The following is a 51,037-nucleotide window of genomic DNA, read 5'->3' as shown; positions in this document are numbered from 1 at the left end:
GAGAACACTAGACGACCCCACCCCACCACACAAATCCACAACCCACCCCACACATAACCCCAGGTCAGGGCCCAGTTCCAGGGGTGTATCCGCGGCTCAGACGAGCTCGACGCCGGCGAACCGCTTCTTCCCACGGCGTACGACGAGCCAGCGCCCGCCGATCAGGTCGTCGCTCGCCACGACGGCCTCGGGGTCCTCCACGCGGGTGTTGTTGAGGTAGGCGCCGCCCTCGCCGATGGCACGGCGGGCGTCATTACGGCTGCTCGCCAGGCCCGCGGCGATGAGCAGGTCGACGACCGTCGGCATCCCGTCGGCGGCCGGCACCGTGACCGCCCCGGCCTCCCGCAGGGCGGCCGCGAGCGTCGTGGCGCTGAGGGTCGCGAGGTCTCCCCCGCCGAAGAGCGCGGCCGCTGCCGCCTTCGCCTGCTCGGTCTCCTCTGCCCCGTGGACGAGGGTGGTGACGTGGTCGGCGAGCGCCTTCTGCCCGGCGCGCAGGAACGGCTTCTCGCGCGTCTGCTCCTCGAGGGCCTCGATCTCCTCGTGCGTCAGGAACGTGAAGACGCGCAGCAGCTCGCCGACCTTCTCGTCCTCGACGTTGAGCCAGAACTGGTGGAAGGCGTACGGCGACATCATCTCGGGGTCGAGCCAGAGGGCTCCGCCCTCGGTCTTCCCGTACTTGGTGCCGTCGGCCTTCGTCACCAGCGGCGTGGCGAAGGCGTGCGCCGTGCCGCCGTCCGCACGGCGGATGAGCTCGACGCCGCCGGTGAGGTTGCCCCACTGGTCCGAGCCTCCGAACTGCAGAGTGACGCCGTGGTCCCGGTAGAGGCTGAGGAAGTCCATCGACTGCAACAGGACGTAGGAGAACTCGGTGTAGCTGATCCCCGACTCCAGGCGCCGCTTCACGGTCTCGCGGGCCAGCATCCGGTTGACCGGGAAGTGCTTGCCGATGTCGCGCAGGAAGTCGACGACGGAGAGCGGCGCGGTCCAGTCGTAGTTGTTGACCATCGTCGCCGCGTTCTCGCCCTCGAACGAGAGGAACGGCTCGATCTGCCGGCGCACGCGCTCGACCCAGTCCTTGACCGTGTCGAGCGAGTTGAGGGTGCGCTCCCCCGAGTCGCGCGGGTCGCCGATCATGCCGGTCGCGCCACCGACGAGTGCGTACGGCGTGTGGCCCGCGCGCTGCAGGCGCATCGCGGTGACGATCTGGAGCAAGTTGCCCATGTGCAGGCTCGGCGCCGTCGGGTCGAAGCCGACGTAGAACCGGACGCTGCCGCCGGCGAGCGCTTCGGCGAGCGCGTCGCGGTCGGTGGAGTGCGCGATGAGGCCGCGCCACTCGAGGTCGTCCAGCAGGGTCGGGTCGATGGGCACGACAGGCCTTCCAGTCACAGGTTTTTCGCATCGGTGCGCGCCCCAGCCTAGTGAGTCCGGCGAGGCGGCACTCAGCCGCCGCCGGACGAGCCGAGATTGCCGACGATCACGGCGATCGGTGGCAGGACGGCCGCGATCAGACTCATGACGACCGCCGCGGTGAGCGACCAGAGCCGCACCACCGACCACGCGAGCACGAAGAGGGCGAGGCACAGGCCCATCAGGGCGAGATAGGTGCGTCGTCGCGCGCGCTCGCGCATGAGCTCCCGGTACCCACCGGCGTTCCGGTCCTCCGAATCACCGGTAACGGGTGGTGCGGCGACACGTGCGGCCGACGACCGTGGGGCGGAGTACCGACACCAACAGCAAGGAGATCGCCATGACGGCTCACACGTCGCCGGCGGCTTATGACGGTTCGACCGCGCCCACGTTCGCCTACGGGCTGACCCTCTTCGCCGGGATCACGCTCGCCACGGTCTCGGTCTTCCAGATCCTGAACGGCATCGCCGCGCTCGCCAAGGACACGATCTTCGTACGCGGCATCAACTACGCCTACGAGATCGACCTGACGACGTGGGGCTGGGTCCACCTGGTTCTGGGGCTGATCGCACTCGGGACCGGCGTCGGCCTCGTGATGGCCCAGGGCTGGGCCTACGTGGTGGGCATCATCATCGCGGTCATCAGCGCGGTGGCGAACTTCGCCTTCATCCCCCAATATCCGCTCTGGTCCATCATCATCATCACGTTCAACGGGTTCGTGATCTGGGCGCTGTGCGCCACGATGTCCAGCGATCGACGGGCGTAGCCGCGGCCGGGGAAGCCGAGCCGGGCCATGTCTCCGCCTCCGGACCGAGTCTCGCCGACGATCCATCGCGGGCGGCCCGGTCCCCGGTCAGTCGGAGCGAAGTTCCGACCGTCGAGTCCCCCGCGCCACTTCGTACGACGCCCGCGACTCATCACCCTTCTCGACAAGCTCGCGGACTACCCGGTGGTGGCCGTCGCGGCGCCTGCCGGCACGGGGAAGACCGCACTCGTGGCGGACTGGCTGTCGATCTCGGGACGCCGTAGTGCGTGGCTGACCCTCGATGCGGCGGACCGGGACGCCACCGAGCTGCGGTCCTCCCTGGCGACGGCGCTGGAGCTGGCGGCCGCCGAGACGAGCGCCGACGCGAGCGCCGTCACGACGCTGGTGATCGACGATGTCGACCGACTGGCCGACGACGAGGTCGCCTGCACCGTTCTCGACACCTTCGTCGCGCAGCGGCCGTCCTGGCTGCACCTGGTGCTCCTGAGCCGCCGCCGACCGCCCCTGCGCGTCGGGCGGCTGCGCGCGAGCGGCGACTTCGCCGACGTCGACTTCGGCGCGCTCCGCTTCTCCGAGGAGGAGGCCGCGCTGCTACTGGCTCGGCTCTGCTCCGACCTCCGACCCGACGACCTCGCGGGGGCCGTGGCGCGCGCGGACGGCTGGGCGGCCGCTCTCCAGCTGTCGGCGCTCGCGATCCTGTCGCGTCGCTTCACCGCGGCCTCGCCCCCGGCCGTCGCGCCGGTTCCGGACGGCGACAAGGACGGAACCCCTGTGCCGTCCGAACGGCTCGTCGAGGAGTACGTCTGGGAGGAGGTCCTCGAGTCGGAGCGGCCCGAGCTCGTCGGGCTGCTGCTCTCCGCGTCGGTCGTGGGTCGGATCAACTACGGCCTCGCCGAGGCCCTGACCGAACGGCCCGACGCCGGCGACCTGCTCGAGGAGGCGGAGGCCGCAGGCCTCTTCCTGACCGCCCTGCCGGACGGGTGGTTCGAGGTGCACAGCCTCGTGCGCGACCTGCTCATCGCGCGGCTGTGGCGCCGCTGGCCGGACGGGCTCCTCAAGCAGCACGCCCGGGCGGCGCAGTGGTTCGAGACCCGCGGGGACGAGCTGGCAGCACTCGACCACTGGCTCGCGGCGGAACGCGCGAGCGATGCCCTGCGCGTCCTCTCGGAGGTGTCGTTGCCACTCGTCGACGCCGGCAACGGGGCTCGAGCCGTCGACGCCCTCGACCACATCGCGGCCGACACCGCCTCTCGCGACCCGGTCGACGCCGTCCGCTTCGCCTGGTGCCAGCTGCCGGCCGGCCCGAACGCGCTCCAGGACGCCTTGACGACCGCCGAGTCGACCGCCGGCTCGCTCCCGGAGCCGGAGCCGTCGCGACTGAGGACGCTGCGCGCCGCCACGAGCTGGCTGCGCGCCGACTGGCACCACGCCGTCGCGGAGGCTCGGCGCGCGCTGGACGCATCCGGCGGGATGGCGGGTGCGGACCCGATCGACAGGTTCTGCTGGCGGATGATCGCCTGCGGCATCGCCGTCGACGAGCGTTGGAACGACCGGCTGCCGGTCATCGGCCAGGCGCGGGCCGCCAGCCTCGCGGAAGCCAGCGGGCGCTGGGTCCTCGAGGGCAGTCGGGCGGTCGGTCTGGCGCTGGCCGGGCATCCTCTCGACGCGGCACGCGTCGCCGACGGCCTCCGCGGAAGGGCCGACACGTACGAAGCCGTTCGGACCCGGCTCGCGCTGGCCGACGCCCTCGTCGCGCGGGAGCTGGACCAGCGGGCGGACGCGCGCACCGCGCTCGAGGCGCTGGCCGGCACGTCGACGTACCCGGACCCGGTCCTGCAGCTGGTCGCGCAGGTCGAGCTCGTGCGGCTCCGGATGAGCTCCGGCGACCTGAGCGCCGCCGCCCGCCAGCTGGACGAGGCCGATCGCCTGCACGCACGGCTCGCCTCCGCGACGGGCGATGCGTCATCGCTCGGGTCGTCCGACGCCGGTCCGAGCGACCTGATCGCCCGCGCGGGCGTCGAGCTGGCCCTCGCGACCGACGTGCCCGCGACGGCGCTGGACTGGTCGGAGCGCGTCTCCGACCCGTTCTGGAGCCCTGTCTGCAGGGCCAGGATCGATCTCGCCCTCGGCCGGCACGCCGAGGCCGAGCAGGCCGTACGACGGGCACGGACCCGTTGCGTCCGGCACCAGGTGGTCGCCGGACTGCTGCTGGGGCAGGCGCTCGCTCCCCGGGACCGGACCGCGGCAGCACAGGAGGTCGCCCGGACGCTCGCCCTGGCCGCCCGCCACGCGATGCTGCGAACGGTCGCGTCGGAGGGCGCGCCGCTCATGGAGCTGATCGAGCTGGCCGCGTGGCGCGTGCCGGAGCCGTGGATGGATCGGCTGCGGCACGCGCTGGTCCCCACGTGGACGGGTCACGACGCCGAGCGTCCGATCGACGACCTGACCGACCGCGAGCGCGACGTGCTGCGCCTGCTGCCGAGCAGGCTAACCCTCAGCGAGATCGCCGCCGAGCTCTACGTCTCCCAGAACACGCTGAAGTTCCACCTGCGCGCGATCTACCGCAAGCTCGGCGTGGAGTCCCGGTCGCAGGCCGTGGACTCCGCGCGTCGCATGCGGCTGCTTCCGCGCGGGTAGGTCAGCCCAACAGGCGTGCCTTCTGGGCTGCGAACTCCTCGTCGCTGAGGACGCCCGAGTCCCGCAACCGGCCGAGCTTCTCGAGCTGGGCGATCAGGTCGTCGGTGTCCGGGGCGCTCGCGGGCGGCGGCGAGTACTGCTGAGGTGGCGCGTACTGCTCCTGTGGTGCGGAGTACGCCTGCTGCTGCTGGGCCGCGTAGGCGTCCTGTGCCGCCCAGCGCCCGGCCTGGCGCCGGGACACCCTGTTCGACACCGCCGTCGCAGTGCCCGCGACGACGGCCGTCCGCGCCATTCCGCCGATGAGTCCCATCGATCTCCTCCTCGTTCCGGTCGGGGATCAGTCCTGCTGCCCCGACTCCTCCAGCTCGTCCAACATCGCGATCACGTCGTCCGCGGGGACCCGCCCGCTGGCGATGACCTCGGCGCCTGCTCGCCGCATCGCGGCCACGAACGGGCCGGCCCAGGTGTTCTCGTAGAGCAGCACGCCGACCGCGTTCCCCGGCTCGACCAGCCCGGCACTCGCGTTGACGTCCTCGTCGTCGAGCAACCCGGACCGGACGCCAGCGAACACGGACAGGTCCAGGACGCCGTCGCCGTCGAGGTCGGTGAGCTCGACGGCGGTCACCGTGCCGTCGGCGTCGACCTTCGCCACGCGCAGGTCGAGGATGCGGATCACCCCGCGGTCGACGAGGTCAAGGAGCGCAGCGAGACCGTCGCCGGTCAGTCGCGCCCCCGGGAACTCGATGGCGAGGTAGTCGATCGGTCCGACGACGTAGTCGTCGCCGGTCTGCTCGGTCGCCGCGGTCTGCGCGGACTTCTCGATCTGCTCGGTCATCGTCTGTTCCCTCCGACGCTCGGCCACGAATCAACGACGAGCCGACCGTCGCACCGACGCGCCCGCGCCGCACCACCCCGGGACGGGTGGGCGCGAGCAGATCGCCGGTCGAGGACCCGATCGCGCCCGCCGACCACCGCTCCGACGTCGTACGTCGGCCGGGTGCTGTCGGCCGCCCGGTCGGGTCACCCACCCCCTCGCGGGTGGCGATGTCCCACCCGCTCCGGCAGACGATGCAGAGGAGTCCGGCGTGCCGGACCCGATCGGGTGCCGCCCGAGGAGGGAGCCGCTGATGTCCACGCCCAACACCGACCTGCGCTCGCGGCCAGGGAAGGACGCCGACCCGGTCGGCTCGGACGCCGCCGCCGTCGCACTCGCCCTCGACGTGGACCCGGCGCAGGGACTCTCGACGGGAGAGGCACAGAAGCGGCTGGCCTCCTTCGGCCCCAACCGGCTCACCGAGGGGGCGCACGAGCCCGGCTGGCGCGCCTTCCTGCGTCAGTACGAGGACTTCATGCAGATCATCCTCGTCGCCGCTGCCGTCGTGAACCAGATCGTGACCGGGGACACCGGGACGACCGTGGTGCTGGCCGGCCTCACCGTCCTCAACGCCGTGATCGGCGTGCGCCAGGAGGCCAAGGCCGAGGAGAGCGTCAAGGCGCTGGCCCAGATGATGCGCACGGTGGCCCGCGTCCGGCGCGACGGGCAGGCGGTCGAGATCGACGCCGAGGACCTGGTGCCGGGCGACGTCGTGCTCGTCGAGGCCGGCAACCGGGTCCCGGCCGACGCCCGGGTCTGCGTCGCCGCGAGCCTCGAGATCGAGGAGGCCGCGCTCACCGGCGAGAGCCTGCCCGTGGGGAAGTCGACCGAGCCGGTGCCCGGCGACGAGGTGCCGCTCGGAGACCGCACCTGCATGGCCTACATGAACACCTCGGTCACCCGTGGGCGCGGCGAGCTGATCGTGACGGCGACGGGGATGAAGACCGAGATCGGTCACATCGCCGACATGCTCTCCCACACCGAGAGCAGCAAGACGCCGCTGCAGAAGCAGCTCGACGCGCTCTCGCGCATCATCGCCTCGATCGCCGGACTGGCCCTGGTCCTGGTCGTGCTGCTCGGGCTGGCCCGCGGGCAGTCGTTCGACGACCTCTTCATCACCGGCGTCGCCCTCGCGGTCGCCGCGATCCCGACCGGCCTGCCCGCGGTCGTCACCGCGCTGCTGTCGATGGGCACCCGCGAGATCGCGCGCCGCAACGCCATCGTCAAGCGACTCCCGGCAGTGGAGACCCTCGGCTCGACCTCGGCCATCTGCTCGGACAAGACCGGCACGCTCACCCTCAACAAGATGACGGCGCGTCAGCTGGTCATCCCCGGCCAGAACCGGTTCACCGTGTCCGGCGAGGGCTACAGCACCGTCGGCGACATCCACCACGTGGGTGGCGAGCGGCACGACCTCGACCCCTACCTGCTCCCGATGGTGCTCTGCGCCGACGCCGTGCTCGACGGCGAGGGCCTCATCGGGGACCCGACCGAGGGCGCCCTCATCGTGCTCGGCGCCAAGGGCGGCCTGGACATCGCCGAGACGCGGGCGGCGCTGCCCCGGGTCGGCGAGGTGCCGTTCGACTCCGACTACAAGTTCATGGCGACGTTCCACGAGATGACCGGCGAGCACGGCGAGCCCGTCGTGCGCTGCTACGTGAAGGGGGCACCGGACGTCCTCATCGCTCGTGCGATCGACATCCGCAACCCCGACGGCACCCGGGCGCCCATCACCGACGCCAACCGCCACCTGGCCCTGGACGCCAACGACCGCATCGCCAACGCCGGGGAGCGCGTGATGGTGGTCGCGCAGCGCGACCTGGATCCCGCCACGTGGGCCGCTGGGAGCACGCAGCCGTTCGACCTCGTGCAGGACCTGACGCTGCTGGCGATGGTCGGCATCGTCGACCCCCCGCGCGCCGAGGCCAGGGACGCGATCGCGGAGTGCCGCAAGGCGGGCATCCGGGTCCGCATGATCACCGGCGACCACGCCACGACTGCCGCCGCGATCGCCACGGAGCTGGGCATCGAGGGCCGGGCGGTGACCGGTGCCGAGTTCGCCGCCATGCCCGACGAGCAGCTGCGCGACGCGATCGACGACATCGGCGTCATCGCCCGGGTGGCACCCGAGGACAAGGTCCGGCTGGTCCGCACCCTGCAGGAGAAGGGCAACGTCGTCGCCATGACCGGTGACGGCGTCAACGACGCGCCGGCCCTGAAGTCGGCCGACATCGGCGTCGCGATGGGCATCACCGGCACCGAGGTCTCCAAGGAGGCCGCCGTCATGATCCTGACCGACGACAACTTCGCGACCATCGTCGGGGCCGTGTCCTACGGCCGCACCCTCTACGACAACCTGCTGAAGTACCTGCGCTTCCAGATGTCGACACTGGTGGCCTACATCGCGATCTTCATCGGCGCGGGCGTCCTCGGGATCGCCGACGGCGCACCGCTCGGGCCGCTGCAGATCCTCTGGCTCAACATGGTCGTCGACGTGCCCCTGGCGATCGCCCTCGGGTTCGACGAGTCCGCTCACGGTCTGATGGCGCGGGCGCCGCGCCCGGTCGGAGCACCGGTGCTCACGGCAGCGAACTGGGTCAGGCTGTGCATCCAGGGTGCGGTGATGACGATCGGCGCCCTGGTCGCCTACCAGATCGGCCACTCCCAGGACGGCGCCGTCGTCGCCGCCACCATGCTGCTCACCTGCCTGTCTCTGTTCCACCTGGCGGCGGCGCTGCTCTCCCGCGACCAGGTGAACACCATCTTCGACCGCGACGCCATCCCGGCCGTCACCCAGCTGCGCCGCTACGGCGTGGCGGTGGTCGCGATCATCGCCGTCACCGCGCTCGGCTTCCTGCAGCGGATCTTCGACACGACCGGCCTGACCTTCGCCCAGTGGTGCATCTGCGTCGGGCTGGCCGCCTCCCTCGTCGTGGTCGAGGAGGCCATCAAGCTCGTGCTCCGGCGACGTGGCGCGTCAGGTCCGGCCGCGCCGCAGGTGGAGCTCGTCCCGACCGCACCCACCCCCGCCTGAGCCGGCGTACCCCGTGAGGAAGGAAGACAACGATGACCACCTTCACCGTGTGGAAGTTCGAGGACGCGACCGAGGCGCAACGCGCGGTCAAGGTCCTCAAGAGCGCGTCCGCTGACGGGCTCGTCCGGGTCGTCGACCACGCGGTCATCACCTGGCCGGAGGGCGAGGAGAAGGCGCACGTCGACCACTCGTACGACGACCCCAAGCGCGGCGCCGCCTGGGGAACGGTCTGGGGCGTCCTCACGGGTGCCCTCTTCACGGTCCCCATCGCGGGTGCCGTCGTCGGTGCCTCCCTCGGGGTGATGAGCAAGATGACCGACGGCACCGGCATCACGCCGAAGGACATCGACCGGCTGCGCGACGAGGTCACGCCGGGCACGTCGGCGCTGTTCCTGGTTACCGAGGGCGCCCAGCTGGACCGGCTCGGCGAGCGCTTCCACTTCGGCGACAAGAAGCTCATCCACACCAACCTCACCGAGGCCGAGCGAGACACCCTCCTCGAGACCTTCGGCGGCTCCTGACGTGTCCGCCCCCACCGACGACTACCCGCTCATCGCCGAGCACGGGCTGATCGGCGACCTGCAGACGTGCGCCCTCGTGACGACCGACGGCGACGTCGACTGGTTCTGCTCACCACGTTTCGACTCGCCGAGCATCTTCGGTGGCCTCCTCGACCGACACCGGGGCGGTCACTTCCGCATCGGGCCGACGGCCGAGCAGTTCACCCGCAAGCAGCTCTACATCCCCGGCACGGCGATCCTGGTCACCCGTTTCCTCACCGAGGCGGGCGTCGGCGAGGTGGTCGACTTCATGCCGGTCGCGCGCGAGACCGTGGCGACCGACGCCCACCGGCTGGTGCGGATCATCCGCTGTGTCCGCGGCGAGATGACCTTCGCCATCGAGATCGCCCCTCGGTTCGACTACGGGCGCGAGCCGCATCGGCTGCACCTGAACGACGACGGTGCGGTCTTCGAGGGCTCGACGACGACGGTCGCTGTCAGCATCGTGCGCGAGCCCGACGACGAGCGGGTCGCGCGGGCCGAGCCGGCCGGGGACGACGTACGCGGCGAGGTGACGCTCACCGCGGGCCAGAGCCGAGGCGTGGTCCTCGAGACCGGCCGTGACGCGCGGCCACGGGTCCTGCGGCCGTCGTCGGTGTGGGCGTTGTATGCCGAGACGATGTCGTTCTGGAAGTCGTGGATCGGCCGGTCCACCTATCGCGGTCGCTGGCGCGAGATGGTCGACCGCTCGGCGATCACGCTCAAGCTCATGACCTACGCCCCCACCGGCGGCATCGTGGCGGCGCCCACGGCCGCGCTGCCGGAGCAGCTCGGCGGCGAGCGCAACTGGGACTACCGGTACACCTGGGTGCGCGACGCGTCGTTCTCGGTCTACTCCCTGCTGAGCCTCGGCTTCACCGACGAGGCCGCTGCGCTGGGCCGGTGGCTCCGCGCCCGCGCCGAGGAGCAGGCCGGCGGCGCGAGCGGGCCGCTCAACATCATGTACCGCGTCGACGGCAGCTCCGACCTCGACGAGACGGTCCTCGCCCACTGGGAGGGCTACCGCGGCTCCGCGCCGGTGCGGATCGGCAACGGCGCGGCCGGCCAGCTGCAGCTCGACATCTACGGCGAGGCGATCGACAGCCTCTACCAGGGTGAGCGACGCGGCCTGCAGATGGGGTACGACGGCTGGCGCGGGATGCGCGACCTGCTCGACTGGCTCACCGACAACTGGGACCAGCCGGAGGAGGGCATCTGGGAGACCCGCGGCGGCCGCAAGGACTTCACCTACGGCCGCCTCATGAGCTGGGTCGCCCTCGACCGCGGCATCCGCCTGGCGTGGCAACGCGGCCACCCCGCGCCGGTCGACAGCTGGCGCGCGGCTCGGGACGCGATCTACGAGCAGGTGATGACCAGGGGCTGGAGCGAGAAGCGAAAGGCGTTCGTGCAGCACTACGACAGCGACGTCCTCGACTCGTCGCTGCTGCGAATGCCGACGGTCGGCTTCGTCTCACCCACCGACCCCCGGTGGCTCTCGACGCTGCGGGCGATGGACGGTGAGCTGGTGACGGACAGCCTGGTCTACCGCTACGACCCCGCCGCCTCCCCCGACGGCCTGGCCGGCTCCGAGGGCACGTTCTCGCTGTGCAGCTTCGCGTACGTCAACGCGCTGGCCACCTCGGGAATGGTCGAGAAGGCGCAGATGGCCTTCGAGAAGATGCTGACCTACGACAACCACCTCGGTCTCTACGCGGAGGAGATCGGGCTGACCGGCGAGCAGCTCGGCAACTTCCCGCAGGCGTTCACCCATCTCTCCCCGATCGACGCCGCCGTCATCCTCGACCGCCGGCTGGAGGCGAGGTCCGACGGCGTGCCCGCGAGCACGGCAGGCCCCGAGCCGTTCGGCACGGTGCCGTCGCCCCTGGGCGGATGACGCTCCGCGACGGGTCGGACACGGCGCATCGGCGCCGCGACCTGCTCGGCCTGGTCGTCGGCGGCGAGGGCGCGATCACGGGCACCGTCGTGTGCGCCGCCGCCATCGCGTACGGCGCGGGGCACGTGAAGTCGACCGGCGAGCTCAGCCTCGCGATCCTGGGCACGGTCGCGGTGTACTGGCTCGCCCACCTGCATGCCGTCACCCTCGGCAGCTCGCTGACCCACCGCCACCACCCGATCGCCGCGTTCCGGCACGCGCTCGTCGTCACCGCGCCGATCTTCGGGGCGTCCATCGTGCCGCTGCTCGTGCTGCTGGTCTCCCGCCTCGCGGGCGCCGAGCTGCGCACCTCCGCCTGGATCGCCCTCATCGCGACCATAGGGCTGCTGACCCTCTACAGCTATCTGGCCGGCGCCCGAGGCGGACTCGACACCGGCGGTCGGATCGCCAGTGCATGCGCCGGTGCCGCCATCGGGATCCTCGTCGCGCTGCTGAAGGTCGCCCTGCACTGACCTCAGCCGCCCAGCAACCCCTCGACGTCGGAGGAGGCCTCGAGGTCGGGCAGCCGCACCATGCGGAAGGACAGCACCAACCCGACCAGCGCGCTGATGATGGGCACGGCGAGCCCGATCTGGAGCGCGAGCGGCCGTACGTCGGTGTTGATGCGGACGATCTCGTCCCGGATCTCTGGTGGCTGGCCGGCGAGCTGCTCGGTCAGTCGGGTGTTGCTCATGACCTGGGCGTCGTCCTCGAGCGCCCGGGCGACCTGGTCCTGGGCCTGCGCCGGCAATACGTCGCTGGCATTGGCCTGGGCGGTGAAGGCGGCCGACATCGCGGCGAGCATGACCGCACCGGCGAAGGCGAGTCCGAACGACAGCCCGAACGAGCCGGCGGCCGAGTTGACCGCGGACGCCTCGCTGACCCGCTCCTCGGAGATCGGGGCCAGGGTGAAGTTGTTGAGCTGGGAGACCAGGAGTCCCAGCCCGGCGCCGGTGATGACCAGCGGGACGGCGAGCGCCCACCCGGTGTCGCCGCGCGGCACGACCAGGACGACGGCGACCAGGCCGAGCGCGAGGAGGAGGAAGCCGATCCTGATGATGCCGCTCGGGCGCCGGTGGGCGGCGCGCTTCCCGGCCAGCGCGGACATCGCGAACATGCTCAGCGACAGCGGCGCCAGGGAGAGGCCCGCCTCCAGGGCGTTGTACTCGAGCACCATCTGGAAGTAGATGGGTAGCGTGATCATGGCGCCGCCGAGCGCGATCTGCTGCAGCAGCTGACCCGAGATCCCGGACCGGAAGTGCCGCGAGCGGAACAGGCCGGGGTCCACGAGCGTGGTGTGACCGCTCCGGCTGCGCCGCACCAGCCAGTAGACGAGCGAGCCGAGGCCGATGACGCCGACGGCCAGGAGCGCGCCGACCGCCGCCCCGCCCTCCTGCCACACCAGCACACCGAGCACGAGCCCGCCCATGCCGAGCACCGACAGGACGGCGCCGACGACGTCGACGCGACGCGGTCCGGTGTAGGGGACGTCCTTGATCATGCCGGTGCCGCCCAGCACGACGGCGATGATGGCCGCCTCGCCCAGGAAGCCGACCCGCCAGGACAGCGTCGTGGTGAGCAGGCCGCCGATCAGCGGCCCGATGGCGGCGGCGATCGCGGCGGAGGCGCCCACCAGCGCGTAGACCCGCTTCTGCGCCGCCCCGGAGAAGTTGCCGTGGATCAGCGACTGCATCCCCGGAAGGAGCAGTGAGGCGCCGATGCCGCCGATGATCGCCCAGAACACGATGATCGCCCGCAGGTCCTGGGCCAGCGTCATGGCGATCGCGCCGACGCCGTAGCCGCACAACCCGAGGATGTAGGCGCGCTTGCGGCCGATGAGGTCGGCCACCTTCCCGCCGATGAGGATGAACGAGGCCGAGACCAGCGCTTCGAGCGCGATCGCCGACTGCACGCCGCTCACGGTCGCGTCGAGGTCCTGGACCACCGCCGAGATCGACACGTTCATGAGCGAGGTGTCCACGACGAGCACGAACATCGCCATCGAGAGCAGCACCGCCAACCGGCGGTTGAAGCCTTCCGTGGGGACCAGCCCGTCAGTGGCCACTTCGGACATCCGCGCCTCCGCTCCCTGCGGCCCACGTTCCTACGGGCCCACCGTACGAACGCAGAGCCGCCCCGGCACCACCCGCCGCCGGGTGGCTCGTGCGGACGGCCCACCTGATGGCCGGTAAGGTCACCGCCCGAGGGGCGGTAGCTCAGTCGGTCAGAGCAGAGGACTCATAATCCTTGGGTCGTGGGTTCGAGCCCCACCCGCCCTACTCGGTGCGTGCGCCCACTCGGCCGCTCACCACGGCGTGCGGCGCGGCGGTTCACGCACGAAGGGCCGCCGACCAGACGGTCAGCGGCCCTTGGTTGCTCCCCCGGTTGGACTCGAACCAACAACCCTGCGATTAACAGTCGCATGCTCTGCCAGTTGAGCTACAGGGGATCGCTTGGCAGCGGGCGAAACATTAGCAAGGGCCGGTCGGCGCGGTGAAATCGGGAGTCGCTCAGGCGTCACCGAGGTCGTCCTGGGCCGCCGACAGCGCCGATCCGACCAGGGCGATCACGCCGGCGTCGTCGGGATCGGCCAGGTCGTCGTACTCGACGAACCAGGTCACCGCACGATCGCCGCCGGCCGCGCGGCGGGCCACGATCCGGGCTGTCCCGAGCGGCAGCGGGACGACGCGCTGCAGGACGACGCTCGCAGTGACGCGCTCGCGGACGAGCTGGAGCAGCCGGACGGGGCTGTCGACCGGCAGCCGGTGCACCGCCGCGGACGGCCCGGTCTCGGTGACGGTGAGGATCCCGGAGTCCTGGTCCCAGGAAGCCGCCTCCACCTGCTCCCACGGGACGCGGTGACCGGCGACGTAGAGCGCCTCGCGGGTTCCGGCGACCACCTCCCCGCCACCGGTCAGCGGAGCGCTGGCGAGCACCCGCTCCCCGGCCGCGACGGGCACCGGGTCCTTGCGGAAGATCCTCACGACACCACGATCCGGTCGCGCAGTGCGCGCCGCTGCCGCTCGAGCCGGTCGAGCTCACCGAAGGCCGCGAGGTAGCCCTCGGCGTCGCCGGCCGGGTCGCTGCGCTGCAGTCGGCTGTGCGCGTCGGCGATCTGGCGCGCGATGGTCGCCTCGCGCAGCCGGACCACGTGCTCGAGGACGTACGCCGACGACGCCTCCTTCGCCCGGATCGGCTCGACGGCCAGGGCGCTGACGACCTGCCCCAGCCGGGGGTCCGTCACCCCTGACCGGACCCGCGAGACCCACTGCTGGTCGCCGGCGCCCTCGACCGGTCCGCCGGCCGCGGCGACCAGCTCCCAGACGGCGCGGTAGACGGGGTGGGTGAAGTCGGCAGGGCCGACCTCGGCGGTGCTGCGCCCGATCGCGACCGGGTGCTGCAGGACGAGCTTGAGGGTCTCGCGCTCCACGCGGAACCGCGGGTCGTCGAGGTCGGGCACGCGTGGCGCGGGCGCGGCCGGCCGCTCGTCGGGAGCCGCCTGTCGCGGGGCAGGCGCGGTCTGCGTCCGTCCAGCGCCGCGGCTCTGCGCGCGTCGTACCTCGGCGCGGGCCTCGTCGATGTCGACGCCCACCATCCCGGCGAGGTCGCGGGCGAACCCGTCCGCCTTGGAGCGGTCGCGCACCGACGACACCAGCGCCGCGCCCTCGCGAAGCGCGTCGATCCTGCCGTCGGCACGGTCCAGGTCGTACTTGCCCACGACGTTGCGCAACACGAACTCGTAGAGCGGGCGACGACCGTCGACCAGGGCCTGCACCGCCTCCTCACCATCCTTCAAGCGCAGGTCGCACGGGTCGAGCCCGTCGGGCGCCACCGCGACGTAGGTCGGTGAGTGGAAGTCGTCGTCGGCCGCGAACACCTTGATGGCCGCCGCCTGGCCGGCGGCGTCGCCGTCGAAGGTGAAGATGATCTCTCCGGTCGAACCCTTGAAGTCGCCCATCAACCGCCGCAGCACCTTGCCGTGGTCGCTGGTGAAGGCGGTGCCACACGTCGCCACGGCCGTGGTCACGCCGGAGAGGTAGCAGGCCATGACGTCGGTGTAGCCCTCGACCACGACGGCCCGCTGCGTGGCCTGCAGCCCCTTGCGGGCGAGGTCGATGCCGTAGAGCACCTGGTTCTTCTTGTAGATCGGCGTCTCGGAGGTGTTGATGTACTTCCCCGCGATCCGGTCCTGCTCGAAGAGCTTGCGGGCACCGAAGCCGATCACGTCGCCGTTGGACTCACGGATCGGCCAGGTCACACGTCCCTCGAAGCGGGACGACCCCCAGGTGCCGATGATCCCGGCCACTTTCAGCTCCTCCTCCGAGAAGCCGCGGGCCCGCAGGTGTTGGGCGAGCAGACGTCCGTTGGTCGGGGCGAAGCCGACGCCGAACTGCTGCGCCGCGGCCTGGTCGAACCCCTTCTCGGCCAGGAACTGCCGCGCGGGCAGCGCGTCCGGCGTCACGAGCTGCTCCGCGAAGAACTCCTGAGCCACCTTGTGCGCCTCGACCAGCTTGCCGCGGCCGGGGCCGCGGCGCTCCTGAGGCACGTCGCCGTCGTCGCGCTGCAGCTGGACGCCGACCTTGTCGGCGAGCCGCTCGATCGTCTCGGCGAACCCGAGGCCGTCGATCTTCTGGACGAAGGCGATGACGTCGCCGCCCTCCTGGCAGCCGAAGCAGTGGAAGAAGCCGCGCGAGGGGTTCACGTTGAAGCTGGGCGTCTTCTCGTCGTGGAAGGGGCAGAGGCCCTTGAGCGAGCCACCTCCCGCGTTGCGCAAGGTGACGTACTCCCCCACGATGTCCTCGATCTTGGCCTTCTCACGCACCTCCGCGATGCTCTTCTCGAGGATGCGTCCGGCCACGGGGCGATCCTACGGTGAGGAGGTACGCCGCCGGGCGAGTCCTCCCCAGCCGGGGCTCAGTAGTCGCCGCTCATCACGTTGACGAGCGGCTCCCCCGCGGCGTACCGCTCGAGCTGCTGCCTGACCAGGCGGCGGGCGCGCGGCCACATCGCGCTGCTCGCTCCGCCGACGTGCGGGCTGATCAGGACGTTGGGTGCCGACCACAAGGCGTGGTCGGCCGGCAGCGGCTCGGGATCGGTGACGTCGAGCGCGGCGCGGAGCCGGCCGGTCCGCAGCGCGGCGACGAGGTCGTCGGTGACGACCACCGCTCCGCGGGCGACGTTGACGAGCAGGGCACCGTCCCTCATCCGGCCGAGGAACGCGGCGTCGACGAGACCACGGGTCTCGTCGGTGAGCGGCACGATGAGGACGACCACGTCGGCGGTGGGCAGCAGCTCGGGCAGGTCGTCGATGGCGTGCACGCCGTCGCGGGCGCGACGCGCGACCGGCACGACCTCGCACTCGAACGCACGCAGCCGCGCCTCGATGGCCGATCCCACGGACCCGTACCCGACGAGCAGGACGCGCTTGTCCGCGAGCGAGTCCTCGAAGCCGGCCCGCCACTCCCGGGCGTCCTGCTGGCGCACGAAGCGCGGCAGTCCGCGCAGGCTCGCCAGGACCAGCGCCAGGGCCAGCTCGGCGGTGGAGGTGTCGTGGATGCCGCGACCGTTGCACAGCGTGACCCCGTCGGGCACCTTGCCGCGGACGTTGTCGACGCCTGCCGACAGCGTCTGGATCACCCGGAGCGAGCGCATGTGCGGCAGCGCGTCGGCGATCCGCGGCCCCATGTCGTAGGGCGGCACGTAGAACTCGACGTCGCCGACGCTCTCCGGCAGGTGGCGCGTCGGGTCGACGACCTCGTAGCGGAGGCCGCCCGGCACCGTGCCGAGCTCCGCCGGGTCGAAGGGCAGCCACACGAGGGGCTCAGGCACCGCTCACTCCTGTCAGTCGTGCGTGCCACGCCACCGCCGTCACGTCGGTGAGCGAGGCGACCTGGTCGATGACCACCCGGAGGCGCGCGGCGTCGTCGGCGGCCTCCCGCCAGTCGTCGGCGAAGGGTCGGTCGAGGGCGTCGGGCCCCCGGTTCGCGATCACGGCGACCAGCTCGGCCAGCAGCTCCCGCTGCCGCTCCTGGAGCCGCCGACGGTCGTCGGACCGCATGACGTAGTGGACCGCGATCGCCTTGAGCACGGCGATCTCGCGGCGGGTCTGGTCGGGCACGACCAGGTCGGCGCGGTAGCGGGCGAACGGTCCCGGTGCGCCGGAGGCATCCTGGACGGCGCCGCAGAACCGGCCGATCAGGTCGCTCGTCAGGTTCTTGAGCGCGGCGAGGCTCCGCCTGCTGCCGTCGTAGGACGACGCGGGCCAGCCGCCGACGTCCCGCAGGGCGAGGAGGGTGGCGGCGAGGTCGTCGTCGGACGCATCGGGGAGGTACCAGTCGCGGACGATCTCCCCCACCGGCCCGACGTCGAGCCGGGTCAGGTCGATGCGGCCGGCGACGATCCCGTCCTCGACGTCGTGCACCGAGTAGGCGACGTCGTCGGCCAGGTCCATGATCTGCGCCTCGATGCACTGGCGCTGCCCCGTCTCGGGCGACCGGAGCCAGGTGAAGACGGGCAGGTCGTCGTCGTAGACGCCGAACTTGGGCCCGGGCCGGTCTCCGCGACGCCAGGGGTACTTCGTGCAGGCGTCGAGGGTGGCGCGGGTGAGGTTGAGGCCGACCGACCGGCCCGCGGCATCGAACGTCTTCGCCTCGAGCCGGGTCAGGAGTCGCAGCGTCTGGGCGTTGCCCTCGAAGCCGCCACAGTCAGCCGCCAGCCGGGCGAGGACCTCCTCGCCGTTGTGGCCGAAGGGTGGGTGCCCCAGGTCGTGGGCGAGCGCCGCGGTCTCCGCGATGTCGGGCTGGCTGCCGAGCGCCCGCGACAGGTCGCGGGCGACCTGGGCCACCTCGAGGCTGTGCGTCAGCCGGTTGCGGACGAAGTCGTCGGACTGGGGCCCGACCACCTGCGTCTTCGCCGCGAGCCGCCGCGACGACGCCGCGTGGACGACCCGGGCCCGGTCGCGCTCGAAGGCGGTCCGCTCCGGCGCATCCACGCGCTTCGGCGGCTCGGCGACGAGCCGCTCACGATCGGCGTCGTCGTAGAGGCCGTCGTACAGGCTGTCCACACGGGAACCCTAGCGAGCACGCGGGGCGGCACCGATCCGGTCCCGCCCCGCGTACGACGCCACAGGACTCAGTTGGTCCCGATGTGGACGTGGTCCATGTGGTTGGCCGTGGCCGAGCCGTGGTCGCCGTAGTCACGCCAGCCCTCGGAGGAACGGACCGGCGTCCAGATGCGGTCGTACCAGATGAGGTCGTAGAGATCGAGCTCCGCGGCGTGGGCCTGGGCCCAGTCCGCGATCTGGTCGCCGAGCTCCTTGTTGCCGTAGACCATCACGTCGATCGCGTTGCCGGTGTCGTGCTCGGTGCGCGCCGCCCAGCCGCCGTACTCGGTCACCTGCGGGAAGGCGTGGCACACGGACCGGTAGACCTTGATGGTCTGCGGCTTGAGCCCGTCCTCGACGCTCATGTCCGGGCACGGCTGGTCGGAGAGGCCGGCCGGCTGGGGCTGGGGCTTCTCCTCGGCGAGGTAGCCCTGGGTGACCCAGCGGGCCACGCCGTCGACGAGGATCTCGACGCGGCCGGACTCCTCGCGGCCGGTGTCGAGCACCTTCTTGCCTGCGTCGAGCACGCCGGCCTGCTTCGCGTCGGCGCCGGGCTGCAGCCACAGGTTGAGCGCGGTGGTGGTCCAGCGCGGCTTGCCGGTGGTCGGCGGCGGGGTCGGCGTCGGTGTCGGTGCCGGCGTACGGCGAGGCTGCGATCGCGACACCGTGACGCGCTTGACGACCGGTGCCGGCGACGGCGGTGCCGTGGTGGTCGGCGCCGCCCTCGGCGCGACCTTGCTGATGTCCGCGGCGGCCACCGGCTTCGAGCCACTGCCGGCGAAGGAGACGCCGGCGGTGACGACGGCGGCGGTCGCGACGACGGCCACCGGTGCTGCCACGAGAACTGCTCGGGATGGCCGGATGGCCAGGCTGCTGATGTTGCTGATGCGTTGCTTCAATCCGAAGCTGCGGGCATCGGTGTCCCGCTTGTGGCGTGCGTCTGCCACAGCGCTGATCCTTTGCTTCGACTACAGAGACAGCGGCTCGCCCGGTCCCCACGACAGGCGAAACGCGGCCCCACTGAAACACACCAGCGCGAGCCGCCCCGCATCGGCGACCCTAGACGACGAGGTGTCCCCCGTCACCCCAGGCAGTGAAATTCGGGGGAGGATCAACCGCCGGAGACGGTGTCCTCGGCGATGACGCAGCCGACGCCGTCGGTGTCGTCGAGCCAGCCCTCGGGGAGCACGACCTTCTCGCGCGGCGAGCCCTGCCGGCCCCGGGGAGCCCCCAGCTCGGAGGCCGGGAACGGCTCGTCCGGGTCGAGGTCGGCGAGCAGCACGTCGATGTCGGCGAGCGTCTTCACGAGGCCGAGGTCGCGCCGCATGGCGCCGCCGGCGGAGAAGCCCTTGAGGTACCACGTGACATGCTTGCGGAACTCCTTGCAGCCCCGCTCCTCGCCCATGTGCTGGCAGAGCAGCTCGGCGTGGCGCCGCATCATCGCCGCCACCTCGCCGAGGGTCGGCAGGGGCGGGGTCTCGACGGGCTCGGCCCGCGAGGCGGCCGCGAACGCGGCGGCCAGGTCGCGGAACAGCCACGGTCGGCCGAGGCAGCCGCGGCCGACGACGACGCCGTCGACGCCGGTCTGCTCGACCATCCGGAGCGCGTCCGCCGCCTCCCAGATGTCACCGTTGCCCAGCACCGGGATGCTCGTGACGCTCGCCTTGAGCTCGCCGATCGCGTCCCAGTCGGCAACGCCCGAGTAGGCCTGCGAGACGGTCCGGCCGTGCAGCGCGACGGCGGCGGCCCCGCTCTCCTCCGCGATCCGGCCGGCGTCGAGGAAGGTCAGGTGGTCGGCGTCGATGCCCTTGCGGGTCTTCATGGTGACGGGCACGCCGTAGGACTCGGCCGCGGCCACCGCATGGCGCAGGATCTCGCCGAGCAGGTTCCGCTTCCACGGCAGCGCGCCCCCGCCGCCCTTGCGGGTGACCTTCGGGACCGGGCAGCCGAAGTTGAGGTCGATGTGCGCGACGCCGTACTCGGCGCAGAGGATCTCGGTGGCCTTGCCGACGTAGACCGGGTCGGTGCCGTAGAGCTGGACCGACCGCACGGTCTCGAGCTCGTCGAAGACCAGCATGTCCTTGGTGTGCTGGTCGCCCTCGACCAGGCCGCGCGACGTGATCATCTCGCAGACGTAGAGGCCCGCACCCTGCTCGGCGCACAGGCGTCGGTACGCCGCGTTGGTGATGCCCGCCATCGGCGCGAGCACCACCGGCGTGGCGATCTCGAGGTTGCCGAGCCGAAGGGTCATGCCCCCATTGTCCGGCGCGGCCCGCCGACGGACCGAATCGTCAGGGGTGCTTCGTGGCCCGCGGCGCCGCAGCCGTCGCGACGGCGCCCTTCCACACGATCGGGTCGAAGTCCTGGGTCGGGCGGAACGCGGCGCCGACCAGCGCGCCCTTGTCCGGGACGAGGTAGACCAGGCACACCGACGCGTGGGCCCCGGTGGCGAACGGCGTCGGCAGGGCGCTCGGATGGCAGGGCTTGAACGTCTCCTTGAAGACCGCCGCCTCGACGAGCGCGTCGGCGGCGCTCTCCCCGTAGAGCGGGACGGGGACGCCGCCGAGCCCGGTGGGACCGACGTTCGTCACCCGCGCGTGCACGAAGTAGGGCGCGTAGGTCTTCATGGTGGCGTCGACCCGCCAGTCCTGGAAGCTCTGCTTGAACGTCGTCCGCTCGACCTTGTCGACGCTGATCCGCACCGTGCCGACCACGCCCTGCCGCGGGTGCCACGTGATCGTCGCGGGGGCGCCGAGGGCCAGCTCGCTGCCGGGGTCCGTGAGCACCGTCCCGGTGGGCGCACCGGTCGGGTATGCCGTCGTCGGCGACGCCGTCGGCGTGTCCCGCTTCGCCGCCGGCTCGTCCGAGCCGCCGGAGCAGCCCGACAGGGCGGAGGCGGCGAGCAGCGCGGACGCCCCCAGCGCCCACGCCGATCCCCCACGGCGCGTCACGTCAGCAGCCCGGCAACCGTTCGGCGAGGTAGGCCGTCACGCGGTCGAGCGAGACGCGCTCCTGCGCCATCGTGTCGCGCTCGCGGATGGTGACCGCCTGGTCCTCGAGGGTGTCGAAGTCGACGGTGACGCAGAACGGCGTACCGATCTCGTCCTGGCGGCGGTAGCGCCGGCCGATCGCACCGGCGTCGTCGAAGTCGACGTTCCAGCTCCGGCGCAGCTCCTGGGCCAGGTCCTTCGCCTTCGGGGACAGCTGCTCGTTGCGGCTCAGCGGCAGGACCGCCGCCTTCACCGGCGCGAGCCGCGGGTCGAGCTTGAGGACGACCCGCTTGTCGACGCCGCCCTTGGTGTTGGGCGCCTCGTCCTCGGTGTAGGCGTCGACCAGGAACGTCATCAGGCTGCGCGACAGGCCCGCTGCGGGCTCGATGACGTACGGCGTGTAGCGCTCGTTGGCCGCTTGGTCGAAGTAGCTCAGATCGGTGCCGGAGTGCTTCGAGTGGGTGGTCAGGTCGAAGTCGGTCCGGTTGGCGATGCCCTCGAGCTCGCCCCACTCGGAGCCCGGGAAGTTGAAGCGGTACTCGATGTCGACGGTGCGCGTGGAGTAGTGCGAGAGCTTCTCGGGCAGGTGCTCGTAGAGGCGCAGGTTGTCGGGGTCGATGCCCAGGTCGACGTACCAGTCGCGGCGGGTGTCGATCCAGTACTGGTGCCACTCCTTGTCCTCGCCGGGCTTGACGAAGAACTCCATCTCCATCTGCTCGAACTCGCGGGTGCGGAAGATGAAGTTGCCCGGCGTGATCTCGTTGCGGAACGACTTGCCGATCTGGGCGATGCCGAACGGAGGCTTCATCCGCTGGCTGGTCAGCACGTTGTTGAAGTTGATGAAGATGCCCTGGGCGGTCTCGGGGCGCAGGTAGTGCAGCCCGGACTCGTCCTCGACGACGCCGAGGTAGGTCTTGAGGAGGCCGGAGAAGTTGCGCGGCTCGGTCCACTGGCCGCGGGTGCCGCAGTTGCTGCAGGCGATGTCCGTCAGCGGGACGTCGTCAGGGTTCGGGATGCCCTTCTTCTCCGCGTACGCCTCCTGCAGGTGGTCGGCGCGGAACCGGTGGTGGCAGCTCAGGCACTCCACCAGCGGGTCGCTGAACGTCGCGACGTGGCCGGAGGCCTCCCAGGTCTGGCGCGGCAGGATGACGCTGGAGTCGAGGCCGACGACGTCGTCGCGGCTGGTCACCATCGAGCGCCACCACTGGCGCTTGATGTTCTCCTTGAGCTCGACGCCCAGCGGGCCGTAGTCCCAGGCGCTCCGGGTGCCTCCGTAGATCTCGCCGCACGGGTAGACGAAGCCCCGGCGCTTGGCGAGGGAGACGACGTTGTCGACGGTCGATGCGGGCGGCTTTGCCACGGAGGTCCTGCTTCCTTGGTACGGCGACTCGGTGAGCGATCAGCCTATCGACTGCGCCGTCCCGACACCGCGCCCGGCTGCTCGCCCCGGCGACGGATTGACAACGATTCTCAATGCGAGTGAGAATCATTGTCATGTTGCGGACCCTCGCCGTTGTCGCCGTGGCGACCGCCGCCCTGACCGGCTGCGCCGCGTTCTCCGACGCGCCGTCCCGGCCCGATGACGGTGAGATCGACGTCGTGACCGCGTTCTACCCGCTCCAGTTCGTCGCCGAGCGCGTCGGCGGGGACCTCGTGAACGTGAGCAACCTGACGCAGCCGGGCCAGGAGCCGCACGACCTGGAGCTGTCGCCGAAGCAGACCGGCGAGGTGGCGCTCGCGGATCTCGTCGTCTACGAGAAGGGCCTCCAGGCAGCCGTCGACGCCGCGGTACGGCAGTCGGGGGCCGAGACCGTCGATGCCGCCGCGGTCGCCGGCCTCGAGCCGATGAGCCACGGCGGGCACGACGACGTCGACCACCACGGCTCGGGTGAGACCGTCGACGAGGAGGGGCACGACCACGGAGACCTCGATCCGCACCTCTGGCAGGACCCGCTCAAGCTGGCGAAGGTCGCCGATGCGGTCGCCGACCGGCTGGCCACGCTCGACCCGAGCCACGCGTCGACGTACCGCTCGAACGCGGAGGCGCTCGACGCCGACCTGACGGCGCTGGACCGCGACTACACGGCCGGTCTGGCCGACTGCGAGCGCAAGACGATCGTGGTCTCGCACAACGCCTTCGGCTACCTGACCCGCTACGGCATCGACATCGAGCCGATCGCCGGCCTCTCCCCCGACGCCGAGCCGACCCCGGCCGACCTCGGCCGCCTGCACGATCTCATCGAGTCCCACGGGATCACGACCGTCTTCGGTGAGAGGCTGGTCCCGGCCGAGCTCGCCGAGACCCTCGCGAAGGACCTGGGCGTCACCACGGCGGTGCTCGACCCGATCGAGGGGCTGACCGACGAGACCGCCCACGAGAACTACCTGTCCCTCATGCGCGCCAACCTCGCGGCGCTGAAGGAGGCCAACGGATGTCGGTGAACACCGCACCAGCCGCACCGGCGGCACCGCCCGCTCCGCCCGTCGCGCTCAGCGGCGGCGTGGTCGCCATCGCCGGACGACCCATCCTGCGCGGGATCAACCTGACCGTCGAGGCGGGCGAGTTCGTCGCACTGATGGGCGCCAACGGCTCGGGCAAGTCGACCCTGGTCCGCGCGCTGACCGGGCTGCGCCCGCTCGCCGGCGGTCATCTGGAGCTGTTCGGCACGCCGTTCGACGACTTCGAGGACTGGCAACGGGTCGGCTTCGTCCCCCAGCGGGCGGGCGCGACCGCCGGCGTCCCGGCCAGCGTGTGGGAGGTCGTCGCCTCCGGGCGCCTCACCCACCGGCGCCTCTTCCGCCCGCTCGGCCGAGCCGACCGCGCCGCGATCGACGACGCTCTGGAGGTCGTCGGCCTCGCCGACCGGGCCCACGAGGGCGTCGCGAACCTGTCCGGCGGCCAGCAGCAGCGCACCCTCATCGCCCGCGCGCTCGCCGGGGAGCCCGAGCTGTTCTTCCTCGACGAGCCGACCGCTGGCGTCGACCTGCCCAACCAGTACGCCCTGGCCGACGCCCTGGCCCGCCTCAAGGCTCGCGGCGCGACGATCGTCCTCGTCGCCCACGAGCTGGGACCGCTGGAGCCGCTCGTCGACCGCGCCGTCGTCATGCGCGACGGCCGGGTCGTCTACGACGGCAGCCCGCTCGCCCAGACCGAGGTGCACCAGGTCCACGCGGCCCACCACGGGCCGGAGGACGGGCTGGTCGACCACGCTCCGCAGGTGAGCGCCCCCTTCGACGCAGGCCGGGAGGACTGACCATGACACCCACCGAGCTCTTCAGCCTGCCGTTCATGCAGCGAGCCCTCATCGCCGCCGTCTTCACCGGACTGGCCGCGCCGGCGGTGGGGACCTACCTGGTCCAGCGTCGCCTCGCGCTCATGGGCGACGGGCTGGGGCACGTCGCGGTCACCGGTGTCGCCCTCGGCCTGCTGACCGGTACGTCGCCCACCTGGACGGCGGTCATCGTCGCCGTCCTCGGCGCCGCGCTCATCGAGCTGATCCGCGAGCGCGGCCACGCGAACGGCGACGTCGCCCTCGCGCTGCTGTTCTACGGCGGTCTGGCGGGCGGCGTACTGCTCACCGGTCTCAGCGGCCAGTCCGCGACCCACCTGCAGGAGTACCTCTTCGGCTCGATCACGACCATCGCGATCAGCGACGTCGTCGTCACGATGGTGCTCGCCGCGGTCGTGATCGCCGTCGGCGTCGGCCTCGCGCCGCAGTTGTTCGCCGTCGCGCAGGACCAGGAGTTCGCCAAGGTCTCGGGCCTCAACGTGCGGGCCTACAACCTCCTCGTCGCGGTCCTGGCGGCCGTGAGCGTGACCGTCGCGATGCGGACCGTCGGCCTGCTCCTCGTCAGTGCGCTCATGGTCGTGCCCGTGGCGACCAGCCAGCAGCTCGCCCGCTCGTTCCGTACGACCCTGTTGGGGGCGATGGTGCTCGGCACGTTCGCCTCCCTCGGCGGGCTGGTGATCTCGGCCTTCGCCTCGTTCAAGGCGACCGTCGCGCCGGGCCCCACGATCGTGCTCCTCGCCCTCGCCTGCTTCGCGGTGACCTGGCCGATCGGGACGTTGCTACGCCGCCGGCGCCGGCTCGCCACGCCGTTCCCCGTCGATCCCGAGGCGCCGCCGCTCCACGAGGCCTGCGACGACGACCACCAGGAGCACCACCACGGCCCGCACTGCGGCCACCTCGCCGTCGAGCACGGCGACCACGTCGACTACGTCCACGACGGCCACCGGCACGCGGTGCACGTCGACCAGACGGGAGCACCCCACTATGACGAGCACTGACCAGTCGGGTCTGCGGCCCACCAAGCAGCGGCTCGCCGTCGCCTCGGCTCTGGCCGCCACCGAGGGCTTCCACTCCGCGCAGGAGATTCACGACCTGCTGACCCGCCGGGGCGACTCGGTCGGTCTGGCGACCGTCTACCGCACCCTGCAGAAGCTCGCCGACGCCGGCGAGGTCGACATGATGCGCACCGAGGAGGGCGAGGCGATCTATCGCCGCTGCTCCGACAACCACCACCATCACCTCGTCTGCCGCGACTGCGGGCGGACCGTCGAGGTCGAGGGCCCGGCCGTCGAGCGCTGGACCACGGCGATCGCGGCCGAGCACGGCTACGCCGACGTCTCCCACACGCTGGAGATCTTCGGCACCTGCCAGGACTGCCAGTAGCAGCCTCCCCTGGCATCGCCGGACGAGCCCGGGCCCTGGCTCAGCGCGCGACGGCGGCGATCGCCTCCACCTCGATGAGCAGGTCCGGCCGGAACAGGCCGGCGACCTGCATCAGCGAGCTGGCCGGCGGGCGCTCGACGTCGACGAACTCGTCCCGGATCGCCCGCACCAGCTGCAGCTCGTGGGTCGAGGTGACGAGGTAGGTCAGCTTCACCACGTCCGCCCACGTCGCACCGGCCGCCTCGAGGGCGTGCCCGACGTTGACGAACGTCTGCCGGGTCTGTGCGTCCCAGCCCACCGCGACGACGCCGTCGGCGTCCATCCCGACCTGGCCGGCGACGTAGACCAGGCTGCGGCCCGGGTCGACGGTGACGGCGTGGCTGAAGCCGAACGGCGTGGGCAGGGTCGACGGCACATGGAAGTCCACAGCCACAACCTAGGCGCCTCGCGTGCCGGGGGCGAGGGCGAATTCGGTCGGCGGGGCTGGGGTGGCGGCGGCTGCATGTTCATCGAGGTATGCAGCCGAGTGGTCACTTCCCGTGCGGAACTCCGCGTGGGAGGTGCGCATTTCCCTGCATACCTCGATGAACATGCACCAGCCGCAGCCTCACCCCACCTGGTTGGGCAGCGCCCCGCCGTAGCGCCGGTCGCGCCGGGCGTAGGTCTCGCAGGCGGCCCACAGGTGGCGGCGGTCGACGTCGGGCCAGAGGACGTCGGTGAAGACGAACTCGGAGTACGCCGCCTGCCACAGCATGAAGTTGGAGAGACGCTGCTCCCCCGACGTACGCCAGACCAGGTCGGCGTCGGGCAGCTCCGGGACGTAGAGGTAGCGCGCGAAGACCTTCTCGTCGACCTTGTCGGGCTTGAGGCGCCCGGCGGCCACGTCCTCGGCGATGCGGCGCGAGGCGTCGGCCAGCTCGGCCCGGCCGCCGTAGTTGACGCACATCGTGAGCGTGCAGACGTCGTTGTCCCTCGTCAGCTCCTCGGCGATCTGCAGCTCCTTGATGACCGATCTCCACAGCCGGGGCGCGCGGCCGGCCCAGCGGACCCGGACGCCGAGCTCGTGCATCTCGTCGCGGCGGCGCCGGATGACGTCGCGGTTGAAGCCCATGAGGAAGCGCACCTCGTCGGGCGAGCGGGCCCAGTTCTCGGTCGAGAACGCGTAGGCGCTGATCGCCTTCACGCCCAGCTCGATCGCGCCCTCGACCACGTCGAACAGCGACGACTCCCCCGCCTCGTGGCCCTTGGTGCGCGGCAGACCGCGCTCCTTGGCCCAGCGCCCGTTGCCGTCCATCACGATGGCGACGTGCTCCGGCACCAGGTCCCGCGGAATGGGCGGCGGGGTCGCGCCCGAGGGGTGCGGGGTCGGGCGGCGGTACGGCGCACGGTGCTGCTGGCGGCTCACGACCCGTCAGCCTACGGCCTGCCCGGGACCGCTCGGCCGATCAGGCGACCTCGACCTGGGCCCCTCCCATCTGACCCTTGGTGGCCGCCCGCTCAGCGCTCGACGTACTCCAGCGACCGCAGCCCACGCTCGAGGTGCCAGGCCAGGTAGGCGGCCACCAGGCCGCTGGCCTCGCGCAGGTGCCGCGGCTCGGCGGCCTCGACGACCGGCCAGTCGCCGGCCAGCAGTGCGCCGAGCGCGGCCAGCGTCTCGGCGGACGGCGACGCCGAGCCGGGGACACGGCAGGTCGCGCAGAGCACACCGCCGAGCGACGGGTTGAACCACCGGTGCGGGCCCTCCAGGCCGCACCGGGCGCAGCCGTCGAACGAGGGCGCGTAGCCGGCGACGGACAGGGAGCGGAGCAGGTAGGAGTCGAGCACCTGCGACGGGCCGCGCTCCCCCGACGACAGCACGCGCAGCCCACCGACCAGCAGCAGGAACTGCTGCACGGACGGCTCCCGCTCCTCGGCGACGAGCCGGTCGGCGGTCTCGAGCATCACGGTCCCGGCCGTGTAGCGCTCGTAGTCGCCACCGATGCTCGCGTGGAACGGCGTGAGCGTCTCGGCCTGGGTGATGTGGTCGAGCGAGCGACCCTCCGACAGCTGCAGGTCGACGTGCATGAACGGCTCGAGCCGCGACCCGAACTTCGACGTCGTACGACGGACCCCGCGGGCCACCGCGCGCACGCGACCGTGCTGGCGGGTCAGCAGGGTGATGATGCGGTCGGCCTCGCCCAGTTTGTGGGTACGCAGCACGATCGCCTCGTCGCGATAGAGAGGCACTCCCCTATTCTGCGCCCATGACCCCACACGCGTGGGAAGGCACGCAGCCGATCCGGCCGATGGCCGAGGAGCTGGCGCGCGAGGAGTGGCGGACGATCTCCGGTCGCAGGGGCACGATCCTGGACTGGACCCTCCTGGCCCTCGCCGCGGTGTCCGTGGTGCTCAACGCCTGGTTCCTCTTCGGCCCCCAACCGCCGTACGCAGGCTCGGACGCCACGGTCCACGACCAGCTGCTCGGCATCGACCTCGCCATCTGCGTCGTCTTCCTCGTCGCCATCTGCGTCCGGTGGCTGCGGTTCCGGATCGGGCGCATCTACCTGACCCGCCACTGGTGGGAGGTGCCGGCGCTCTTCCCGTTCCTCGTTCCGGCGATCGGCGACCGGCACTGGGTGCTGTGGATCGTCCTGGCGGCCCGGCTGATGCGGCTCATCGATCGCACCGACAACATCTTCGGCGACCGCTTCACCGTCGCGCTCATCCAGCACTTCTCCGACCCGATCATCGACGTCATCAAGCGGCCGGTCACGGTGGCGATGCTGGGCGAGGTCACCGACGTGCTGCAGAAGGGCACCTACGCCACCAACGTGCGGCGGGCGATCGAGGAGAACCGGCCCGAGCTCGAGGCGATGATCCTGGACCTCATCAAGGAGGACCGGACCGCCGGCCGACTGCGGTTCGTGCCGTTCCACGACGAGATGATCCGCTCCTCGACCGACACCGTGTTCCGGATCCTCGACCGCGCCCTCGACGACCCGCGCACCACCGAGCTCATCAGCGACATCATCCTCAACTCCGTCGCGCAGGTGCGCTCAGCGGTGCGCGAGCGCCGCTGAACCCGGCCGAGGTCAGCCGGCCCGGAGGAACCGCAGCACCGCCGCCACCCGCCGGTGGGACGCGGTGTCGTCGGGATAGAGGCCGAGCTTGGCGAAGATCCGCTGGGTGTGCTTCTCGACGGCCGCCGGCGTCACCGTGAGGGCGTCGGCGATCGCGGCGTTCGACCGGCCCTGGGCCATCAGGTCGAGCACCTCCCGCTCCCGGGGCGTCAGCGCGTCGACCGGGTCGCGCCGCCGGGCCATCAGCTGCCGCACCACCAGCGGGTCGACCACGGTGCCGCCGCGGGCCACCTCCTCGAGCGCCCCGAGGAACTCGGTGAGGTCGCCGACGCGGTCCTTGAGCAGGTAGCCGACACCGGCGTCGGCGTCCCCGATCAGCTCCTCGGCGTAGGACGACTCGACGTACTGCGACAGCACCACCATCCGCGCCTCCGGCCACCGGCGGCGCACCTCGACCGCGGCGCGCAGCCCCTCGTCGGTGTGGGACGGCGGCATCCGCACGTCGACGATCCCGAGATCGGGCCGCAGCTCCAGCATGGCGTCGACGTACGCCGGGCCGTCGGCGACCGCTGCGACGACCTCGTGCCCCGACTCGCCGAGCAGGAGCTGCAGCCCCTCGCGGAGCAGCAGCGAGTCGTCGGCGACCACCACCCTCACCGGGCGGCCCCGATGGGGATGGAGGCGGCGACGATCGTCGGTCCGCCCTCGGGCGAGTCGATGTCGAACGCCCCGCCCACCGCGGTCAGCCGCTGGCGCAGCCCGGCCAGGCCGAGCCCCTTCGACAGGTGCGCCCCACCGGTGCCGTCGTCGCTCACCACCACCCGGAGCCGGCCGCCCTCGCCGGAGATCGTGACGGTGGCACGGGAGGCCCCGCTGTGCTTGGCGATGTTGGTCATCGCCTCGGCCACCACGAAGTAGGCGGTCGTCTCGGCGAGCGGCGGCAGGGCCTCAGGGACATCGAGCCGCGCGGACACCGGGACCGGGGAGAGCGAGAGCAGCTCCTCGACGGCAGCACCGAGGCCGCGGTCGACGAGCAGCGGCGGCGCGACGCCCCGGGAGAGGGCGCGGAGCTCGGAGACGGTCTCCTGCACCTGGGTCAGCGCACCGTCCAGGATCACGGCGGCGCCGTCGGGATCGTCAGAGAGGCGGTGGCGCGCCCGGCCCAGGTCCATGGTCAGCCGCACCAGCCGCTGCTGCGGGCCGTCGTGGATGTCGCGCTCGAGCCGGCGCAGCGAGCTGGCCTCGGCCTCCTGGGCCGCGAGCCGGCTGGTCTCCGCGCGGGCGACCTCGTGCTGCAGCTCTGCGCGGGAGCAGAGCAGAGCGCCGGCCAGCCGGCCGTGCAGCAGGGCGACGGCACGGACCGCGAGCGGCAGCGTCACCAGCAGGACGGCACCGCCGGCCAGGTTGACCCAGCTCTCCGCTGTGCGGGTGTCGCCGAACCCGAGCACGTAGGCGAGCCCGTGCTCGTCGGGGCTCTCGGGGATCCAGCGCTGCCAGAACCAGTAGGTCAGCCCGCCGAGCGCACCGGCCCACCAGGCGACGGCGACCGAGAAGGCCACCGTCCCGGTGACCAACGAGACCACCGACCACAGCACGTCGAGCCACGACTGCGGGTCGCGCAGCGGGGCCACCGAGCGCCGCCAGAACCCGGCGCCCTCGGGAGCCCGGACGTACGTCGGCGTCGGAGCGGCCCAGCGCATCATCCCCTGCAACCGGAGCCGCTCGAAGAACGCGTTGGCCCGGGCGACGTACACCGTGGCGGTCAGGACCGGCACGCCGATCAGGAGGACCGCGAGGCCGGCCGAGAGGGCGAGGCCGGTGACGACGAGGACGAAGAACGGCACCGCGACGAAGAGTGCGCTGAAGGAGTAGACGGTGTCCAGCAGGATGCGCTGGACCCACGACGTGCGCGGCGTCGCCGCGGGGTGGGGTTCGGCCACGGGAGCATCCTCGCGCAGCAGCAGGGTGTGTGCATCGGTCATAGGGAAGACGCTAGAAATGCGGCGCCCCGGCCACGATCCTGCTCGCTGGCGGGTTCATGGTCGGGCCAGCCCGACATCGGGCTCCCGACGCACTCCTGCGTCTCCCTCGGCAAAGGGTCACGGTGACGGTTCGCGCCACGGGTGACAGCTCGGAGGTGTCACTCGATCCGCAACGTGTCACGGTGACAGTTCGGGAGGGAGCCGCCAGCCGCCGAAGGGCCGCCCTCCCAGCGGGAGAGCGGCCCTTCGAGAGGTGGGGTTCAGATCGCGCGGTTCACCGCGGAGATGACCGCCTTGAGCGAGGCGGTGACGATGTTGGCGTCGATGCCGACGCCCCAGAAGATCTCCGAGCCGACCGAGCACTCGACGTACGCCGCCGCGAGAGCGTCGCCGCCGGACGACAGCGCGTGTTCGTGGTAGTCGAGCACCCGGACGTCCCAGTCGTGGCCGGCCTCCTCGCCGGCGGCGTTGATCGCGTCGACGAACGCGGCGATCGGGCCGTTGCCGGCGCCCTCGAGGGTGCGCAGCTCGCCGTCGACGTAGACGTTGACGGTGAGGGCGTCCTTCTCGCCCGCGGCCGAGGAGGTGTGCACCGAGTTGAGCTTCAGCGGCGACTCCTGGGTGAGGTACTCGGCGCGGAAGATCTCCCAGATCTTGTCCGTGCTGACCTCGCCGCCCTCGGCGTCGGTGTGCTGCTGGATGACGCGGCTGAACTCGATCTGCGCGCGCCGCGGCAGGTCCAGCTTGTGCTCGGACTTCAGCACGTAGGCGACGCCGCCCTTGCCGGACTGGCTGTTGACGCGGATGACCGCCTCGTAGGTGCGGCCGACGTCCTTCGGGTCGATCGGCAGGTACGGCGCCTCCCACGGGATGTCGCCCACGGGGATGCCCCGCTTCTCGGCGATCCGGTCGAGGTCCTCCAGGCCCTTCTTGATGGCGTCCTGGTGGGACCCGGAGAAGGCGGTGTAGACCAGGTCGCCCGCGTAGGGGTGGCGCGGGTGGACCGGCAGGTTGGTGGCGTACTCGACAGTGCGACGGATCTCGTCGATGTCGGAGAAGTCGATCTGGGGGTCGATGCCCTGGCTGAACAGGTTCATGCCCAGCGTGACGAGGTCGACGTTGCCGGTGCGCTCGCCGTGGCCGAACAGGCAGCCCTCGACGCGGTCCGCACCGGCCATCAGGGCCAGCTCGGTCGCGGCGACGGCGGTGCCGCGGTCGTTGTGCGGGTGCAGGCTGATCGCACTGACGTCCCGGCGGGTCAGGCCCCGGGAGAAGTACTCGATCTGGTCGGCGTAGGTGTTGGGCGTCGACATCTCGACGGTCGCCGGCAGGTTGAGGATGATCTCGCGCCCCGGCTCGGGCTGCCACACGTCGGAGACGCGCTCACAGACCTCGAGCGCGAACTCGGTGTCGGTCTGGGTGAAGATCTCCGGGCTGTACTGGTAGCCGAAGCCGCCGGTTCCGACGATGCCGCCGAGGTATTGCTCGGCGTACTTCATCACCATCTCGGTGCCGCGCGTCGCGATCCCGATGCACTCCTCCGGCGTCACGCCGAAGACGACGCGGCGGAACAGCTCGGCGGTCGCGTTGTAGAGGTGGATGGTGGCCCGCGGGGCGCCGGCCAGCGACTCGGCGGTCCGCTCGATGAGGTCCTCGCGGGCCTGCGTCAGCACCGAGATCTGGACGTCATCGGGGATGCGGTCCTCCTCGATGAGCTGGCGGACGAAGTCGAAGTCGGTCTGGCTCGCGCTCGGGAAGCCGACCTCGATCTCCTTGTAGCCCATGCGGACGAGGAGCTCGAACATCTGCAGCTTGCGGCCCGGCGTCATCGGGTCGATGAGCGCCTGGTTGCCGTCGCGCAGGTCGGTCGAGAGCCAGCGCGGGGCGTGCGTGATCTTCTTCGTCGGCCACGTCCGGTCGGGGACGTCCACGGGTACGAACGCGTGGTAGCGCTCGAACGGCATGCCGGACGGCTTCTGCTGATTGCTGGTGTTGCTCAGGTTGGTCATGACTGCTCGGATCTTCCTCTGCGGCGGGTGGCGCCGGGCGCGCGACTGAACTCCGCAGCGAGGGGGTCCGGCGTTCTAGGCCCCGCTGCGGCAGCTAAGGAGGAGGCTGCGCGTCATGATGCGGCTCACGATACAGCACCTCGTGACGGCCCGGTCCCGGGCCTGATTGACTGAGACCGTCCGGGACACCGGACCGACCGTGGTCGCACACCCGAGGAAGGGGGCCGTGATGGTGGAGCTCGTGGAGCTGCAGAGCGACGAGAGCTGGGGGCTGGCGGCCAGCCAGCCGCTCTGCCGGGTCGCATGGTCGACGGGCTCGGGGCCGGTCGTGATCCCGGTCAACCACGTCATCCACGACCACACACTCTGGTTCCGTACGTCGGCCTACTCCTCGCTCGTCCGTGAGGTGGACGACGAGATGATCGCCGTCCTGGTCGACGAGGTCGACGCGGAGAGCAAGCTCGGGTGGAGCGTTCAGCTGCGTGGCGTCGCCCACGTCCACTGGCACCGCGAGGAGGTGCCGGAGGACGTCCTGAAGCTCCACACCTGGGCGTCCGGCCCGCGACCGCTGTGGATCGAGCTGGCCCCGACCGAGATCCACGGGCGGCGCCTGATCTCCGGCGACTGAGGTTCATCGGTGGCCCGACTCCTCGTGGTCCAGAACTCGCCGTCGAGATCGCTGCAGCGCCTGACGCAGGCGGTCCTCGCCGGCGCGCACGACCCGGAGATCACCGGCGTCGAGGTCGTCGAGCGGAACCCGCTCGACGCGACCGCCGACGACGTCCTCGCCGCCGACGGCTACCTGCTCGGCACGGCCGCCCACTTCGGCTACATGAGCGGTGCCCTCAAGCACTTCTTCGACACCACGTTCCTGCAGGTCGGCGGCACCCTGGACGACTCCGGCGGCGGCCCGGCCGGGGGTTCCGAGAGCCCGACCGCACGCCGCCCGTTCGGGCTCTGGGTGCACGGGCGCTACGACACGACCGGGGCCGTGCGCTCGGTCCTCTCCATCGTCGGCGCACTCGGCTGGACGCAGTCCGCGCCGGTGCTCGAGGTGCTCGGCGACGTCGGCGAACGACACGACGAGGCGGCGTACGACCTCGGCGCGACGCTGGCGGCGCTGCTAGGTTCATAGCCGGCACCTGCAACCACCACCACGCTCGGGATGGAGGCTGGAGATGGCAGCAACCGCACGCTCGACCCTGCCCACAGCGACGGCTCCGGCCGGACATCAAGACATGCCCCGGCCGCGACGAGGCCTGCCCGACGGCGACGCCGGCGTCACCCGCGCGGAGCGCGCCGACACCACGGAGGGGCTGCTCGCGCTCGCGGACCGCACCGACGACGAGCTCGTCCGGCAGCGCCTGCTGGACGAGGTCATCCTCCTCAACCGCGGCGTCGCCGACGCCGTGGCCTCGCGGTACCGCCGGCGCGGCGTGCCGATCGAGGACCTGCAGCAGGCGGCGTACGAGGGCCTGGTCAAGGCCGTCAACCGCTGGGACTCCTCACATGGCAAGCCGCTGCTCACCTATGCGGTGCCGACGATCCGGGGCGAGCTGCAGCGGCACTTCCGCGACCACGGCTGGACCGTGCGCCCGCCCCGGCGCGTGCAGGAGCTGCAGTGGCAGGTGAGCGGCTGCATCGCCGAGCTGACCCAGGCCCTGGGCCGCGAGCCGTCGGACACCGAGGTGCAGGAACAGCTCGGGATCACGGACACGGAGTACGCCGACGCGATGACCGCGTTCGGGTGCTTCCAGCCCACCTCGCTGGACCAGCCCGTGGGGCCGGAGGCGGCGGCGACGCTCGGCGACCTCATCCCCGACCAGGCCACCGAGGAGGCCGGGACCGACCAGCTCGCGGCGGCCGACGCCCGTGCGACGCTCGGCCCCGCGGTCAGGTCGCTCCCCTCGCGGGATCGCCGGATCCTCTACCTGCGGTTCTTCGAGGAGCAGACCCAGGAGCAGATCGGCGAGGAGCTCGGCGTGACCCAGATGCAGGTCTCGCGGCTGCTCGCGCGCATCCTCCGCGACCTCCGGGGTGCGATCACCTGACTCGGCCGACGCGCTGAAGCGGTGCGGGCTGGGGTGCCCGGATAGCATCGACCGCCGTGCGCCCCGCCCTGCTCCTGCTCTCGCTGCTCCTCCCGCTGACGCTCGTCGCAGGCTGCGGCGGGAAGGACGTCCCCGCGGGAGCTGACCCAGCACAGGTCGACTCGAAGAAGGTGCCGACGGTCGGCGCGTGCCGCAACCTCCGGCGCAGCGACATCGCCGCTCCGACGAACGCGGGCAAGCTGCGGCCCTGCACCGAGCCGCACAACGCGGAGACCTTCGCCTCCGGCGAGCTTCCCGCGGAGTTCAAGGACGCCGACTACCACGAACCGGACCTGGAGGTGTGGGCCTACCGCGCGTGCGGCTCGGCCCTGACCCGGCACCTCGGCGCCACCGACAGCGTCGTCATGCGGGCGATCCTGAGCTGGGTGTGGTTCCGGCCGTCCCAGAAGGCGTGGGACGACGGCGCGCGCTGGTACCGGTGCGACGTCATCGGCGGCGGGGCCGGCTCGCGGGTCTACCTCGACCTGCCGACCACGACCAAGGACCTGATGGCCACGCAGCCTGACGACCACTGGATGACCTGCGCGCGGGGCACCGACCCCGACCACGGTGCCAAGCTGCCCTGCTCGCAGCAGCACAGCTGGCGCGCGGTGACCGTCATCAAGGTCGGCGAGCCGGACGACCCCTACCCCGGCGACGCCGCGGTGGCGAAGAAGAGCAAGAGCTTCTGTGCGTCGTCGGTCGCGGCCTGGCTCGGCTACCCGACCGACTACGACTACGCCTACACGTGGTTCCACGCCCCCGAGTGGAAGGCCGGCAACCGCAAGTCGGTGTGCTGGGCGAAGACGGCACAGTGACCCGCCCGATCATCCGCCTGCTGACCGCGGTCGCGGCCGTCGTACTGCTCGCGACCGGTTGCACCTCCGGTGACGACACGCCGCGCGCCGCGACGACGACCAAGCCCACGCCACCGCCCCGTGCCACGCCGGCGCCGGCACCGAAGGACCGGACCTGCCACCGGCTGACCTACACCCAGGCCCTCGCCCCCGCCACGACCGACGACCCGGTGCCGTGCCGGTCAGCGCACACCGCCCAGACGTACGCCGTCGGCCGGCTCACCACCGAGGTCGGCGGCCACCTGGTCGCCGTCGACTCGCCCCGCGTGCAGCGCCAGGTGAGCGGGTCCTGCCCCCGACGGCTGACCGCCTTCCTCGGCGCGTCCACCGAGCGGCTGCGGCTGTCGATGCTCCGTGCGGTCTGGTTCACGCCGACGGTCGACGCCTCCGACGAGGGCGCCGACTGGTACCGCTGCGACGTGATCGCCGTCGCCGGAGGCCAGCAGCTGGCCCCGCTGACCGGCACGCTCAGCGGGGCCCTGCGGACCGCCGGCGGTCCCTACGCCATGTGCGGCACCGCTGAGCCCGGCACGAAGGGCTTCCGCCGGGTGCTGTGCCGGGAGAAGCACAGCTGGCGCGCGCTGCGCACGATCGCGCTGGGCGACGGCAAGACGTACCCGGGCGCATCGGCGGCCAAGGCGGCCGGCCAGAAGCCCTGCCAGGAGGCCGGCCGGGGCGTCGCGAAGGACGCCCTCGACTACCAGTGGGGCTACGAGTGGCCGACCGCCCAGCAGTGGGCCGCGGGCCAGACCTACGGGATCTGCTGGGCTCCCGCCTGAGCCGTCCTCGTAGTCTGGCGCCATGCGCCGTACCGTCTTCAACGAGGATCACGAGTCGTTCCGCAAGACCCTGCGGGCCTTCATCGAGGCCGAGGTCGTGCCCCACTACCAGGAGTGGTTCGACGACGGCCTGGTGCCGCGCGACTTCTACTACAAGCTCGCCGAGCTCGGCCTGTTCGGGATCGAGGTCCCCGAGGAGTACGGCGGCGCCGGGATCGACTCCTTCAAGTACGCCGCCGTGCAGTACGAGGAGACCGCCCGCGCGGGTGTGAACTTCGGCGGCTCCGGGGTCCACGTCGCGCTGTGCCTGCCCTACCTCCTCAAGCTGGGCACGCCGGAGCAGCTCGAGCGCTGGATGCCCGGCTTCGTGTCCGGCGAGACGATGTTCGCGATCGCGATGACCGAGCCCGGCACCGGCTCGGACCTCGCCGGCATGCGGACGACGGCGCGTCGCTCGGACGACGGCAGCCACTACGTCCTGAACGGCGCCAAGACGTTCATCACCGGCGGCTACCACGCCGACCGCGTCATCGTCTGCGCCCGCACGTCGCCGCCGCTCGAGAACGACCGGCGCTTCGGGATATCGCTCTTCGTGGTCGACACGAAGGCGTCGGGCTACGCCGTCGGCCGCAAGCTGGACAAGATCGGGCTGCGCACCTCCGACACCGCGGAGCTGTCGTTCTCCGACGTCGTCGTTCCGGCGGAGGACCTGCTGGGCGAGGAGAACCAGGGCTTCTCCTACCTCGGCCAGAACCTCCCGCAGGAGCGGCTCGGCATCGCCTACGGCGCCTACGCGCAGGCCGCGGCCGCGGTCCGGTTCGCCCAGGAGTACACCGAGCAGCGCACAGTCTTCGGCAAGGAGGTGGCCTCGTTCCAGAACACCAAGTTCGAGCTGGCCGCGTGCCAGGCCAAGGTCGACGCCGCCCAAGCCGTCGCCGACCGCGCGTTGGAGGCCCTCGACGCCGGCGAGCTGACGGCTCCCGAGGCCGCGTCGGCCAAGCTCTTCTGCACGGAGATCGCCTCCGAGGTGATCGACCGCTGCCTGCAGCTGCACGGCGGGTACGGCTACATGAACGAGTACCCGATCGCCCGGCTCTACGCCGACAGCCGCGTCAACCGGATCTACGGCGGGACCAGCGAGGTCATGAAGACCATCATCGCCAAGGCGATGGGGCTCTAGGGGCACACATGCCCCTGCCCGCACCGACCCTGCACACCGACCGCCTGCGGCTGCGTCCCTTCACCGCTGCGGACGCGGACGACCTCTTCGCCCTCCACAGCAGCGCCCACGTCCTGCGCTACTGGGACTCACCCCCGTGGCGCGAGCCCGCGCGCGCCGAGCGCTTCCTCGCGGCGTGCCGGCAGATGGCGGACGAGGGCACCGGGGCGCGGCCGGCCATCGAGCGAGCCTCCGACGGGGCCTTCCTCGGCTGGTGCAGCCTCACCCGCTGGAACCCCGACCACCGCAGCGCGTCGCTGGGCTACTGCCTCACCGATGCGGCCTGGGGACAGGGATACGCGACCGAGGCCGCACGCGCCCTGCTGCAGTGGGCGTTCGACACGCTCGACCTCAACCGCGTGCAGGCCGAGGCGGACACGCGCAATGCGGCGTCCGCCCGCGTCCTGGAGAAGCTCGGGTTCGTGCGGGAGGGGACGCTGCGCGAGGACTGCGTCGTCGACGGCGAGGTCTCCGACTCGTGGGTCTACGGGCTGCTCAGGCGGGAGTGGCGGCCGACGTTCGAGCCGGCCGCCACCCGCTGAGCCCGCACGGCGCAGAGCGTCCAGGACCAGCGGGTCAGCGCACGCCGATGCGCGCCGAGCAGGCCGGCCACGCGCCCCAGCCCTGGCCGCGCTTGATCCGCTCGGCGACCTTGATCTGCTGGGCCTTCGTGGCGCGACTGGGCAGCCGGGCGAACCGGCGCCCGCCGTAGCCGCGCCACGTGCTGCCGCTGATCTGCAGGCCGCCGTAGTAGCCGTTGTGCGTGTTGAGGTGCCAGCGGCCACCGGACTCGCAGTTGGCGAGCCGCTGCCAGGTACGGGTCGTCGCCGCGTGAGCGGGCGATGCGACCGCGACGACCGGGGTGATGGTGGCCGCCGCGAGGACGGTCGAGGACAGGAGCGTGCGCATGCGCATAGGGATCTCCTCCGCGCCTGCGAGGTTAGCTGTCGGGTTCGGACGGAGAGCGTGCCCGGCCGCCGGTCTGGCGGCTTCACCCCAAGGGCCTCCTGCACGTCGACAGGTTGCCCGGAAGGACCTGGGTCCCCCGCTCCTGCCCGTGCGATGACGCTCGAGGGGCCGCCCGGCCGGACAGGACTCGGCGGGACCGGCGACCGTCCCACCGTCGGCGGGACCTCACGAGACTAAGCCGGGGACGAGCCAGGACCAAAGTCCCATCGGCGCCGTTCCTCCCGGTCGCCGGACCGGCGGCGCCTGACCGTCCTCCGTTCGGTTCGGTTCGGTTCGGTTCGGTACGGTCACGGCATGACGGGCCGGAGCCGCCGCAGGGCGATCGTGGTCGGCGCCGGGGCGTGGGGTCTGCCCACTGCGGCCCAGCTCGCCCTGCGTGGTCACGAGGTGACCCTCGTCGACCGGTACGGCGTCGCGAACCTGCTCTCGTCGTCGCCTGGTCCGACCCGCGTCTGGCGCCACGCGGACGCGACCCCGGTGCTCTGCCGGCTCGGGCTGCGCAGCGTGGGCGCCATGGATCGTCTGGCCGCGCGGTCCGGGACCGAGGTCTACCGCAAGGTCGGGGTGCTCTGGCGCGACCACGATCCGACCCGGCTGCTGACGACGCTCCGCGAGGAGGAGGTCGAGCACGTTGAGGTGGAGGCCGCCGACGTCGGCCGCTGGCTCCCCGGCCTCGTGCCCGACGAGCGGCCGGCGGTCTGGACGCCGCTGGGCGGGTGCGTGCTCGCCGCTGCCTCGATGGCGGCGCAGGGTCGGCTCTTCCGCGAGGCGGGAGGCCGGCTGGTGCGGGACGAGGTCATCGGGATCGACGCGGCTGCCGGGAGCGTGGAGCTGCGGGACGGTGGCCGGATGGCCGCCGACGTCGTCGTGGTCGCCCCTGGACCGGGCGCCGTCGCGCTGCTGCCGATGCTCGACGTCGACGTACCGCTCACCCCGCAGCTGGAGCAGGTCGTGCACTTCGGCTCGCCCGACGCCCCGCACCGCTACGACGACGTCCCGTGCCTCTTCGAGGGGGCGTACGGCGCCAGTCCGGGGTTCTACTCGATGCCCACCCCCGGCCGTGGCTACAAGATCGGGCTCGACGTGGCGGTGCGCGGCTGGACGCCCGACGACGTCGACCGGACACCCTCCGACGAGCGCACCCACGAGACCGCCGTCGAGGCCGCGCGCCTGGGGTTCATCTCCGACCCGGTCCTCGACGCGCAGATCTGCAGCTGGACCGACTCTCCCGACGGCCTCTTCGTCATCGACCGGGTGGGCCGCGTCGTGCTCGCCTGCGGTGACTCGGGAGCCGGCTTCAAGTTCTCGGCGCTGATGGGCGAGATCCTCGCCGACCTGGCCGAGGAAGGTGAGCCGGACGCCGACGTCGGCTCGCTCGGGCTGGCGCGCTTCGACGGGCGGCCGCTGGTCGATCGGAGGAGCGGGCACCTCCTCTGACCGGTCACCACCAGCCCTGCCGGTGCGCCCAGTGCAAGAGCAGACCCGACATGGTCAGCATCACCGCGATGACGATGACCAGCTGCGTCACGTGCGTGCTCCGGTTGACGATCATGTTCATGCCGTAGATCGAGGCCAGCGCGGTGATCGGCAGGGTGATGGCCGCGATCACCGCCAGCCGCTCCATCGCGACGGTCATCTTGGTGTTGACCTTCGTCTGGTAGAGCTCGATCACGCCGAAGAGGAACTGTGCCTCGCCGTCCGCGATCGACCGCACGCGGTTGAACTGGTCGGCCAGGTCCCGAGCCAGCACCCGCGACGGTTCGGGCACGAACCGGTCGAGGGAGCCGATCCTGGCGTAGACGTCGTGCGTCTGGGCTGCCATCGTCCGGGCGGTGATCAGCTCGTGCCGGATCAGGAACATCCGCTCCAACAGCACCTCCGGCGCGGTGAGCTTCGACTGCATCACCTCCTGCTCCAGGCCGGGGAGCTTCTCGGCGACGAGCGCCACCAGGGCCCGCTGCCGTCGCGCCACCGCCGACGAGAGGGCGTAGGAGAGCTCGGCGGGCGTGCCCGGGCAGAACCGGCCCGCCTCGATCCGGCCGCGCACCGCGGCGGTCTCCACCAGCGCCTCACCTCGGTCCACCACCGGGTTCATCGGTCCGTGCACCGTGACGAGGAACCGGTCCCCGACGATCTGGTCCAGCTCGAGCATGTGCACGTGCCCGTTCACACCCTCCAAGGGGGCGTGGGCGATCACGAAGTAGTGGTCGCGATAGCTGTGCACCGTGGGCACGTGGTTGCGCCGTCGGCAGTCCTCCACCACCCGGGGGTGGCAGCCGAGCCCGGAGAGCAGCCTGGTCGTCTCGTCGTCCCACTGCGGAACATCGATCCAGACGAAGCCGTCCTCGCGGTCGAGCAGGGCGGTCAGGTCCTCGATGTCGTGCTGGTGCGCTCCCGACGCGTCGACGAACCGAACGTCCATGTGGCCAGCGTGGACCCGTCCTGGGGTCCCGTAAAGGAGCGCGCTGGCCCCGTGCCGGCACCGGCCCTCCGCCCGGGAACCCACCTCGAGGCGGATCGATCAGCGAGGCCGGGAACAAAGTGGCGTGCGTCACGGGTTGCGGCGGAGAAGGATGGACCACGTGCCTTGCTGATCCGCGCTGCCGCGGACCAGCCCGACCACGGCCCAACACCGACCGGAACGCCCGGAAGGACCTCCCATGGCATCCTCCACATCGCCGTCCGCCTCACCGATCGACTATCCCGACCACATCGACGCAGCCGTCCTCAAGGTCGCCGGCGTGGTCGTGCTCGGCGCGATCATGTCGATCCTCGACATCACCGTCGTCAACGTCGCCCTCCCGACCTTCCAGCGGGTCTTCGGCCACGGCGGGGAGGAGCTCGCCTACTCCCACGTGGCCTGGACCGTCACCGGCTACACCCTGGCTCTCGCCACCGTCATCCCGCTGACCGGCTGGGCCGCCGACCGCTTCGGCACCAAGCGGCTCTACATGACCGCCATCCTGCTGTTCACGGCCGGCTCCGCCCTGTGCGCGACGGCGTGGAGCATCAACGCGCTCATCGGCTTCCGGGTCCTCCAGGGTCTCGGCGGCGGCATGCTGATGCCGCTCGGCATGACGATCATGACCCGGGCCGCCGGCCCGCACCGGATGGGCCGGCTGATGGCGATCCTCGGCGTCCCGATGCTGCTCGGGCCGATCATGGGCCCGATCCTCGGCGGCTGGCTGATCCAGGTCGCGAGCTGGCACTGGATCTTCCTGATCAACGTGCCGCTCGGGATCATCGCGATCGTCTATGCCTGGGTCGTCCTCGCCAAGGACGCACCGGAGCCCTCGGAGTCTCTCGACGTCGTCGGCATGCTCATGATGTCGCCGGGCCTCGCCCTCTTCCTCTACGGCGTCTCGTCGCTGCCGAGCCACGGCGGCGACGTCGGCGACCCGCACGTGTGGGTGCCGGCGCTCGCCGGTCTGGCGCTGATGGCCACGTTCGTGTGGTGGTCGTTCAAGCCCCAGCACCCGCTGCTCGACCTACGCCTCCTGGGCAACCGCAACCTGGCGCTCTCCCTGATCACGATGTTCCTCTTCGCCGGGGCGTTCTTCGGCGGCCTGCTCCTCGTGCCGACCTACTTCCAGCAGGTGCGCGGCGAGTCGACGCTGCACGCCGGTCTTCTGGTCGCGCCCCAGGGCCTCGGCGCGATGATGACGATGCCGATCGCCGGACGCCTCTCCGACAAGGTCCCGATCGGCCGGATCGTCCCCGTCGGGCTCGTGCTCATCATCATCGGCATGTTCGGCCTCACCCAGATCACCGACACCACGCCGTACGGCGCCATCATCGCGATGCTCGTCGTCATGGGCTGGGGCATGGGCGCCACGATGATGCCGATCATGACGACCGCCCTGCGGACCCTGCGGGCGCACGAGGTCGCCCGTGGCTCCACCCTGCTCAACATCAACCAGCAGATCGCGAGCTCCGTCGGCGTCGCGACGATGTCGGTCGTGCTGACCAACAACCTCAAGAACTCCCCGGTGATCCCGGGCACCCAGCACATCCCCGGTTTCCCGGACGGCATCACCGAGACCACCGCAGCGATCCTGAAGAACACCCAGCCGGCGCTCTTCGCCAAGCTCGGGCTCGACCCGGCGGCGGTCGCCAACGGCATGTCGAGCGCGGCGGCTGCCTTCGCCCAGACCTACTGGGTCGCCTGGGTCGTCATCGTCGTGGCGCTGGTCCCCGCGCTCATGCTGCCGCGCAAGCGCGAGGAGACCCATCTGCTCGACGACGAGGGGGCGCCGCCCGTCGAGATCACTGGCTAGCATCGCGAGGTGGCCCAGCACTGGATCGCAACCGACCCGACGACCTTCACCCTCGAGGACTACGACGTCCCCGCGCCGGGGCCGGACGAGGTCACCGTGTCCGTCCGGGCCGCCGGAGTGAACCCCGCCGACCACAAGCACCCCGCCCGCGCGACGTCGTTCCCGGTGCCGATCGGCTATGAGGTCGCCGGGGTCGTCTCGGCCGCGGGCGCCGACGCCGGCTTCTCCGTCGGTGACGAGGTGCTGGCGTTCCGGGTCTCCGGTGGCTGGGCGAGCGAGCTCACCATCCCGGCCGCCGACGTGTTCGCCAAGCCACCAGCCCTCTCGTTCCCGGAGGCGGCGAACCTCCTCCTCGCCGCCACGACCGCCGCCGAGATGCTGCACGTCGTCGGCGCGCGCGCCGGCGAGACGGTCCTCGTGCACGGCGCCTCCGGTGCGGTCGGGGTCGCGGTTCTCCAGCTCGCCGCGACGCGCGGGGTGCGCGTCGTCGGCACGGCGAGCGAGGGCAGCTTCGAGAGGGTGGCCTCGTTCGGCGGGGTGCCGGTGGCCTACGGCGACGGGCTCGCCGACCGCCTCGGCGGCGACGAGATCGACGCGGCGCTCGACTGCGTGGGCACCGACGAGGCTGTGGCGGTCTCGAAGGCGCTCGTGGCGGACCCGGCCCGGATCGTCACCATCGCCGCGCCGGAGTCCTCAGGACTCCAGCGGATCGGCGGCGGCATGCCGGCGTCGAAGACCTACCGCGACTCGGTGCGTCGGGACCTGATCTCGCTCGCGAGCGACGGCCGGCTGGTCGTCCCGATGGCGCGCACGTTCCGGCTCGTCGACGCGCTCGACGCGGTCGCCCTGCTGCGCGGCGGTCACCCGGGGGGCAAGGTCGCGCTCATCCCGTAGTCGATCGGCGTCAGAAGCCCAGCTTGCGCAGCTGGCGCGGGTCGCGCTGCCAGTCCTTGGCGATCTTCACGTGGAGGTCGAGGAAGACCGGCACCCCGAGAAGCTCGGCGATCTGGAGGCGGGCCCGCTTGCCGACGTCCTTGAGCCGCGAGCCCTTGTGACCGATGACGATCCCCTTCTGGGAGTCGCGCTCGACGTAGAGGCTGGCGTGCACGTCCATCAACGGCTTGTCCTCGGGCCTGTCCTCACGCAGCCCCATCTCCTCCACGACGACCGCGATGGAGTGCGGGAGCTCGTCGCGTACGCCGTCCAGGGCCGCCTCCCGGATCAGCTCGCCGACGAGGATCTCGTCGGGGCTGTCGGTGAGGTCGCCCTCCGGGTAGAGCGGCGGACCCTCGGGGAGCAGGGCCACGAGCAGGTCGGCGAGCAGGCCGATCTGGTCCCCGGCCTTGCTCGAGACCGGCACGATCTCCGCCCACTCGATGCCGAGGTCGGCACCGAGCGCCTGGATGTCGAGCAGGTGCTCGCCGATCCGCTCCGGGCTCGCCAGGTCGGTCTTGGTGGCGACCGCGACCCGCTTGATGCCCTTCTTCAGCTTGGAGACGTTCTCGGCGATCCGCCGGTCGCCCGGGCCGATCTTCTCGTTGGCGGGGAAGCAGATCGCCACCACGTCGACCTCGGTCCAGGTCGCCTCGACGAGGTCGTTGAGGCGCTCACCGAGCAGGGTGCGCGGGCGGTGCAGGCCGGGGGTGTCGACCAGCACGAGCTGGCCGTCCGCGCGATGCACGATGCCCCTGACGACCGTGCGCGTCGTCTGCGGCTTGTCGGAGGTGATGGCCACCTTGGTCCCGACCAGCGCGTTGGTGAGGGTCGACTTCCCCGCGTTGGGCCGGCCGACGAACGAGACGAATCCGCTCCTGAAGGTGTCTGCCTCTGAGCTCACGTGTCCGCCGCCTCGTCGTAGTTCTGCCAGATCTGCTCGTCGGTGAGGCCGGCCGCCTTGCCCGCCCTGTAGATGGGGCCTGGGTCGACCTTGCGCGGCTGCCGGCCCACGCTGGACCGCCAGTACCCCATCACGTCGTAGGCGTGACTGGGCAGCCGTCGCTCGCGCATCAGGTGCTTGCGGATCGCCCGCATCTGCGCCGACTCGCCGGCCATCCAGAAGTAGCCCTCCCCCTCGGGCCACGCCAGCCCCTCGACCGTCGCCGCCAGCTGGTCGCCGTGCCCGGCGAGCCAGGTGACGTCGGCCGATCCCGGGAGGTAGTCGGCGAGCTCGTCGACGTCGGGCACCTCGGCCCAGATGCGGGTCGGCAGCGTCGTCTCGGACGCGATCCGGGCCATCGCCGGCAGCGCCGTCAGGTCTCCGACCAGCATCAGCCACTGGGCACCGGGCGGCTGCTCGAAGGACCCCTTCGGCGCGGTGATCGTGACGGTCTCCCCCACGATCTCCGACCGGGCCGCCCACTCGGTGACCAGCCCGGTCGCGTGGACCACGATGTCGAGCGTCAGTCGCGTGTGCCCGGGCCCTGGCGAAGCGTCGTACGACCGGACGGTGTAGTAGCGGGACTGGAACTGCCCTGGCACGACCAGCCCGACCCACTCGTCCGGGACCCCCGTCGAGACGAACCCGGGGACGTGGAGCACCACCCGCACCAGGTGCGGCGAGAGCTCCTCGCGGCTGATCACCTCCGCGTCGTACTGCTCCGCCCTGACACTCACCCGCCAAGGCTAGCCGCGGCTGAGCCGCCGGCCCGATCCGGCCCTGATCATCCCGGGTCAGAACGTCCAGCGCGTGGCGCCGTACGGCTCGACGCACTGCACCGCCTGCGCGGAGGTGGCCTCGATCCGGTGCACGTGCCACGGAGCCGGGCCCGCGGACTGGGCGTTGAACGGCGCCGTCAGGCCCTCACCGGACTCGTCCACCTCCGCTGGCCAGCCGCGGTCGTGGTGGTGCGCCGCGATCCGCGCGAGCTCCTCGCCCAGGACCCGCACCGCCCGACCCTCGACCACGAGGTCGAACTCGCGGACCGACAGGGAGACGGCGCAGCGCGGGTCTCGTGCGAGGTTCCGACCGCGGCGGGTGCCCGGCCCGGTGACGACGTAGAAGTGGTCGTCGAGCCACACCGCCCCGACCGCGTTGACGTGCGGGCCGCCGTCGGCGTTGACGGTCGACACCCAGGTCGAGTGGCGCCCGGGGTCGCCCGGCTGCGACCCCGGCCCCTGGTCGAAGCCGGCGTCGAGCCGGGCGCGCACAGGCTCCCAGTCCATCGTGGGAGCACCGATCGCCGCTGCGAGGTTCTTCGTCTTCATGGCCCTCTCCTTCGGGAGTGCGAGGTGGTCTCACCCTCCCTACGAACAGGGTCGCCGAAGAACGACGCTCAGGCCCCGAACTCGTGGCGCAGCGGGTAGTCCGACACGCCGTCGACGGTCTTGGTCGCGAGCACGTGGTGCAGCTGGATCATGTTGCGCTCGAAGCCGAGCCGCGAGCCGGCCATGTAGAGGCCCCACACCTTGGCGGTGCCGAGCCCGACCTCGGCGACAGCCTCGTCCCAGTGGTCGACGAGGTTCTTGTTCCAGCCCATCAGCGTCTTGGCGTAGTGCAGCCGGAAGTTCTCGTGGTGCTGGACCTCGAGCCCCTCGTTCTCGACGGCGGTGACGATCGTGCCGGAGCCGATCAGCTCGCCGTCGGGGAAGACGTAGCGGTCGATGAACGCCCCGGCGCTGGCCTGGTGCCGGTTCTCGTCGCGGGTGATGCAGTGGTTGAGCATCCGGCCCTGCGGCTTGAGCTTGTCGCGGATGAAGCCGAAGTACGCCGGGTAGTTGCGGACGCCGATGTGTTCGGTGAGCCCGATGGAGCTGACGGCGTCGAAGTCGCCCTCGCGCACGTCGCGGTAGTCGGAGAACCGCACCTCGGCCAGGTCGTCGAGGCCCTGTCGCTTGATCTCCTCCTGCGCCCAGGTGGCCTGCTCGCGCGACAGCGTGACGCCGAGCGCCTTGACGCCGTAGTGCTTGGCCGCGTGCCGCACCATCCCGCCCCAGCCGCAGCCGAGGTCGAGCAGCCGCTGGCCGGGCTTGAGGTCGAGCTTGCGGCAGATGAGGTCGTACTTGTTCTCCTGCGCCTCCTCGAGGGTGGCGTCGGCGGTCGGGAAGACCGCGCACGTGTAGGTCATCGACGGGCCGAGGACGTACTCGTAGAACGTGTTGGAGACGTCGTAGTGGTGGTGGATGGCGTCGGCGTCGCGCGCCTGGGAGTGGCGGCCCCAGCCGACGACGCTGCGCAGGCCCTCGACGCGGTGGCGCCAGGCCGGCAGGTGCTCCTGCGGCGGCGGCTTCGGCGGGTTGAAGTTGGCGATGCCCAGGCTCCGCACCAGGCCGACCATGTCGGGGATGGAGGGCCGGGCGAAGTTCGTCTTGCTGAGGATCAGCGAGAGCAGCGGGTAGGGGTCGCCCGGGTGCGTCCCGTGCAGCTCCAAGTCACCGCTGACGTAGGCGCGGGCCAGGCCCAGGTCACCCGGCGCGGTCAGGATGTACTGCAGCCCGCGCTGGTTGAGGACCTCGAGGCCGTACGGCGACCCCAGGTCGCCCGACTCGCTGCCATCGAAGGCGGTGAGCCGGATCGGCAGCCCCCCATCGAAGAATCCGTTGATCGTGCCTGCGATGTTGTGGGTCACCGCTTCTTCACCGCCTTGTCATAGAGGCTCGTGAGCCTGTCGTCGGGGTCGTACTTCGCCTTCACGGCGGCCAGGTTGGCGCCGTCGTAGAGGTCGTCGAAGGTGTCCTGGTCGTAGAACGCCTCGGAGTAGAGGGACTTGTGGCCGCCGAGCTCGTGGACCCTGGTCTCGATCGCGCGGTTCTTGGGCCCGTTCGTCGCGTCGGGGCCCACGTGGACGGTGCCCCAGAAGCCGACGTTGACGTAGATCTCGCCGGGCTCCAGCGGGTAGGACGGCCACTTCTGCCGCGCCACGAGCGGGCACAGCCACACCGGTCGCATACCGACCTCGTCGTCGAACCACTCGAGGAACGCCGGCAGGTTCTCGACCGGCACCTCGATGTCCTGGACGACGCGCTCGCGCAGCGGGCGACCGGCACGACGGTCGAGCCGGTCGGCGATGGAGAAGCGCCGGTCGAGCCCGAGCAGCTTCATGTAGACGTCGCTGCGGCGGTAGCGGCGCGGCCAGAACCGTCGGATCGTCGGGTTCTGCGCACCGAACGCGCCCGAGCACCAGAACCAGTCGGTGTCCCAGCGCCAGATGTAGTCGTAGATCGTGAGCAGGTCGGTGGTCCGCTCCTGGATCGAGCGGTAGTAGACCTGCTGCCCGGCGTAGTCGCTCGGGGTGTCGCCGCCGGTGGTGTCGGTCCAGGTCGCCAGCGTCAGGTAGTACTCCCCCGGTGCGAACGCGACGCCGTCGAGCCCGTCGACCCGGGTGCCGTCGAAGTGCTGGTCGGCGGTGATCTGGGCGATCGCCGTCGCGAGCCGCTCGGCGTCGTCGAAGCGGACGTGCCGCAGCCGCACGAAGCTCGGCACCTTCTCCAGCTTGATCTTCAGCCGGGTCGCGTAGCCGAGGCTGCCGTAGGAGTTGGGGAACGTCTCGAACAGGTCGTCGCCCGGCTTGGTGGTGACGACGTCGCCCGCACCGGTGAAGACGTCCATCTCCACGACCGACTCGTGCGGCAGCCCGTTGCGGAAGCTGGTCGCCTCGATGCCGAGGCCCGTGACGGCGCCGCCGAGCGTGATCGTGCGCAGCTGCGGGACGACATAGGGCATCAGCCCGTGCGGGAGGGTCGCGTCGACGAGGTCCTCGTAGGTGCACATGCCCTGGACATCGGCGGTCTGCCCGTCGGCGTCGACCTCGATGACGCCGACCAGCCCGCTGACGTCGAGCCCGGGGGCCGTCGACGCCGTCCGCGCGCGGAACAGGTTCGTGGTGCGCTTGGCGAGCCGGACCGGCGCTCCGGCCGGGATGGCGGCGTACGACGACCGCAGCCGTGCCACCGCCTCTTCGTGCTGCCGCCAGGCAAGGGACTGGATGGGGCCGCTCGTCACTCTCGTCAACCTACTCCCTCGGCTTTCCGTCCGGGTCCCGGGTCGGCGGCCGATGGCGTGGGACCCCGTCTCCTCCTCTATCCTCATGGCGCCCCACACACCCCGCCGAGCGAGGAGATGCCGTGTCGACCGCTGCAGAGCGTGACGCGATCGCGACCCTGGCCGAGAAGGCCTGGCCCTACTTCGAGAACAACCAGGTGAAGTGGCGCAGCAAGCCCGTCACCCAGGCGCGGCTCGCACTGGCCATCGAGGCGCTGCTCGAGCACATGCGCGCCAAGAAGTCGGACATCGCGACGATGACCGGGCTGACCGCCTACCGCGAGGAGGACGGCATCCACATCACCGTCGAGCTGGGGACGCTCCCGCTGGAGTGACCAGCGGCCCGCGTCGAGTCACTCCTCGCGGGCGAACGTCTCGTGGTTGCGGATCACCTCGGCGATGATCACCGCGAGGAACTTCTCGGCGAACACCGGGTCGAGCCCGCTCTCCTCGGAGAGCCGGCGCAGCCGCTCGATCTGGACCGCCTCGCGGGCGGGGTCCGCCGGCGGGAAGCCCGCCCGGGCCTTGAGCCGACCGACCTCGGCGGTGCACTTGAAGCGCTCGGCGAGCAGGTGGACCAGTGCCGCGTCGAGGTTGTCGATGCTCGACCGCAGTCGCAGCAGCTCGGCACGGGGATCCTCAGCGTCGTTCACGACCGCCATCCAAACATGCACGGATGACCGACCGACGGCCGGGACCGGTCACTCCTCCTCGTCGTCCTCCAGCCCGAAGCGCTCGTCCTCCTCTTCGTCCTGCTCCGCCGCGTGCGGATAGGCGTCGTCGTCGATCTGCACCGTCGCGCCCTGCTCGAGCACGTCGGCCTCGTCCGCCTCGTCAGGGGCGACCTGGGGCTCGTCCACCGTGCCTGCGCCGTCCATGGCCTGCCGCTGCTCGGCCACGTCGGCCTCGTTCGCGTCGTCGAAGGGATCGGTAGTGCTCATGCCGTGGGGTGCCCGACCCGCAGCGACGACAAACAGGGCGACCGGGCCGGTCGGGTGGCGTCAGGCGGTCCAGTGCGTCGGCCGGGCGAACCCGGGCGGCAGCACGGTCGCGCCGTCGCCGCGGGCGCTGTCGACCTGCATCTGGGTCACGTAGATCGCCTCGCCGAGGTCGGCCCGGGCCAGGTCGGCGTCGCGCAGGTCGACGCCGAGCAGGTCGCACCACGACAGCCGGGCGCCGGACAGGTCGGCGCCGATCAGCACCGAGCCCCGGAGCGTGAGGCCGCGCAGGTCGGCACCGGCGAGCCGGGCACCGCTCAGGTCGCGTCCCGGACCAAGCCCGTCCCGGCGGCGCGGTGGCCGGGTCACGCGGTTGCGGGCTTGCTCGCTGGCGGCCAGCAGCAACGGTCGCGCGGCGGCGTACTCGCCGTCGACGTCGAGCGCCAGGAGCCGGTCGGGGGATGCGTCGCTGAGCGCGCGGACGTGGTCGAACCGCTGCCGGAGGGCGTCCGCGCCGTCGCCGTCGCCGGTGAGCGCGATCGCCCCGTCGAGGTACCAGAGCAGCTCGTGGAGCCGGCGCACGATCGGGAAGACCTGGAACATCCGGGCCCCGTCCGCCGGGTCGTCGCGCCACGACCGGCCGCCGAAGGTGTGGCGCGACACCTTCTGCCCGGCTCCGAAGCAGTCGAACACCGTGCAGCCCTTGAAGCCGCGCTGCCGCAGCTCGCCGTGGATCCCGCAGGCGTCGGCGTCGTCGAGGTGCACGCACGGCTCGCCGGCCGCCTTGTCGACCGGGAAGTCGGCGGAGCGGGCGAACGCCAGCGCGACGCAGCACAGCCCGAAGCAGCGCGCGCAGTCGGCGCCGAGGTCCTCGCGGACGCCGAGCGCGATCCTCGTCGGGGCCGACATGATGGACGCCGCCTAGC

General features: G+C 71.6%; 52 protein-coding genes, 2 tRNA genes and 1 riboswitch (1 of these 55 cut by a window edge). Of the genes, 23 read left to right on the top strand and 31 right to left on the bottom strand.

Going from position 1 to position 51,037, the window contains the following annotated elements:
* Window positions 1-96 precede the first annotated feature (96 nt).
* A complete protein-coding gene (tyrS, locus tag QDS12_RS15495; RefSeq protein ID WP_279880391.1) occupies window positions 97-1,368 on the bottom strand; it encodes a tyrosine--tRNA ligase in 1,272 nt (423 codons plus the stop codon).
* 71 nt (window positions 1,369-1,439) lie between these two features.
* Complete coding sequence (locus QDS12_RS15490; protein ID WP_279880388.1) at window positions 1,440-1,628, bottom strand: DUF3099 domain-containing protein; 189 nt, start codon at window positions 1,626-1,628, stop codon at window positions 1,440-1,442.
* Between the two features lie 119 nt (window positions 1,629-1,747).
* On the opposite strand from QDS12_RS15490, the gene QDS12_RS15485 reads away from it, so the two are divergent.
* Together QDS12_RS15485 and QDS12_RS15480 are read left to right on the top strand one after the other, a co-directional pair.
* Complete coding sequence (locus QDS12_RS15485; RefSeq protein WP_279880386.1) at window positions 1,748-2,173, top strand: hypothetical protein; 426 nt, start codon at window positions 1,748-1,750, stop codon at window positions 2,171-2,173.
* A 228-nt stretch (window positions 2,174-2,401) separates the two neighbouring features.
* Window positions 2,402-4,810 (top strand): LuxR C-terminal-related transcriptional regulator, encoded by a 2,409-nt coding sequence (locus QDS12_RS15480; protein ID WP_279880384.1) that lies wholly within the window; start codon window positions 2,402-2,404, stop codon window positions 4,808-4,810.
* A gap of 1 nt (window position 4,811) precedes the next feature.
* Here QDS12_RS15480 and QDS12_RS15475 read toward each other — a convergent pair whose 3' ends face one another.
* Both QDS12_RS15475 and QDS12_RS15470 read right to left on the bottom strand, forming a co-directional pair.
* Window positions 4,812-5,120 (bottom strand): SHOCT domain-containing protein, encoded by a 309-nt coding sequence (locus tag QDS12_RS15475; RefSeq protein ID WP_279880382.1) that lies wholly within the window; start codon window positions 5,118-5,120, stop codon window positions 4,812-4,814.
* Between the two features lie 27 nt (window positions 5,121-5,147).
* Window positions 5,148-5,645 carry a DUF6325 family protein gene (locus QDS12_RS15470; RefSeq protein WP_279880380.1) on the bottom strand — a complete coding sequence of 166 codons (498 nt, stop codon included), beginning with the start codon at window positions 5,643-5,645 and terminating at the stop codon, window positions 5,148-5,150.
* Between the two features lie 292 nt (window positions 5,646-5,937).
* Between QDS12_RS15470 and QDS12_RS15465 the strand changes: the two genes are divergently transcribed.
* The 4 genes from QDS12_RS15465 to QDS12_RS15450 are packed head-to-tail and all read left to right on the top strand — an operon-like array spanning window position 5,938 to window position 11,663.
* Window positions 5,938-8,718 (top strand): cation-translocating P-type ATPase, encoded by a 2,781-nt coding sequence (locus tag QDS12_RS15465; RefSeq protein WP_279880378.1) that lies wholly within the window; start codon window positions 5,938-5,940, stop codon window positions 8,716-8,718.
* 32 nt (window positions 8,719-8,750) lie between these two features.
* Window positions 8,751-9,239 (top strand): DUF1269 domain-containing protein, encoded by a 489-nt coding sequence (locus QDS12_RS15460; protein WP_279880376.1) that lies wholly within the window; start codon window positions 8,751-8,753, stop codon window positions 9,237-9,239.
* A gap of 1 nt (window position 9,240) precedes the next feature.
* Complete coding sequence (locus QDS12_RS15455) at window positions 9,241-11,151, top strand: glycoside hydrolase family 15 protein (RefSeq protein WP_279880374.1); 1,911 nt, start codon at window positions 9,241-9,243, stop codon at window positions 11,149-11,151.
* The gene (locus QDS12_RS15450; RefSeq protein WP_279880372.1) at window positions 11,148-11,663 is read left to right on the top strand and encodes a hypothetical protein; all 516 of its coding nucleotides are present in this window, start codon (window positions 11,148-11,150) and stop codon (window positions 11,661-11,663) included. The genes QDS12_RS15455 and QDS12_RS15450 overlap by 4 nt, the downstream gene beginning before the upstream one ends.
* Before the next feature lie 2 nt (window positions 11,664-11,665).
* Here the strand turns inward: QDS12_RS15450 and QDS12_RS15445 are convergent, their stop codons facing one another.
* Window positions 11,666-13,264 carry an MFS transporter gene (locus tag QDS12_RS15445; RefSeq protein ID WP_279880371.1) on the bottom strand — a complete coding sequence of 533 codons (1,599 nt, stop codon included), beginning with the start codon at window positions 13,262-13,264 and terminating at the stop codon, window positions 11,666-11,668.
* 131 nt (window positions 13,265-13,395) lie between these two features.
* Here QDS12_RS15445 and QDS12_RS15440 point away from each other — a divergent pair.
* Window positions 13,396-13,469 (top strand) — tRNA-Ile (locus QDS12_RS15440).
* A 97-nt stretch (window positions 13,470-13,566) separates the two neighbouring features.
* Here QDS12_RS15440 and QDS12_RS15435 read toward each other — a convergent pair.
* The 9 genes from QDS12_RS15435 to QDS12_RS15395 form a co-directional block, all read right to left on the bottom strand.
* Window positions 13,567-13,639: transfer RNA gene (locus tag QDS12_RS15435), tRNA-Asn, on the bottom strand.
* A gap of 61 nt (window positions 13,640-13,700) precedes the next feature.
* Complete coding sequence (locus QDS12_RS15430; RefSeq protein ID WP_279880369.1) at window positions 13,701-14,174, bottom strand: hypothetical protein; 474 nt, start codon at window positions 14,172-14,174, stop codon at window positions 13,701-13,703.
* Complete coding sequence (gene dnaG, locus QDS12_RS15425; RefSeq protein WP_279880367.1) at window positions 14,171-16,048, bottom strand: DNA primase; 1,878 nt, start codon at window positions 16,046-16,048, stop codon at window positions 14,171-14,173. The genes QDS12_RS15430 and dnaG overlap by 4 nt, the downstream gene beginning before the upstream one ends.
* A 56-nt stretch (window positions 16,049-16,104) precedes the next feature.
* On the bottom strand, window positions 16,105-17,019 hold the full coding sequence (locus tag QDS12_RS15420) for a 2-hydroxyacid dehydrogenase (protein ID WP_279880363.1): 915 nt from the start codon (window positions 17,017-17,019) through the stop codon (window positions 16,105-16,107).
* Window positions 17,012-18,253 carry a deoxyguanosinetriphosphate triphosphohydrolase gene (locus tag QDS12_RS15415; protein WP_279880361.1) on the bottom strand — a complete coding sequence of 414 codons (1,242 nt, stop codon included), beginning with the start codon at window positions 18,251-18,253 and terminating at the stop codon, window positions 17,012-17,014. Before QDS12_RS15415 ends, QDS12_RS15420 begins: the two co-directional genes overlap by 8 nt.
* A 68-nt stretch (window positions 18,254-18,321) precedes the next feature.
* The gene (locus tag QDS12_RS15410) at window positions 18,322-19,239 is read right to left on the bottom strand and encodes a mucin-2 protein (RefSeq protein ID WP_279880359.1); all 918 of its coding nucleotides are present in this window, start codon (window positions 19,237-19,239) and stop codon (window positions 18,322-18,324) included.
* 164 nt (window positions 19,240-19,403) lie between these two features.
* Window positions 19,404-20,543 carry a tRNA dihydrouridine synthase DusB gene (gene dusB / locus QDS12_RS15405; protein ID WP_279880357.1) on the bottom strand — a complete coding sequence of 380 codons (1,140 nt, stop codon included), beginning with the start codon at window positions 20,541-20,543 and terminating at the stop codon, window positions 19,404-19,406.
* A gap of 40 nt (window positions 20,544-20,583) precedes the next feature.
* The gene (locus tag QDS12_RS15400; RefSeq protein WP_279880355.1) at window positions 20,584-21,243 is read right to left on the bottom strand and encodes a hypothetical protein; all 660 of its coding nucleotides are present in this window, start codon (window positions 21,241-21,243) and stop codon (window positions 20,584-20,586) included.
* 1 nt (window position 21,244) lies between these two features.
* A complete protein-coding gene (locus tag QDS12_RS15395; protein ID WP_279880354.1) occupies window positions 21,245-22,642 on the bottom strand; it encodes a glycine--tRNA ligase in 1,398 nt (465 codons plus the stop codon).
* 134 nt (window positions 22,643-22,776) lie between these two features.
* Between QDS12_RS15395 and QDS12_RS15390 the strand changes: the two genes are divergently transcribed.
* From QDS12_RS15390 to QDS12_RS15375, 4 genes are read left to right on the top strand one after another with little or no spacing between them, the layout of a single operon-like run.
* A complete protein-coding gene (locus QDS12_RS15390; RefSeq protein ID WP_279880352.1) occupies window positions 22,777-23,724 on the top strand; it encodes a metal ABC transporter substrate-binding protein in 948 nt (315 codons plus the stop codon).
* The gene (locus QDS12_RS15385; RefSeq protein WP_279880350.1) at window positions 23,715-24,536 is read left to right on the top strand and encodes an ABC transporter ATP-binding protein; all 822 of its coding nucleotides are present in this window, start codon (window positions 23,715-23,717) and stop codon (window positions 24,534-24,536) included. The genes QDS12_RS15390 and QDS12_RS15385 overlap by 10 nt, the downstream gene beginning before the upstream one ends.
* A gap of 2 nt (window positions 24,537-24,538) precedes the next feature.
* Complete coding sequence (locus tag QDS12_RS15380; protein ID WP_279880348.1) at window positions 24,539-25,570, top strand: metal ABC transporter permease; 1,032 nt, start codon at window positions 24,539-24,541, stop codon at window positions 25,568-25,570.
* The gene (locus QDS12_RS15375) at window positions 25,557-25,955 is read left to right on the top strand and encodes a Fur family transcriptional regulator (protein ID WP_279880345.1); all 399 of its coding nucleotides are present in this window, start codon (window positions 25,557-25,559) and stop codon (window positions 25,953-25,955) included. The genes QDS12_RS15380 and QDS12_RS15375 overlap by 14 nt, the downstream gene beginning before the upstream one ends.
* Before the next feature lie 40 nt (window positions 25,956-25,995).
* Here the strand turns inward: QDS12_RS15375 and QDS12_RS15370 are convergent, their stop codons facing one another.
* The 3 genes from QDS12_RS15370 to recO form a co-directional block, all read right to left on the bottom strand.
* Entirely contained in the window at window positions 25,996-26,382 is a 387-nt protein-coding gene (locus QDS12_RS15370; RefSeq protein WP_279880343.1) for a RidA family protein, read from the bottom strand.
* A 180-nt stretch (window positions 26,383-26,562) separates the two neighbouring features.
* Window positions 26,563-27,360: an isoprenyl transferase gene (locus QDS12_RS15365; protein WP_279880341.1), complete on the bottom strand. Its 798-nt coding sequence runs from the start codon at window positions 27,358-27,360 to the stop codon at window positions 26,563-26,565.
* A 92-nt stretch (window positions 27,361-27,452) separates the two neighbouring features.
* Window positions 27,453-28,181 carry a DNA repair protein RecO gene (recO, locus tag QDS12_RS15360; protein ID WP_279880339.1) on the bottom strand — a complete coding sequence of 243 codons (729 nt, stop codon included), beginning with the start codon at window positions 28,179-28,181 and terminating at the stop codon, window positions 27,453-27,455.
* A 17-nt stretch (window positions 28,182-28,198) separates the two neighbouring features.
* Between recO and QDS12_RS15355 the strand changes: the two genes are divergently transcribed.
* A complete protein-coding gene (locus tag QDS12_RS15355; RefSeq protein ID WP_279880337.1) occupies window positions 28,199-29,014 on the top strand; it encodes a hypothetical protein in 816 nt (271 codons plus the stop codon).
* 12 nt (window positions 29,015-29,026) lie between these two features.
* Here QDS12_RS15355 and QDS12_RS15350 read toward each other — a convergent pair whose 3' ends face one another.
* From QDS12_RS15350 to leuA, 3 genes are all read right to left on the bottom strand, one after another.
* Window positions 29,027-29,671, bottom strand: coding sequence for a response regulator transcription factor (locus tag QDS12_RS15350; protein WP_279880335.1), 645 nt, complete (start codon window positions 29,669-29,671; stop codon window positions 29,027-29,029).
* Window positions 29,668-30,996: a sensor histidine kinase gene (locus QDS12_RS15345; RefSeq protein WP_279880333.1), complete on the bottom strand. Its 1,329-nt coding sequence runs from the start codon at window positions 30,994-30,996 to the stop codon at window positions 29,668-29,670. Before QDS12_RS15345 ends, QDS12_RS15350 begins: the two co-directional genes overlap by 4 nt.
* A 260-nt stretch (window positions 30,997-31,256) precedes the next feature.
* Window positions 31,257-33,005 (bottom strand): 2-isopropylmalate synthase, encoded by a 1,749-nt coding sequence (gene leuA / locus QDS12_RS15340; RefSeq protein WP_279880331.1) that lies wholly within the window; start codon window positions 33,003-33,005, stop codon window positions 31,257-31,259.
* A gap of 229 nt (window positions 33,006-33,234) precedes the next feature.
* Between leuA and QDS12_RS15335 the strand changes: the two genes are divergently transcribed.
* The 7 genes from QDS12_RS15335 to QDS12_RS15305 are packed head-to-tail and all read left to right on the top strand — an operon-like array spanning window position 33,235 to window position 38,492.
* Window positions 33,235-33,633 carry a pyridoxamine 5'-phosphate oxidase family protein gene (locus QDS12_RS15335; protein ID WP_279880329.1) on the top strand — a complete coding sequence of 133 codons (399 nt, stop codon included), beginning with the start codon at window positions 33,235-33,237 and terminating at the stop codon, window positions 33,631-33,633.
* A 9-nt stretch (window positions 33,634-33,642) separates the two neighbouring features.
* Window positions 33,643-34,140 carry a flavodoxin family protein gene (locus QDS12_RS15330; protein WP_279880327.1) on the top strand — a complete coding sequence of 166 codons (498 nt, stop codon included), beginning with the start codon at window positions 33,643-33,645 and terminating at the stop codon, window positions 34,138-34,140.
* A gap of 43 nt (window positions 34,141-34,183) precedes the next feature.
* Window positions 34,184-35,056, top strand: a complete 873-nt coding sequence (locus tag QDS12_RS15325; protein WP_279880326.1) for a sigma-70 family RNA polymerase sigma factor — start codon at window positions 34,184-34,186, stop codon at window positions 35,054-35,056.
* A gap of 56 nt (window positions 35,057-35,112) precedes the next feature.
* Entirely contained in the window at window positions 35,113-35,913 is an 801-nt protein-coding gene (locus QDS12_RS15320) for a septum formation family protein (protein WP_279880323.1), read from the top strand.
* Window positions 35,910-36,731 (top strand): septum formation family protein, encoded by an 822-nt coding sequence (locus QDS12_RS15315; RefSeq protein WP_279880321.1) that lies wholly within the window; start codon window positions 35,910-35,912, stop codon window positions 36,729-36,731. The genes QDS12_RS15320 and QDS12_RS15315 overlap by 4 nt, the downstream gene beginning before the upstream one ends.
* Window positions 36,732-36,753: 22 nt before the next feature.
* Window positions 36,754-37,911, top strand: coding sequence for an acyl-CoA dehydrogenase family protein (locus tag QDS12_RS15310; protein ID WP_279880318.1), 1,158 nt, complete (start codon window positions 36,754-36,756; stop codon window positions 37,909-37,911).
* 8 nt (window positions 37,912-37,919) lie between these two features.
* Window positions 37,920-38,492 (top strand): GNAT family protein, encoded by a 573-nt coding sequence (locus QDS12_RS15305; protein ID WP_279880315.1) that lies wholly within the window; start codon window positions 37,920-37,922, stop codon window positions 38,490-38,492.
* A 34-nt stretch (window positions 38,493-38,526) separates the two neighbouring features.
* On the opposite strand, the gene QDS12_RS15300 is transcribed toward QDS12_RS15305, so the two are convergent.
* Window positions 38,527-38,865, bottom strand: a complete 339-nt coding sequence (locus tag QDS12_RS15300) for a transglycosylase family protein (protein ID WP_279880312.1) — start codon at window positions 38,863-38,865, stop codon at window positions 38,527-38,529.
* Window positions 38,865-39,028: riboswitch (cyclic di-AMP (ydaO/yuaA leader) on the bottom strand. It overlaps the preceding gene by 1 nt.
* A 185-nt stretch (window positions 39,029-39,213) precedes the next feature.
* Between QDS12_RS15300 and QDS12_RS15295 the strand changes: the two genes are divergently transcribed.
* The gene (locus QDS12_RS15295; protein WP_279880310.1) at window positions 39,214-40,356 is read left to right on the top strand and encodes an FAD-dependent oxidoreductase; all 1,143 of its coding nucleotides are present in this window, start codon (window positions 39,214-39,216) and stop codon (window positions 40,354-40,356) included.
* Window positions 40,357-40,360: 4 nt separating this feature from the next.
* On the opposite strand, the gene QDS12_RS15290 is transcribed toward QDS12_RS15295, so the two are convergent.
* The gene (locus QDS12_RS15290; RefSeq protein ID WP_279880308.1) at window positions 40,361-41,341 is read right to left on the bottom strand and encodes a magnesium transporter CorA family protein; all 981 of its coding nucleotides are present in this window, start codon (window positions 41,339-41,341) and stop codon (window positions 40,361-40,363) included.
* 238 nt (window positions 41,342-41,579) lie between these two features.
* On the opposite strand from QDS12_RS15290, the gene QDS12_RS15285 reads away from it, so the two are divergent.
* Both QDS12_RS15285 and QDS12_RS15280 read left to right on the top strand, forming a co-directional pair.
* Window positions 41,580-43,196 carry a DHA2 family efflux MFS transporter permease subunit gene (locus tag QDS12_RS15285; protein WP_279880304.1) on the top strand — a complete coding sequence of 539 codons (1,617 nt, stop codon included), beginning with the start codon at window positions 41,580-41,582 and terminating at the stop codon, window positions 43,194-43,196.
* A gap of 9 nt (window positions 43,197-43,205) precedes the next feature.
* Window positions 43,206-44,090, top strand: coding sequence for an NADP-dependent oxidoreductase (locus QDS12_RS15280; RefSeq protein WP_279880301.1), 885 nt, complete (start codon window positions 43,206-43,208; stop codon window positions 44,088-44,090).
* A 10-nt stretch (window positions 44,091-44,100) separates the two neighbouring features.
* Here the strand turns inward: QDS12_RS15280 and era are convergent, their stop codons facing one another.
* The 5 genes from era to QDS12_RS15255 all read right to left on the bottom strand — a co-directional run bounded on the left by era (window position 44,101) and on the right by QDS12_RS15255 (window position 49,134).
* The gene (gene era / locus QDS12_RS15275) at window positions 44,101-45,033 is read right to left on the bottom strand and encodes a GTPase Era (RefSeq protein WP_279880298.1); all 933 of its coding nucleotides are present in this window, start codon (window positions 45,031-45,033) and stop codon (window positions 44,101-44,103) included.
* Window positions 45,030-45,809 carry a siderophore-interacting protein gene (locus tag QDS12_RS15270; protein WP_279880296.1) on the bottom strand — a complete coding sequence of 260 codons (780 nt, stop codon included), beginning with the start codon at window positions 45,807-45,809 and terminating at the stop codon, window positions 45,030-45,032. Before QDS12_RS15270 ends, era begins: the two co-directional genes overlap by 4 nt.
* Before the next feature lie 57 nt (window positions 45,810-45,866).
* Window positions 45,867-46,400: a pyridoxamine 5'-phosphate oxidase family protein gene (locus tag QDS12_RS15265; RefSeq protein WP_279880293.1), complete on the bottom strand. Its 534-nt coding sequence runs from the start codon at window positions 46,398-46,400 to the stop codon at window positions 45,867-45,869.
* A 68-nt stretch (window positions 46,401-46,468) separates the two neighbouring features.
* Window positions 46,469-47,761 carry a class I SAM-dependent methyltransferase gene (locus tag QDS12_RS15260; RefSeq protein ID WP_279880290.1) on the bottom strand — a complete coding sequence of 431 codons (1,293 nt, stop codon included), beginning with the start codon at window positions 47,759-47,761 and terminating at the stop codon, window positions 46,469-46,471.
* Complete coding sequence (locus QDS12_RS15255) at window positions 47,758-49,134, bottom strand: FAD-binding oxidoreductase (RefSeq protein WP_279880287.1); 1,377 nt, start codon at window positions 49,132-49,134, stop codon at window positions 47,758-47,760. Before QDS12_RS15255 ends, QDS12_RS15260 begins: the two co-directional genes overlap by 4 nt.
* A 122-nt stretch (window positions 49,135-49,256) precedes the next feature.
* On the opposite strand from QDS12_RS15255, the gene QDS12_RS15250 reads away from it, so the two are divergent.
* On the top strand, window positions 49,257-49,508 hold the full coding sequence (locus QDS12_RS15250; RefSeq protein ID WP_279880284.1) for a hypothetical protein: 252 nt from the start codon (window positions 49,257-49,259) through the stop codon (window positions 49,506-49,508).
* Between the two features lie 18 nt (window positions 49,509-49,526).
* Here the strand turns inward: QDS12_RS15250 and QDS12_RS15245 are convergent, their stop codons facing one another.
* The 4 genes in view from QDS12_RS15245 to QDS12_RS15230 are tightly spaced (at most 60 nt apart) and all read right to left on the bottom strand, a layout consistent with a single transcriptional unit that may run on beyond the window.
* On the bottom strand, window positions 49,527-49,835 hold the full coding sequence (locus tag QDS12_RS15245) for a chorismate mutase (protein ID WP_279880281.1): 309 nt from the start codon (window positions 49,833-49,835) through the stop codon (window positions 49,527-49,529).
* A 39-nt stretch (window positions 49,836-49,874) separates the two neighbouring features.
* The gene (locus tag QDS12_RS15240) at window positions 49,875-50,114 is read right to left on the bottom strand and encodes a hypothetical protein (RefSeq protein ID WP_279880279.1); all 240 of its coding nucleotides are present in this window, start codon (window positions 50,112-50,114) and stop codon (window positions 49,875-49,877) included.
* 60 nt (window positions 50,115-50,174) lie between these two features.
* Window positions 50,175-51,020: a pentapeptide repeat-containing protein gene (locus tag QDS12_RS15235; protein ID WP_279880276.1), complete on the bottom strand. Its 846-nt coding sequence runs from the start codon at window positions 51,018-51,020 to the stop codon at window positions 50,175-50,177.
* Between the two features lie 12 nt (window positions 51,021-51,032).
* Window positions 51,033-51,037: the final stretch of a cytidine deaminase gene (locus QDS12_RS15230; protein ID WP_279880273.1), read on the bottom strand. The gene runs 334 nt beyond the window's last position; only the last 5 of its 339 coding nucleotides appear in the window; the start codon falls outside the window, past its right edge; the stop codon is at window positions 51,033-51,035.

Source organism: Nocardioides sp. CER19 (genome assembly GCF_029846275.1).
In the GTDB taxonomy this organism is placed as follows: domain Bacteria; phylum Actinomycetota; class Actinomycetes; order Propionibacteriales; family Nocardioidaceae; genus Nocardioides.
Note: the sequence above shows the minus strand (reverse complement) of the source record. Positions and strands in the feature narration are given on the sequence as shown.

What these genes read in the sequence shown, in the direction of transcription:
- QDS12_RS15490 (WP_279880388.1), bottom strand. Translation starts at nt 1,628, where the DNA reads ATGCGCGAGCGCGCGCGACGACGCACCTATCTCGCCCTGATGGGCCTG.
- QDS12_RS15485 (WP_279880386.1), top strand. Translation starts at nt 1,748, where the DNA reads ATGACGGCTCACACGTCGCCGGCGGCTTATGACGGTTCGACCGCGCCC.
- QDS12_RS15475 (WP_279880382.1), bottom strand. Translation starts at nt 5,120, where the DNA reads ATGGGACTCATCGGCGGAATGGCGCGGACGGCCGTCGTCGCGGGCACT.
- QDS12_RS15470 (WP_279880380.1), bottom strand. Translation starts at nt 5,645, where the DNA reads ATGACCGAGCAGATCGAGAAGTCCGCGCAGACCGCGGCGACCGAGCAG.
- QDS12_RS15465 (WP_279880378.1), top strand. Translation starts at nt 5,938, where the DNA reads ATGTCCACGCCCAACACCGACCTGCGCTCGCGGCCAGGGAAGGACGCC.
- QDS12_RS15460 (WP_279880376.1), top strand. Translation starts at nt 8,751, where the DNA reads ATGACCACCTTCACCGTGTGGAAGTTCGAGGACGCGACCGAGGCGCAA.
- QDS12_RS15450 (WP_279880372.1), top strand. Translation starts at nt 11,148, where the DNA reads ATGACGCTCCGCGACGGGTCGGACACGGCGCATCGGCGCCGCGACCTG.
- QDS12_RS15445 (WP_279880371.1), bottom strand. Translation starts at nt 13,264, where the DNA reads ATGTCCGAAGTGGCCACTGACGGGCTGGTCCCCACGGAAGGCTTCAAC.
- dusB (WP_279880357.1), bottom strand. Translation starts at nt 20,543, where the DNA reads ATGACCCTTCGGCTCGGCAACCTCGAGATCGCCACGCCGGTGGTGCTC.
- QDS12_RS15390 (WP_279880352.1), top strand. Translation starts at nt 22,777, where the DNA reads ATGTTGCGGACCCTCGCCGTTGTCGCCGTGGCGACCGCCGCCCTGACC.
- QDS12_RS15385 (WP_279880350.1), top strand. Translation starts at nt 23,715, where the DNA reads ATGTCGGTGAACACCGCACCAGCCGCACCGGCGGCACCGCCCGCTCCG.
- QDS12_RS15380 (WP_279880348.1), top strand. Translation starts at nt 24,539, where the DNA reads ATGACACCCACCGAGCTCTTCAGCCTGCCGTTCATGCAGCGAGCCCTC.
- QDS12_RS15375 (WP_279880345.1), top strand. Translation starts at nt 25,557, where the DNA reads ATGACGAGCACTGACCAGTCGGGTCTGCGGCCCACCAAGCAGCGGCTC.
- QDS12_RS15355 (WP_279880337.1), top strand. Translation starts at nt 28,199, where the DNA reads ATGACCCCACACGCGTGGGAAGGCACGCAGCCGATCCGGCCGATGGCC.
- QDS12_RS15345 (WP_279880333.1), bottom strand. Translation starts at nt 30,996, where the DNA reads ATGACCGATGCACACACCCTGCTGCTGCGCGAGGATGCTCCCGTGGCC.
- leuA (WP_279880331.1), bottom strand. Translation starts at nt 33,005, where the DNA reads ATGACCAACCTGAGCAACACCAGCAATCAGCAGAAGCCGTCCGGCATG.
- QDS12_RS15335 (WP_279880329.1), top strand. Translation starts at nt 33,235, where the DNA reads ATGGTGGAGCTCGTGGAGCTGCAGAGCGACGAGAGCTGGGGGCTGGCG.
- QDS12_RS15325 (WP_279880326.1), top strand. Translation starts at nt 34,184, where the DNA reads ATGGCAGCAACCGCACGCTCGACCCTGCCCACAGCGACGGCTCCGGCC.
- QDS12_RS15310 (WP_279880318.1), top strand. Translation starts at nt 36,754, where the DNA reads ATGCGCCGTACCGTCTTCAACGAGGATCACGAGTCGTTCCGCAAGACC.
- QDS12_RS15305 (WP_279880315.1), top strand. Translation starts at nt 37,920, where the DNA reads ATGCCCCTGCCCGCACCGACCCTGCACACCGACCGCCTGCGGCTGCGT.
- QDS12_RS15300 (WP_279880312.1), bottom strand. Translation starts at nt 38,865, where the DNA reads ATGCGCATGCGCACGCTCCTGTCCTCGACCGTCCTCGCGGCGGCCACC.
- QDS12_RS15295 (WP_279880310.1), top strand. Translation starts at nt 39,214, where the DNA reads ATGACGGGCCGGAGCCGCCGCAGGGCGATCGTGGTCGGCGCCGGGGCG.
- QDS12_RS15290 (WP_279880308.1), bottom strand. Translation starts at nt 41,341, where the DNA reads ATGGACGTTCGGTTCGTCGACGCGTCGGGAGCGCACCAGCACGACATC.
- QDS12_RS15285 (WP_279880304.1), top strand. Translation starts at nt 41,580, where the DNA reads ATGGCATCCTCCACATCGCCGTCCGCCTCACCGATCGACTATCCCGAC.
- QDS12_RS15265 (WP_279880293.1), bottom strand. Translation starts at nt 46,400, where the DNA reads ATGAAGACGAAGAACCTCGCAGCGGCGATCGGTGCTCCCACGATGGAC.
- QDS12_RS15245 (WP_279880281.1), bottom strand. Translation starts at nt 49,835, where the DNA reads ATGGCGGTCGTGAACGACGCTGAGGATCCCCGTGCCGAGCTGCTGCGA.
- QDS12_RS15240 (WP_279880279.1), bottom strand. Translation starts at nt 50,114, where the DNA reads ATGAGCACTACCGATCCCTTCGACGACGCGAACGAGGCCGACGTGGCC.
- QDS12_RS15235 (WP_279880276.1), bottom strand. Translation starts at nt 51,020, where the DNA reads ATGTCGGCCCCGACGAGGATCGCGCTCGGCGTCCGCGAGGACCTCGGC.